Origin of the sequence: Burkholderia seminalis, from assembly GCF_001718535.1 — a bacterium.
Lineage (GTDB): Bacteria > Pseudomonadota > Gammaproteobacteria > Burkholderiales > Burkholderiaceae > Burkholderia > Burkholderia seminalis.
On record NZ_CP013398.1, the window covers coordinates 1,414,893 to 1,472,563 of the forward strand.

The window sequence follows — 57,671 nt, forward strand, 5'->3', positions numbered from 1 at the left end:
TCGAGCTGCCGAAGCTGTTCCATGCGCGCGACCAGCTCGCCGACGCGCTGCTCGGCGGCGTGCTGACGGCGATCGCCGCGTACCTGAGCGTGCGATTCCTGATGCGCTATTTCGAAGGGCGCGGCCGGCTCGCGTCGTTCGGCGTGTATTGCGTGATCGCCGGCGTGTTCTGTCTCGGCTGGTTCATGCTGCATCCGCAGCCGGTTTGACGCGGTGATGGCTCGCTTCGCGTGATGTGGCGCGATGATCGGGTATAATTTCGGGCTCGGTTTCGTACCGGGCCCGTTTTGTTTCGGGGCTTTGAGTCTGGCGGCGCAGTTGTCGCAGCTGCTCGAGAGCCCGGCGCGGAATGCGGTCCGTGGCAGGCCGTGTCTTTTCTCCCCGACCGCCCTTAGCTCAGTTGGATAGAGCAACGGCCTTCTAAGCCGTAGGTCACACGTTCGAATCGTGTAGGGCGGGCCAGTCAAGTCAAGCACTTACATTCGCGCTCTCGCTGCATCAGCCATCGATCGGTCGTCCATGTGACCGTGGTGTAACCGGATTTGGGTAATCGATGGCGGCTCGTGACGCTCCGGGATCCAACGCTTGAGCCGCTCATTCTCCGATTCCAGTTCCTTGAGCCGGCGGACATCCGTCACATCCATGCCGCCGAATTTGTCGCGCCGACGATAGAACGTCCGTTCCGAGATGTTGTGGCGCCTGCACAGATCCTTCGCATGTTCGTCCGGGCGCTCTGCCTCGCGCAAAATTCGAATGACCTGTTGGTCGGTAAATCGCTTTTTCAGCGAGTTCTCCTTGCCGCTAGAGTAAAAAAGAACTCGCTTGCCGAATGGCTGCAAGAAGCGTCCCAGGTCACGGCACTGGATGCCGGGCAAGCCCGCTTCAGCGTTCGTACAGGGATCGGAAATCCGGCTCGTGATCAACGAGCAGCGTTTCGTTCAATTCAGTCTCGACGAGTTGGGTCGCGTGATGGATCGACCTTTTACCCCGTACGTGCCAATTCCCTGCTTCGTACAGATCGCGTTGGTCACGCGGGAGAGGCCGTTGCGGGACTGCGACGCGGTGAACCCTCCACCGGTACCCAGCCGCATATTAGATAAGCGGACGGACAAGGGTATCAGCAAGGAAATTGCAACGAAATTTCAGGTATCTTTCGCTGGCAAACGTTTTGTCCTACAGTAGCGGGGCCTCACGCTGGCGAGCCAGTTGGGGACAGAACCTGAGACGAAAATAAAGGGAATTCAAATGAGTTTCGCCCCGAATGGCGGTATTCCGGCCGGTTCCGGCGGGAATCTGTTGGGCTCGCTGAGCGCGCTCGGCGGCCTTGCCGGGCCGGTTGCGTCCACGGTGGCAGGCCAGATCGGCCCCCTCGCCGGTGTCGCAGGTCATATCGACACCGTGCAACGTGCCGTCCAGCTTGCGCAGACCGGCTTCTCGCTCATGAACAAAACGCCGGCCGCGATTGCGGATGCGCTCAACAATGCGGTCGGCGGCGTTGCTCGGCTGACTCAGCTAAATCGATACGTGACCATCGACTCGCCGCTCGGTTCGGACGTGTTGCTGGTCAGTACCGCGGTCATCGATGAGCACGTCAATCGGTTGCCGGAGATCCACCTGGATTTGCTGTCACACCAGCATGACCTGGTACCCGATCAGCTGATCGGTCAACCGATCAAAATCCGATTCGATGAGAGCGCGCGGCAGTCCACGCTGGAGCGTATCGTCTCGTCAGGGGGGGCCGACGGCATCCGCTACTTCGACGGCTACGTCACGTCGTTCGATCGGGCCGGCAATCCGGGCAAGGTGACGCAATATCAAATGACGGTGGCGCCGTGGTTCTGGTTTTTGACGCGCTCGACCGACTGCCGGATTTTTCAGAACAAGACCGCTCAGGACATCCTCACCGAGATTTTCCAGGATCACGGGTTCACCGACTTCGAGTTCGATATCCGGACCGCACAGAAGCCGCTCGAATACATCGTGATGTATCAAGAGTCGTACTACAACTTCTGTGCGCGTCTGATGGAGCAGGAAGGCCTGATCTGGACGCACCGCTACGAGAAGGAAAAGCACTTCCTTGTCATCGGCGATACGAATTTCGTTTTCCGCCCGATCGACGGGCTGGCCAACCTGCCATATGCCGCCAGCGCGGCGAGTGAAGACAACGGCATCGACCAGTTGCATGAAGGCCGACGTTTCGGTGTCGGCAAGATCGCTTTTCGCGACTTCAATCACCAGAACCCATCGTCGCCGCTGATGCTGGCGCAGGCAGAGCCGGAGAATCTCCGCCATGCGGGGCTCGAGACAACGGAGCGTTTCGAGCACCAGTCGTTGTTCGACCACGGTGATGATGGCGACCGTTACGCGCGCATTGCGATGCAGGCAGAAGAAGCGAGCGCGCATCGGTATACGGGCAGCGGCTATGCGTGGCGGATGACGACTGCAGGCAGCGTGACGGTGACGAACCATCCAGTCATGGCCAACAATCAGGAATACGCCATTCTGCACGTTCGCCACGAGGCCGTGAACGACTATACGGAACACAACGCAAAACTGCCGTACCGCAATACATTTTCTCTGCTCCCGAAGAAGTTTCCGTACCGTTCGCCCAGAAATACCCCGAAGCCCGTCATCCACGGCACCCAGTCGGCAATTGTGGTCGGCCCGAAGGGCGAGGAAATTCATACGAACGGCAGTGCGGTCAAGGTGCACTTCCTGTGGGATCGCCGCGGCAAGCTGGACGGCTCGGATTCGATGTGGATCCGCGTGTCCCAGCCGTGGGCGGGTGACGGGTGGGGGGCGGCTGCCATTCCACGGATCAAACAGGAGGTCCTGGTCGCGTTTAACCAGGGAGACCCGGACAATCCGGTCATTGTGGGCCGCGTCTACAACGGCGAGCAGGGCAATCCTTATCACGGGGCTGCCGGGCAGACGATGGGGATCAAGAGTCAGACGCACAAGGGGGCCGGCTCGAACGAACTGCGGTTCTCCGACGTGAACGGTGCGCAAGAAGTCTTTCTGCATGCGCAGAAGGATATGAACACGGTCATCAAGGATTCGGAAACGCACACGGTCGAAGCCGGCGCGCGCACGGTGTCGCTGCTCAAGGGCAGTGAGACGAAGCAGATCGCGCAGGGCGGATTGAAGGAAACCATCGCGCTGACTCGCGACACCACGGCGAACGTGATCAATACCAAGGCCATCGCGAGCAAGGCCGGCCCCGGCATGCAAAGCCACCAGGCGAGCGACGGCATCGAGCACCGTGTCGGCGACGGCGTCGTGACGATGACGCCGGACAGCATCAAGCTGACCTTCGGACCGTCCACGATCGTCATCAATGCGAATGGCATCTATCTCGACGGGCCGGTCATCCACCTGAATCGCGGCAGCGCGCAGTCCGCGGAACAGGCGCTCGCGCTCGAGTGGGCCGCGGAACAGGCGACGATCGCGAAGGGGCTGGCGAGCCCCGATCCGGCGACGCGCGCGGCGGCGGCCAAGCTGGCGAGTTCGCTGAAGGCGCAGCAACTGGCGAAACTCGCGGACCACGTGTATCACCCGAACGATCCGCCGCCGACCGGGTGGAAGATGGCGACCAACGATCCGGAGGCGTTGAAGGCTTTCGGGCTCAAGCCGAGCGACTTCGAGAAAAGCGGTAGCAACTTCGGGTCGCAGATGTATATCCCGGATCCGAAGGTCTTTGGCGACAGCATGAAGCCGACGGTGGCGTTCAAGGGGACCCAGCAGCTCTTCGGCGAAGACATGAGCAACAACATGGCGCAAGGTCTTGGCGCCGATGCGCCGTATTACCGCAATGCGGTCACGATCGGCAAGAACATCGAGACCACCGGCGCGTCGGCCGGCGTCGATTTCACCGGGCATTCGCTCGGCGGCGGCCTGGCGTCCGCTGCAGCCGAGGCCAGCGGCGGTTCGGCGGTGACCTTCAATGCTGCCGGCCTCAATCCGGAGACGGTCGCGCAATACGGCGGGACCGCCCAGGCGGCCAATATCACGGCCTATCGCGTCGACGGGGATATCCTGACCGGCCTGCAGGAAGGCCGACTCGGGCCGATCAGCGACGGCACGGCGGCGCTGATGCCGAAGGCGGTTGGCAGCCCCGTCACGCTCGACGGTGAAAGCGTGACCACGGTCGGCCGTCACCTGATGGGTGACGTGACGAACGGGATCAACCAGCAGGTCGCGAAGGATCAACTCGACCTGGCCTCCCAACTGAATTCATCTCACTGATGCGATACAAGAAAGCGATAACCGCCGGCGCGATTGCCGCACTCGTTGGAGTGTCCTCGCCGCTCTGGTGGCCCACTCAAGCTCAAGGGACGAACATGACTGGCTTCAAGCGTTACGCACCGGAGGATTTTTTTTCGGGGCAGCAACTTACGTTGGCTCAGGCCATTCATGACGGCGATCTCGGCCGCGTTCAGCAGCTCGCGCCGAAGACTGATCTGAATGCGCCGGGCGCGAAGAATACGACACTGCTGTCGTATGCGGTGCAGGAGATCGTGCCGGTCAAGAACGATGCATCGAACCCGCGCTACCAGATCATTTCGGTGCTCCTGAAGAATGGGGCTGATCCGAAGGCGCCTGTCGGTGCAAATGGCGGCTCGGTTGCGGATATTGCGCTGCGGGCAGACACACCGAACCTGCTTCGCGTGCTGCTCAATGGCGGGCTCGATCCGAACTGGCTGTACAACGGCGACACGCCGATGATTTTTGCAGTGTCGGAGAACCGGCTGCTGCCCCAGTTGAAGCTGCTGATCGAGCACAAGGCGAACGTGAACGCTCGCGATTCGCTCGGGAAGACGGCACTTTTCGAGGCGACGATGATTCAGCAGTGGGACATCGTCGATTATCTGCTCGCGCACGGCGCGGATCCGAAGATTGCCAGCCAGCTCGGCGTGTCGTACGGGTGGGTGCTGCAGAACGAGTTGAAGAACCATACGACCGCGGATTCCCCGGCGCGTACGCGTATCGAAGAGATTCGTCGCAAGATCGTCACGGCCGGCGCGCCGTGGCCGCCGCTCGATCCGAAGGCGCAACGGGCAGCAATGCGCGCCCGCGGCGAGAAGGTCGTGACGCCGGCCGGTCAGACGGATTGAACGCTCGCGCGACTGTTGAAGCGTCGTGCAATGGATGCGGGAAATGACGAACGTTTTTGATTCGACACCGCGTGTCAGGCGAGAGATAGTCCTCGGCGTATCGGGGGGGCTGTACGTCCTCTCGCTTACGATGCCGGCGATGTATTTCGAAAAAGAAGCGTCGCTTAGCGGGTTGTCGGTTCTCGCCCAGGGCTGGTGGGGAGTGTTCATGCTCAATCCAGCATGGCTCGCCAATCCGCTTTACGTGGTTGCGGCCGTCCAGCTCGCCCGGAACCGGTATACCCGCGCGAGCCAGTTTTCGGCCGCTGCGCTCGCGTGTGCGCTCTGTTCACTGTTCACGACGAAGTGGTACTTCAACGAAGCGGACGCGACGCCGATATCCGGCTACGGCGTTGCATTTTATGCGTGGCTCGTCGCGCATATCGTGTTGCTCACGGGCAGCTTGCGCTTGTGCCGGGAAAGCACCGTCGCGCCACGGTGAAAATGAATGTCGGCGCCTGTGGATGCTGATTTCGACCCATTCCAACAACTACACATCACGAGAGAACTCGCATGACGGATTCCGAAAACCGTATCCGGATTCACGAAGGCAGCATCGTGCTGCCGAACGGTTTCGAGGATCGGACGACCAACCTCTTCGTGCCGGTCGATACGGCCGCACAGCCGAACCTCAGTGTCGCACGCGACTGGCTCAAGGACGGAGAGGCCCTTGCGCCGTATATCGATCGTCAGATCGCGCTGCTCAAATCGCGGTTGCAGGGACACCGGGTGCTTTCGCGCCAGGCTGAACGGCTTGGGCCTGAAATTGATGGACTGCCCGGGGAGCGCATCGACGCTGCCTATCGGAACGGTCCGAAGACCGTTTTTCAACGGCAAGGTGCATTCATTGTTGCCCCGGGGCGCGTGCTGATCTTTACCGCATCGAGCGCGAAGAGTTTCGGCGAAACGCTCGACGCATTGTGGCGCAACTGGCTCGACGGATACCGTCCGGCAGAACAAGAGTCGGCATAACAACAGCAAAGGACAACCATCGTGTACGAAGCCGCACGAGTCACTGATCCGATCGATCACACCAGCGCGCTTGCGGGCTTTCTGGTCGGAGCCGTGCTGGGCATTGCCCTGATCGCCGCAGTCGCCTTCGCCACATTCACATGCGGATTCGGCGTGGCGTTGCTGGCGGGGATGATGGCCGGTATCGGAGCGCAGGCTCTCCTATCAATAGGGGAGTCGATCGGCAAGATGTTCAGCTCGCAATCCGGCAACATCATCACCGGTTCATCCGACGTGTACGTCAACTCCATGTCGGCGGCCTATGCGACGCTGAGCGGCGTGGCTTGCAGCAAGCACAATCCCATCCCGCTTGTCGCGCAAGGCTCGACGAACATCTTCATCAACGGGCGGCCCGCGGCGCGAAAGGACGACAAGATCACCTGCGGCGCGACGATCGCCGACGGTTCGCACGATACGTTCTTTCACGGCGGCACGCAGACCTATCTGCCGGTCGACGATGAAGTACCGCCGTGGTTGCGCACTGCGACGGAATGGGCGTTCGTGCTGGCGGGGCTGGTTGGCGGGTTGGGCGGGTTGTTGAAGCAGGCGGGCGGACTGTCGCGGGCGGTCTTGCCGTGTGCTGCGAAGTTCATCGGCGGGTACGTACTGGGTGAGGCTTTTGGGCGTTATGTTGCCGGACCCGCGATCAACAAGGCGATCGGCGGGTTGTTCGGCAATCCGGTAGATGTCACGACCGGAAGAAAGATCCTGTTGGCGGAATCGGAAAGCGACTTCGTGATCCCGAGCCCGATGCCGGTCGCGATCAAGCGGTTCTATTCCAGCAGCATCGACTATGCGGGGACACTCGGGCGCGGCTGGGTGGCGCCGTGGGAGCTTCGTTTACATGCCCGGGACGGACGTCTCTGGTACACCGACGCGCAAGGACGTGAGAGCGGATTTCCTTTGCTGCGGGCCGGGCAGGCGGCTTTCAGCGAAGCTGAGCAACGGTATCTAATCTGTACCCCGGACGGGCGTTACATCCTGCACGACCTCGGCGAGACGTATTACGACTTTGGTCAATACGATCCAGATTCCGGCCGTATTGCCTGGGTGCGCCGCATCGAGGATCAGGCGGGACAATGGTGCCAATTCGAACGTGATAGCCGCGGCCGCGTCACCGAGATTCTGACGTGCGGCGGTTTGCGTGCCGTGCTCGATTACGAGCCGCAGCATGAACGGCTGGGTTCGGTCACGCTTGTGCATGGCGAAGAGCGTCGATTGGCTGTCGCTTACGGATACGACGAAAACGGGCAGTTGGCGTCGGTGACTGACGCGAATGGGGCGGTCGTACGGCGATTTACTTACGTCAATGGCCTGATGACGAGTCACACGAACGCACTGGGTTTTACGTCATATTACGTGTGGTCGATGATCGACGGGCAGCCGCGGGTTGTCGCGACACGCACCAGCGAAGGCGAGGAGGCGACGCTCGAATACGACATCGATGGTCGTCAAACCCGTGTTCGGTACGCCGATGGCCGCACTGCGCACTGGCGCTTCGACGCACAGTTCCAGATTGTCGAGTACACCGACTTCGACGGCGGACTCTACCGGATTAAGTACAACGACACTGGCATGCCGGTGATGCTGATGCTACCGGGTGAGCGCACCGCCGAGTTCGAGTACGACGACGCAGGTAGGATTGTCGTTGAGACGGATCCACTTGGCCGTACGACTCGCACTCGTTACGACGGCAACAGCATGCGGCCCGTGGAAGTTGTCGGGGCGGACGGCGGCGCCTGGCGCGCGGAATACGATCCACAAGGCCGGTTGCTGTCGACCAAGGATCCGCTTGGCCACGAGAATCGCTACGAGTATCCGAAGGGATTGACCGCGTTGCCGATCGCACATATCGACGCGCGTGGCGGACGCAAGAGGCTCGAGTGGAATCGTCTCGGAGAATTGGTTGCCTATACCGACTGCTCAGGTAAAACCACGCGCAGCAGTTTCGACGCGTTTGGACTGCCGCTTGCGCGGGAGAACGCCCTGGGGCAGCGCGTCGCATATGACGTACGTCCGACCGGCGAGCCACGTCGCATCACGTATCCCGATGGCAGCACGGAAACTTTCGAATACGATGCGGCTGGGCTCGTCGTGCGGCATGTCGGCCTCGGAGGACGGATACAGCAGTCACTGCGCAATGCCCGCGGTCAACTTGTCGAAGCGATCGATCCTGCCGGACGACGGACCCGCTATCACTATGACGTAGCGGGGCGCCTGCGCGAACTCCAGCAGGACCACGCACGCTACGTGTTCACGTACAGCGCGGGCGGCCGTCTTTTGACCGAAATGAGGCCCGATGGTGTCCAGCGGCGATTCGAGTATGGCGAAGGCGGAGAATTGCTTGCTGTGGACATCGTGGGCTCGCCGGACCGTCATGCGACGGCGGATCGGCCGATCCGTACGATTCGATTCGAACGCGACCGGATGGGTAACCTGAAGGTCCAGCATACGCCGACCGACGTTACCCGTTACGAGCGTAACAAGAATGACCAACTGGTGAAGGTCGAACGTACACCGACGGCCGCCGGTACGGCACTCGGCATCACGGCGAACGTGGTGCGTTTCGAGTACGACAAGGTTGGTCGTCTTGTCGCCGAGCACGGTGCGAATGGCGACGTTGAATACGACCTTGATGAACTGGGCAACGTGATATCGCTTGCGCTGCCCAACGATCAGACGCTCCGGATGCTGCGTTATGGCTCCGGTCACGTTCATCAGATCCGTTGCGGTGATCAGGTGGTGAGCGACTTCGAGCGTGACGACTTGCATCGCGAGATCGCGAGAACGCAGGGAAGGCTGACTCAGCGTTTTGCCTACGATCCGCTTGGCCGAAGAGTCTGGCAGTCCGCTGGCTTCCAACCGGACGCACTCGGTCGAGGACGCGGGCAGTTGTGGCGTAACTACGGCTACGACGCGTCAGGCGAGCTGATCGAGACCAGCGACTGCCTGCGTGGCAACACGCAGTACAGCTACGATCCGGCCGGACAGCTGACACGTCGTGTGAACACCATGGATCGCGAGCTCGAGGAATTTGCCTGGGATGCCGCTGGCAATATGCTCGACGGCGCACAGGGTAAGAGTCGCGGATACGTCGAAGGCAATCGTCTGCGGATGTGGCAGGACATCCGCTTCGAATACGATCCGTTCGGCAATCTGGCGACGAAGCTTCGCGGAGCCAACCAGCAGCAGCGCTTCACATACGATGGGCAGGACCGGCTGATCATGGTGCGCACGGAGGACGCGCGTCGTGCGGTCGAAACGCGCTTCCAGTACGATTCTCTGGGCCGACGTATTTCGAAGACCGATACCACTTTCGACGTGCGTGGCGTGAAACTGCGCAGCGAGACGAAACGGTTCGTATGGGAAGGCTTGCGCCTCGCGCAGGAAGTGCGCGAGACAGGCGTGAGCAGCTACGTGTACAGCCCCGATGATCCGTACTCACCGGCTGCCCGCGTCGATGCGGTGATCGCGGAGGCCCTGGCCGCGGCCGCAATCGATACGGCGAAGCGCGCGTCGCGGATTTATCACTTCCACACGGATCTGGCAGGGGCGCCGCAAGAGGTTACCGACGAGGCTGGCGAGCTGGCCTGGGCGGGGCAATACACGGCGTGGGGCAAAGTCGAGCCGAGCAAGCGGCAGCTCGCCACCGCGCGGACAGATCAGCCGCTGCGCTATGCCGGTCAGTATGCCGACGAAAGTACGGGGCTACACTACAACACGTTCCGGTTCTATGATCCGGACGTGGGACGGTTCATCAATCAGGATCCGATTGGGTTGGTGGGCGGCGACAATTTGTACGCGTACGCATCAAACCCATTGACCCGAGTCGATCCGATGGGGTGGTGTTCCACAAAGCTCGGGGAAAATATGGGGGCTCGCCCGCATGACGGTATGGCGAACCACCATCTGATTCCTGAAGAACTCATGAAGCACCCTGACTTTGCGGCTATGTTCAGCCGGTTGCGCGGGATGGGATTCGATGGCGATGGTGCGTCTAATGGCATATTCCTGCCCGGTAGCTCCAAGCTTGCCCAAACGCTGGAGCTCCCAGGGCATTGGTCGAACCACGGGCAATACACTGCGGCCATTGAAACTGAGCTAACGAAACTTAACCAACAATTCCTGGCGGGCCGTCTCAGTGATACGCAACTTGTGCTCGGTGTCGGGCGCATTCAAAATATGGCGAGAGAAGGATTGGAGTCCGGTAAATATTTGGTTGATGCAATAACGGGAAGGTTACTTTGATGAATGCACGTTTCTTTGTTGTTAAATACCGCGCTGGAGACCCAGGCTGCCCTCCATACCTGTCGGGAGAATTGAACCGTGCTGAATGGGAGTGGCCGATGTATGTCGCTGATCCGTTTGGCGTCGATGTAAAGCATGAATATATTTTCACACTATCAGATCCATCGATTTCGATTGATTTCGATTTCTACGGAACGCAAACGAATTACGTGTCAAAAGAGTTTTTGGCCGCATGTGAAAAATTGGGAGTTAGATATAGGGTGGTCCCCATTGGTATCGTTGCGGGTGGAAAGCCGGCGGGTAATAAGGCGTATTCAATTTTCTTGCCGGCAGATCATGAGTCTCTGCTTGATCGACAAAAGTCGGACTATTCCGAGGACCGGGATCTGGAAACAAAAGAGGTCGCCGAGAATAAGTTGTTTCCAGGGACTCCAATGTATAGTTGGATCAAAACCTTCATTCCGCGCGACGACTGTGCTAGCAATCTTTTTAGATGTACCGAAACAATGGAGCTGGTATGTAGTCAGGAGTTTAAGTCGGAAGTGGAGCGATGCGCATTGAAAGGTATTGATTTTTCGCCGATCGATGAAAGCTATTCCTATGACCCTTGGGGTGAGGCACCGTAGGCCGCTACTTATCTGGGTGCTATGATTTGGATGTGAGGCAATGTGTGAGTGACGTTTACGGTTTGAGGCAGGATGAAGCATTTCAGCCTCTCGTTCAAGTCGATGATGACAGTGAAATCGCATATGACAAGAGCGTAGCTATACGAGCAACCGCTCTCTGTGGGCGGGGGTTTGGCCAAGACTATGGCCCCGTTAAGCTTACGTGGGGCACTTCGCGCAGAAAAAAGACCAGCGACGTTCATACGATACTATCTCCGTTTCTCGTGTTTAGTGAGAGGGCGCTTGATGTGTTGGCGCCGGTACTTCGTGACAGCGGGGAGATATTGCAGGTCGAGGCCCCGATAAAAGACATGTTCGGATTTCATGTAACCCGGGTGATAGAGAATGCTGTCGATTTGGACGCGTCGAAATTCAAGATTTACCCTCAGGCAACGGTTTTTAATAAAATATATCTTCTGAGGAGCTGTATCGAGGGGATTGATATATTTCGCTTAAAAGAAAGCCCTGCAACAGTATTTGTATCCGAGCATTTCAGGGGGCTTGTGGAACAGAATAAGTTAAAGGGATTCAATTTTGGAGAGATTATTTCGCAATCTGATAAATAGGATTGCTCAACTCTCGGTGACCGATCAGAGTATGGTGCGGATAGCCTCGCTTTCGCGAGAGTAACTTGTGAAATCATACGTTGGAGGCGACTTCTCGGCCTCCATGCGCGTGACTGATCCTGCCTCGTTTTCACGTACAGCAACTCATGCGGCGATCAAGCTGGCCTCGTAGTCGACGGGGGGTAAGGAAGTCGATTGAGGTATGCAGGTGTTGTCGATTGTAATAGCCCTCGATCCAATCGTCGATATCCACACGGGCGTTGGCACGCGTTTCGTAGTGAGTCTGGTAGATTCTTTCGGCCTTCAGCGTCTTGAAGAAACTCTCCATCCGGCGCGCGACTGGCGTATTGGGTGGATTCAACCGGTCGTCGCAACACCTTAATCCAGGAGGTGTTTCATGGGTCGTCCATCGAAGTGGATACAACAGTTGACGAGGCGAGGAGCGATGCGCAAGCCAGGTGCACCATCGCTTCGGCACGAGGTTGAGCGCCAGTCTTGAGAGCAGGTTGCGACCGGAATCACAAGCGAGAAGGCTGCTGTGGCAGTTGGCGTGTCCCAGGCGGCAGGGACACGCTGGTTTCGCGAGCGTGGCGGTATGCCGTTGTTCATGGCAAGTCCAATATCCGGCAGGTAGAGGGTGCCTCGAATAAGCAGAAACCTGTCGGCATAAACAATCCTAACAAGGATGTTTATTTGTCTGCGGCGGACGAACATTTGGCGGAAAAATCAAATGTACCGAAGGGCGGGAAGGGAGTGATGGGGTGTTGAAAAAGATAGTCTGGTCGGAGAACTCAATATTCAATGTGAAGTTGAGTGAGAATTTGTTTACGATTGCGCAGATGCGATGTAATCATCTAATGCAATTTTTTGACGTAAGTAGTGAAGATGGTGCTTGGTCTGGAGTGGACCTAAATACTGTTCCTGAGTTATTTTCGATTTATGTTGCGGAAAATAAGTTAAAGCCAATTCTGGTTGAGAAAATCGACGAAAGCCGAGTTGCTCCTAATCTCAGACCGGCTCCAAAGCTTATGTTGAGTTTGAGAATTGATGGCTCCGGCGAGTTTGGCGCTGATTTGATTGAGCTAAGTGACACTTACTCTGTTGACGGGAAAAAAATCGTCAAGCAGAAACTTTCTTCTCAGGAGGACCTGGATTCCATCCGGCGCTATGAATTGGCTGGAATGGTGGGCGATCCGAACAAGATCAAGGGCAGGCTGTTAATGTTTTTTGAGAGTGGAGTGAACTGGGACGATTCAAAATATTTTATCTTTAAAGATATACGGCCACCACATGCAATAAGGAATTAGCGGGGTGTGATCTCTCGATTGAATGGGAGGGCGGGACGTGGTTCTTTGCTGTATTGTTCGGTATTGGTCAGCCATCCTTGCTTAGATCAGCAAATACTCGGTGTGAGTAGGTTTGTGACCCTGAACCAGAATTAGTCCCGGTCGGAAGTGGAGATTTCCGGCTTGTTGACCCTGAACCAGAATTAGTCCCGGTCGGAAGTGGAGATTTCCGGCTTGGTTGAGTTGTCAGGCGAGGCGGATTCCCTTGCCTGACGGGCGAATTCGGCGGGCGTCATCCACTGCAATGCAGAGTGGGGACGCACCTCGTTATAGTACGTGCGCCAGTCGTCGATTTTGCTCTGCGCGTCGGCCAATGACAAGAACCAATGCGCGTTCAGACATTCTTGCCGGAAGCGCCCGTTGAAGCTTTCGACCTTGGCGTTGTCAGTAGGCGTGCCCGGCCGGCTGAAATCCAGTTCGACGCCATGTTCATACGCCCAGCGATCCATTGCCTTCGAGATGAACTCGCTGCCGTTGTCGACCTTGATCGTGGCAGGGTGCCCGCGCATGGCGGTGATACGCGTCAGCGCTTCGACCACATGCTCTCCCTTCAGGCTTTGTCCAACCTCGATGGCCAGGCATTCCCGTGTGTAGTTGTCGACGACGGTCAGAGTCCGAAGGCGTCGCCCATCGAACAGTGCATCCGCAACGAAATCCATGCTCCAAATTTCGTTGATCGCGGTCACGATATGCTTGGGCTGTCGCAGCCGAGCCGATTTGTTACGTCGTGGTCGCTTATGCCGCAGTGAAAGGCCCTCCGCCCGATACAGCCTGTAGACGCGCTTGCAGTTATCTCGCCAGCCTTCCCGTCGCAGGACCACGTGAACGCGCCGATACCCATAGTGCACGCGCGTGGCGGTGATCTCCTTGATACGCATGAGCAGCGCCGACGAATCACGCGCAACCGACTGATACCGATACAGCGAACGAGACATGCCAAACAACGCGCAAGTCTTCGTCAGGCTGGTTCGATAGCGATCACGCAATTCATCGATCAACATGCGCCGACGGGCAGGCTTCAGAGCTTTTTTGCGAGTACATCCTGCAGCATGGCCTTGTCCAGGCTCAGGTCCGCCACGAGCCGCTTCAACTTCGTGTTTTCCTCTTCGAGCTGGCGCAAGCGGCGCAACTCAGAAGGCCCCAGCCCTCCGAATTCCTTCTTCCAGTTGTAGAAAGTCGCCTCGCTTATTCCGAGTTTGCGGCAGATCTCCTCGACCTTCGTACCCAGCTCGGCTTGCTTCAGGGCAAATGCGATCTGCTCTTCCGTAAACTTGCTCGTCTTCATGGCATGGCCTTCGTGTCCGCGTGGACACATCATGCCGAATTTCTCTACTTTTGCACCGGACTATTTCTTGGGTCAGGGTCAAGAGCTCATGGTGTTGATTATGGTGAGGGATATTGAGTGGGAAAACCCGCGAAGCGCCGAGGTATTCGTCACTCCACCGTCACCGATTTCGCCAGATTCCTCGGCTTGTCGATATCCGCGCCGCGCAAGCACGCCGCGTGATACGCGAGCAACTGTAACGGCACGACGTGCAGGATCGGCGACAACAGCCCGTAGTAATCCGGCATCCGCAGCACCGACACGCCTTCGCCGTTGTCGATCCGCGTATCCGCGTCGGCGAATACGTAGAGCTGCCCGCCACGCGCCCGCACTTCCTGCATGTTCGACTTGAGCTTTTCGAGCAGCGCGTCGTTCGGTGCAATCGTCGCGACGGGCATCGTGTGCGTCACAAGCGCAAGCGGCCCGTGTTTCAGCTCACCCGCGGGATACGCCTCCGCGTGGATATACGAAATCTCCTTCAGCTTCAGCGCCCCTTCGAGCGCGATCGGATAGTGCAATCCGCGCCCGAGAAACAGCGCGTTTTCGTGCTGCGAGAATTCCGCCGCCCAGCGCTCGATCTGCGGCTCCAGTCCGAGCACGTCTTCGAGCGCACCGGGTAGCCGTCGCAACTGCATCGTGTACCGCGCGAGCTGCGCGTCGTCGACGTAGCCGCGCAACCGCCCGAGCGTCACGGCAAGAATGAACAGCGCGACGAGCTGCGTCGTGAACGCCTTGGTCGACGCGACGCCGATTTCCGGGCCGGCCCGCGTCAGGAAGCGCAGGCCGGTTTGACGCATCATCGCGCTGGTCGGCACGTTGCAGATCGCCAGCGTGTCGATATGGCCGAGCGCCTGCGCGTACTTGAGCGCGGCGAGCGTGTCGGCGGTCTCGCCGGACTGCGACACGCTGACCACCAGCGTATTCGGCATCGCGAGCGCGTCGCTGTAACGGTATTCGCTCGCGATCTCGACCTGCGCGGGTATGCGCGCGATCGTTTCGAGCCAGCGGCGCGCGGTCAGGCCGGAATAATGACTCGTGCCGCACGCGAGAATCAGCACGTTGTCGATCTGCTCGAACGCTCGCGCGGCATCCGGGCCGAACACGGCCGGATCGAACAACCCCGCGTCCGGGATGGTCGCGGCCACCGCCTGCGGTTGCTCGAAAATTTCCTTCTGCATGAAATGCCGGTACGGCCCGAGTTCGACCGCACCCTGCGCGGACGAAACGGTTTGTATCGCGCGTTCGACCGGTGCGCCGGTGCGATCGAGCACGCATACGCCGCCTGGCGTCAACTCGACGATGTCGCCTTCCTCGAGAAAGATGAAGCGGTCGGTGATACCGGCGAGCGCGAGCGCATCGGACGCAAGAAAGCATTCGCCGTCCTTCACGCCGACGACGAGCGGCGAGCCGGCCCGCGCGCCGATGAGCCGCTGCGGTTCGTGTTTGCTGAACACCGCGATCGCGTAGGCGCCGTGCAGCTGCGCCGTCGCATCGCGTACGGCGGCGAGCAGGTCGCCGCGATACTTGCTGTGGATCAGGTGGGCGACGACCTCGGTATCGGTCTGGCCGTCGAATTCGTAGTGCTTGTCTGAAAGTTGCTTGCGCAACGTTTCATGGTTCTCGATGATGCCGTTGTGCACGAGCGCGATCTCGTCGCGCGAGAAGATCGGGTGAGCGTTGCAGGTTGCGGGCGCGCCATGGGTCGCCCAGCGCGTGTGGGCGATGCCCGTGCTGCCGGTCAGGCCGGCGCTGCGCACGTGCGCGTCGAGATCGGCGACGCGCGACATGCTGCGTTCGCGGCGCGCCTGGCCGTTGACGACCGTCGCCACCCCGCATGAATCGTAGCCGCGATATTCAAGGCGGCGCAAACCTTCGATCAGAATCGGGACGATGTCCCGTTGCGCGACCGCGCCGACGATGCCACACATGACACGTCTCCTTCCCTGTCAATTCTCCTGGACCGCATGCACGCTGTGTCAGCGCGACGCGGTCGCCGTTGCCTCTGCCGTCGTGAAGCCGCACTGAGCGGGCGCGACGGGGTCGGCCATCCTGCTTTCGAATGCGAGATAAAGGGATTCCTCCAGTACGTTCCAGTGCGCGCCGTGCCGGTACGGGCCCGATCGCGCATGCCAGCAGGCGACCGTGCTCCAGTCGTTCATCTTGAATGCGACCAGCGCGATCAAGCCCCATGGATAGTCGCTGCCGGCCAGCTGCAGCCAGGTCTTGCCGTATTTCTGCATCCATTGCGCGTAGATCGTCTCGTTCGATTGGGCGGGAACTTGAATCCCCGACAGGAGCGGGAAGATCTGCGCGACTTTCGCCGGATAGAAAGTCGTGTCGCTGATGCGCTGCGTGCTCGCCCGAAAGCCGGACTGCGTGCCGCGCCAGAACACCTTCAGGATCGCCGACGAGAGCCGGTCGGCGCGCTGGCTCCACGGGCCCGCATGCGCGTAGTCGGCATGCCGCATGTAGTACGCGGCGAGTGCCTGGAACGCGCTGTGTACCTCGACGTTGTCCATCAGCAGCGCGACGTGCAGCGTCGACGAGATCTGATAGACGCCGGCGGGCTTGCTGAGCAGCGTGTCCAGATGCGCGCCCGCGCGGTTCAGGCTGAGTTCCCAGGCGGCGGGCATGCCGTCGGGCGGCGCGAAGCGGGAGAGCAATTCGATCCACGTCGCCATCATCGAGTCGTCGGCGTCGGCTTCCGCGCATGGACTGTACTGGCCGCTCTTCATGCAGTAACGATCGAAGCCGCCGTCCGGACGCTGGTGCGGCAACAGCCACGCGATCCACGCGAGTGCGGCCTGACGGGCATCGAGCCCGGCGTCGGCGGCGCCGAGCAGCGCCTTCGCCGCGAAGTAAGGATCGATGCCGGCGCCGTTCAGGCGCACGGTGATCGCGCCGTCGGGGCGCTGGTACAGTCCGTTGAGCTGGAGTTCGGCGGCACTCGCGTGCGGCGCGAAGCCGAATGCCGAGAGGCAACTGACAACGCACCACAGGCGGCATAGCCGGGCGACGGCCGCCACGCGTGCGCGTGCGGCCGGGAACAGCGCGGGCCGGTTCATGATCGGGGGCTCCTGCGCGGTGGTCCTGCGCAAATCCCGCCGGGCGCGGCGTTGGCCGCGTCGCGCGCCGGCGGGTAGGTCGATGTTGCGGCTCAGTGCACCTTGGCGCTGGTGAACTTGAGGCTGGTGCCGCTGATCGCGGTCACGAGCCAGTACGTCGAGTCGGTAATGACGACGCTGCCGAGGCCTTGCGTGATGACCGGCAGTGCGAAGCCCTTCTTGGGCAGCAGCCAGGTCATGTTCGCGAGGCTGGTCGGGTGGCTGGCGGCGAACGCCCAGCCGCTGCCCGTGTCGGTGGCCGACCACGTGACGTTCAGGCGTGCGCGATCGAAGATCGTGATGTCGCTCATCGTGTACCACTTGAACTGACCCGCCAGTTTCAGCGTATTGGCTTGCGAGAAGATCGCGGACAGCGTCGACGTGTAGGACGACGCGCCGAGCGGGTGCGCGTAGATCAGCCGGCTCGTGCGGTTCGCGACGACGAAGTTCATCAGGGCTGCGTACCAGTTGTTCACGTCGCTTGTGGGCACCGCATACTGCTGGAATTCCTCGAACGTCGCGTACTTGCCGAACGGCATCACGGGGTAAGCCCACAGGCCCGGGTTCAGCAGCGCGCCGTTGCGGTATGCGCGGGTCGGCGCCGAGCCGGTGTGGCCGGTGAAGTAGTACCCGTTGAAGCCGTTGCTCTCGAGCCAGTTGACCGACCAGGTCGGCGTGTTGCCTTCCGGCGCCGCATATTCGACATCCGGCTGGCCCGACGCGGCCTGGACGGCCTGATGGTTCATCACGAGGTACTGCGTGAACGTGCTTGCGTTCGTTTCGCTGGCGTTCGCCCCCCAGTAGTCATGGATCCAGCCGCCGTGGCTGCCGACGCGATGGCCCTTGCTCACGAAATACCTCACGAGACTCTGCGCGGTCGGGTTGTTGGCGAGGTTGATGCCGTTGCCATCGCCGAAGGCCGCTTCGTCGGGGCCGGCCGTGATCACGAGCGAGAACGGGCCGTTGTTCCACACGCCGAGGTTCTTCAGTTGGAGTGCTGGCTGGATCTGGTCGCCGGCGCAGAAGTGCCAGTTGAACACCAGCCCGGCCATCGCCTTCGGCAGCGGCGACAGCGACGGCAGGTTCAGCATCTGCGTGCCGAAATAGTGCAGGTACCCGTGGATCAGCATGCCGTCGGTCTGGCCGTCGAGGTAGGCGAGCGGCAGGTTGACGAACAGCACGCCGCCGTTGCCGTACGTGTTGTAGCCGGATACCAGCCCGAACGTCGGCGAGGTCAGGATCGTCGTGCCGGTGTACGTGCCCTGCGTGACGAAGCTCGGATAGGTGAGGAAGCCGTACACGTAGCCGGAGATGCCTTCGAGCGTGTCGGTGGTCGTCGCCGCGGTCGACGCGAGCGCGGTGGTCGCCGTGCCGGCCGTCGTGCTGACGAGCGAGTTGGCGCTATAGGTGCCGGACTTCACGAGCTTGCCGTTCGCAACGCCGGTCAGCTTCGGGGCCGTCTGGTTCAGTACGCCGCTGCCTGCGGACGGCGTGTCGTACTGGAACCACGCACCGTGGTTGTAGTTGGCGAGGCCGCCCGGGTTCGACGGGCTGGCGGACAGATAGAGCGCGCTGCCGGACGTCGGCTTCGACGAATTGTTCGTCTTCGTGTTGTTCGTGCTCGCCGCGGCCATGACGCTGGCGGTCGTCGTGGTCGACGCGGTCGTGGTCCACGTCATCGACTTGCCGGGAGGCACCTGGAGCGTGCGAAGCCAGCTGCTCATGCCGGTTACGTTGCCGAGACCAATCATGTTGCCGCCGAATTGGTCATACAGTACGTAGTCCACGCCGACCATGTTGCTGAAACGGGATTTGGGGCTCACGTAGAAGCCGGCCGAATTCAGCACGCCGAAATCGTAGACGAGCATCACCTTGCCGCCGTTCAGCGCATAGTTCTGGATCGCCGTGACGAGCGTGTCGTCGGCCGTCGTATGCACCTGATCGGGCAGGATCAGGCCGGGATACTGCGACAGCGACGCGCCGGCCGCCATGAACTGGCTGTCGGTCATCACCGTGATCTGCAGCCCTTCCTCTTGCGCGGTGTCCAGCCATGCGGACACGCGCGGATCGGGCAATGTCAGCGTATTCGGCACCAGCAGGATGAGCTGGTTGGTGGCCGCCTGAACCCCGCCCGGACTGAATGCGAACGCGAGCGCGAACAACGCGAACAGGATCCGCAAGAACTTGCCTGACTTTGCCAACATGGTGTACTCCTCGCTCAAGGAATGGGGGCGCGCGGCCGCCGTGATGCGCGTGCCGCCAGGTCGACCAATCCTGCCCCGTAGGTGTGTGCGGCTGTCCGGTGCGTCGGATATCGAGCGGCACCTGTCGACGGCAGCCGGACCGACGAGATACGTCGGTATGCCGCGCTGTCGTCGTCGACGAGAGGACTCGATGCGACGTATCGAACGAAGCGAACAACGTGCCATTCGCCCCGGAGGCCCGGTCCTGCTGGCTTCATGTGACATGGACCGTGCGGCACGGGAGCAAACGCAATGGATTCGTTTCATCGCTGATACGGCGCATTAGCGGGCGAAATCAGCAGACGGAATCGGAGCCGTTCGTCAGCGCGCCGGGCCAGCTTGCGCAGTAGGTGTAGAGCGTGACCAGCAGGCCGATCAGCAGCGGTCCGCCAAGCAGGAAATAGCAGAACGGCAGGAACAGCAGCGAGCCGTGATGAATGATCGTCGCGTGCAGCAGCATCACGAACGGCAGCGCGACGATGAAGTAGCCGAGCACCAGCATCGACGCGACGGCCTTCTGTGGCAGCGAGAAATCGAGCGGGTAGTACAGCGCCGCCATCACCAGCGGGATCATCGCGATCGCCGCGCCGTGCAGCACGAACATGTCGCGCAGATGCAGCAACGGGCCATACGGAAACGTGCCGGGCGCGAGCCAGAAGTACACGCAAATCAGCAACTGGGTGAAGCTCGCGATACGTAACAGATATGCAACAGGCAGCCAGTTCCTGTGCCGTATGAAGGATGCGGCGAAGCCGATCGCGCAGAGCGCCGCGGTGGCGGCCAGCAGCACGCCGCCCGGCATGCGCGCGGCGACGTCGATCGACAGCAGCGGTACGCGCGGCGCATCGGGCGGATAGCCGAGCACGATCACGTGGAGCGCCGGATCGATCTGGTGCGCACCCCACACCATCACCGCGCGCCAGTAGCGCCAGGCGAGCGGCAAGCCGACCCACAGCAACGCATACAGCGAGGGCGTCAGCAGGGCGATCGACAGCAGCCAGCGCTGCGGATGGGCGTGAATCCGCAGCGAACGGTCGGCGGGAGGGCGGACGGGATGCGTCTGCATGGCGCCCGCCCGGCTACCAGCGATAAAACACGCTGAGCTCGCCGCCGATCCGCGAGTAGTAAGGGTTGTGGTAGTAATTGAATTCGAGCTGCGTGCCCCACTTGCGCGTGAACCAGTAACGCCATTTCGCGTCGATCTCGTGGCTGCGGAAATCGGCGATCTGCGAGCCGGAGCCCGTGACCTGGTAGGCCTCGCGCCCGAACCCGCCGCGCAGCACGATCACGCTCTTGCCGACTTCGCCGTAGGTGACGGCGCCGTAATAGGCCGGCGCCTTTACCGATCCGGGCGAATCGACGGTGTAGTTCGTGCCTGCCTCGAAGATCCACTTCGGCAGGGCGTACCAGATCACGCCGGCGTGATAGAGCTGGTCGCGATGGCCGCTGCGGTTCCATGCGTAGCCGGCGCCCAGCGACACGACCAGCGAACGATCCGACAATAGCTTGCGATTGATCGACAGGTCGACGCGTGCGCTTGGCAGGATCGTCCCCGACGTGGTGCCCGCGAAGCCGATGCCGCCGAACCAGTCGGGGCCGAGATCCTGCACGTAGGTCAGGGCGCCGAGCTGCGTGTTCTCGCCGAAGCGGTGCAGTTGCGCGAGTTCGCCGAGCACGGTGCGCCCGCCATCCTGATAGACGCCACGCAGATGCACGCCGTACCAGTCGCCGTAGCCGTGCGTCAGGTGTGCGCTCGAATAGCCGAGCGACAGTTCGGTATGCGATTCTTGCGGCGCCTGGACATGTGTGACGATTGCGTCGGGCAGGGCCGGCCGGTTCGTATCGTCAGGCGTGAACTCGGCGAGCGGCCCGCCGTCCGGCAGGCCGTCGGCGCTGACGCGGACGAACGTGGATTCGTCGCGCGGCCGCGGCGTGATGACGGTCGGGACGTCGGGCGACGGCGCGGGCGGCGCGGCGGCCGCATCGTCCGGCAGTGCCGCGAGCGCCGGTGGCGTACCGAAGGCGACGCCGCACAGCACCGCGAGGGTGGCAACCGGCACGCGCGGACCGCGATGGCAAGGGCGATCGGACATGAAGGCGCTCCTTAACGGGATGCATGGAACCAGCCGCTGCGCCACGCGACGAGGTCGCCATGCACGCAGGCATGACCGACGACCGAGACATCGCGCGCACATGCGCTGACAGGATGGCCGGCGACACCGATGCGTGCACCGGTCAGCCGCAGCAGGCCGCCGGCCGACACGATCCCGTCGATGCAGCTCGCATTCGCGAGCAGCACGTCGTCGCGCGCGAACACGGCGCCGTGCAGCAACGCATGACGCTCGAGTTCGACGCGATGCGCCTTGACGCTGCCGCGCAGCACGCAGCCTTCGCCGAGCACGAGCGTGCCGTCGACGATGAGGTTGCCTTGCACGACCGTGTGCGCGGGCAGGCGAACGTCGCAATGCACCAGGTAGCGGCCGTGCAGGAAGCGATGCGGGAGCGATGCGAAGTGGCGGGCGAGCGAGATCGCGCGGCGCGGCGCGGCTGGCGTGCCGGCCGGTCGCGCGCTCGGTGCCGCGCCGAAGACGATCGGCTCGCCGTACAGGCACGCGAAGCCGCCGGCGCCGCGCAGGTGTACCGTGCCGCCGACCACGACGCCACGCAGCACCGCGCCGTCGACGTCGATCCGCGGCGCGTGCGCAAGCGCGCCGATGGTCGCGCCGGCGCGAATGTCGATGCGTTCGCCGGCGAACGCGTACGCCGCGTGGGCGCCGCCGTCGAGCGTGATCGCATGATCGGCATGGAGCACGTCGTCGCGATGCTCGTCGTGCGCGACGTGGATCGTGCCGGCGTGCTGCACGGCCAGTCCGAGCGCTTGCCAGGGCGGTGCGGCGGATGGATCGGCCGCCGGTTCGCCGGCCGCGTGCGCGCGCAGCGCGTCGTGCCATTGCGTGGCGAGCAACGCCTGATCGACGAACGGACCGTCGCCGATCGGCAGTGCCGCGACGTCGCTGCGCCGGATCAGCTCATGCAGCATCGGCAGGAACGGCAGGCTGAGCACGCCGGCCACCGGCACCAACACATTGAAGGTCGTCATCGATCAACGCTCCGGTTTCAGTTGCCGGCGAAAACGCTCGGTCTTGTCCCACTTCAGTTCGCGACGGAATGCGGCGTCGAGCGTGAGTCCCCACAACGCGGAGACGACGGCCGCGATCGTCACGCAGAAGCCGACGACGTTGACCGGTACGAGCCGCAGCCGCGTCGCGCGGCCGTCGAGCCGGGCGGCGACGACGATCTCGAAGAACACGCCGAAGTTGCCGAAGGTGCTGAACGAGAACAGCGCGAACAGCGACACGATCAGGCCGAGCGCCGTCGAGTTGACCCCGTTGAACAGGTAGAGCGTGAGCGCGGCGATCCATGCGACCGCGAGCAGCGCGGGCATCACGAACACGCCGAGCAGCAACGCGCCGTCCAGCCGGCAGCGCCGCGAGATCAGCGGGTTGCGCAGTACCGGAACCAGATAGCGCAGCAGCGTCTGGTTGTGGCCTTTCGCCCAGCGCGTCAACTGCCGGGCACGCACGGCCCAGCGCTCCGGCACTTCCTCATAGCATTCGGCGTGATTCAGGTAGACCGTGCGCCAGTCGCTCAGCAGCAGGCGATAGGTCATGTCGGTGTCCTCGGCCAGCGTGTCGTCGCGCCAGCCGCCCACCGCGTCGAGCGCGCCCTTGCGGATGCCGCCGACCGTGCCGCCGTACTGCGGCACCAGGTTGAGGTTGTTGCGGGCTTGCTGGTTGACCTGGTAGCCGCCCGCGCGCTCGAGGTCGAGCAGCCGCGCGAGCAGGTTGCTGTCGGCGTTCTGCGGCACGACGCGGCCCATCACCGCGCCGACTTCCGGATCGAAGAACGGCGCGACGAGTTCCTTCAGCAGCCCCGGGCGCGGCAGGTAGTCGGCGTCGAACACCACCATGATGTCGCCGCGAATGTAGCGCAGCGCATCCTTCAGCGCGGCCGCCTTGCCCGGTTTGCCGGTCTCGCGGTGAAACGGCTGGATGAGGTCGGGCGCGAGCGCCCGGACCTCGTCGATCAGCGCACGGGTGTTGTCGGTCGAGCGGTCGTTGACCGGAATGATCGTCAGCCTGTCGCGCGGGTAGGTCGTCGCCAGCAGTGCCATCAGGCAATCGACGACGACGGCTTCCTCGTTGTGGGCGGCGACGAACACCGTGAGCCTCGGCCAGTCGCCGTGGGTAATCGTCCGGTAGGGCGCGCATTGCGGCTTGAACAGGCGGTCGAGGCTGAACACGTAATGCCGTCCGGCGTAGATGCACGTCAACACCGTGAACAGCCACAGGTACGCGACGCAGGGCATCAGCAGCAGGTCGGGGTCGAGCGTGATACCCGGCGCGCCGGCCGGCGGCGGCTCGAGTGACGCGTTCGCATCGGGCGAAGCCTGCGCGGCGATCGCGAACCGCGCGCCGTCGAGGGCCGCGCGTTCGACCGCGACCGCGGCGTTTGCGGCAGGCAGGATGATCCGCGCCGGCTCGGCGATCGCCTGCGATGCGGTGTCGCGCACGCTCAGCGAAAAGGCAAGCACGATCAGCAGCAGAACGCCTTGCTCGCAGAGTGACGCCATCCGCGGATTCTTCATGTCCTGGTCCCCGGTGTCCGCGACGACGACCGATGAGAGCGGAAGGCGCCCGTGGATCGCGCGGATGTCAATGGGACGCGGCCGCACGTTCGTCGCGCGGGGCGGATGTCGTTCGCCCCCGCGCACGCGTCGCGTCGCTTCCCGGCTTCGTTGCTTTGGCGTCCCCGTCCGTCTGCTGCTGCCGTGCGAGTGCTTCGGGACGCACCTGTCTGACATTAAGCAAGGCGTGAGCCATGGGCCGCGATGCCCCGTGCAGCAAGGAGGCGGGCGCGAGGCGCGCGTAGGGTCGGGCGCGTGGCGACGTGTTTTGATTCACTGACGAATCAGCGCCGTCGCGCGACATGCGACGCCACGCAGCCTGCGACACATCTCGCCGACCTCGCACGGCGGGCGGTTTGTCTAACGAGTCGTCGCCGCCTTGTTCGATGTGGCCTTGCGAGACGTGCAGCGGCGTGTCGCTCGCCGCGCGCACGTTGCCCCGATGGACGAAACGGTTGCCGCCGTCGTGCGCGCGGAATAGACCGGACTCCGATGTATCTTCCCGATCGGCTCTGCGTTACACATTCGCAACATTTCCCGCGCATGCATTCGTGCGACGCAAGCCGCGCCGCGTGTCGGGGAATTCGCGCGCACATGGTCGTGGCCGGAGGTCGCGTGCGCGCCGCGCGCTGCACAGACAAAAGTGCCGAATCGAGACGACGCAACGCGCTTCGAAAGATGCACGCGGTGCGATGCGTGACGGGCGTCCGACCTGCGTTCTCGATTCATCGGACGACGTCGTCAGACGGATCGCGCGATCGGCCGGCTGTTTATCGTTGTCGTGCCGGCTCGTCGATGAGACGCCCGTAGCAGTTGTGAAACATTCCGTAACGCACCGCGCATGTGCGGTGTGCGTCGCGCGAGCCGGCTGCGGCTGCGGGGGCGGCTGGTTTGAATATTGCTGGTGTGGAAGCGACGTGACGGACCGACGTGACGCTCGACACAGCGAGGAACGACTCATGACGTGACTGATCAGTGCAACGGGACGCCGGTAGTACGACGATTCGCGTGGCCGGGACCGCGCGGACAGGACGGCGCGCCTGCCTCGCAGCACGGTTACGTGCCGACCGCGCGAGTATGGGCAGTGCCGCCTGAATACATGCTTCGCGCCACGTGCAGGATCATCCGCGCGAAGTGGCTAAACGAGGATAACGATGAAGAAGATCTTGCTTGTGTTCGGGACTCGGCCGGAGGCCATCAAGATGGCGCCGCTGGTGCGTGCGCTGAAGGCGCAAGCGGAGGTCGACGCCCGGGTATGCGTGACCGCGCAGCATCGGGAAATGCTCGACCAGGTGCTGACGCTGTTCGACATCAAGCCCGACTACGATCTCAACCTGATGCGGCAAAGCCAGACGCTGACCGACGTGACGACCGGCATTCTTCAGGCGATCGGCATGGTCTTCGACGACCTGCGTCCGGACGTCGTGCTGGTGCACGGCGATACGACGACCACGCTGGCGGTCAGCCTGGCGGCGTTCTACCGCTATTTGCCGGTCGGGCACGTGGAGGCCGGGCTGCGCAGCGGCGACATCTGGTCGCCGTGGCCGGAGGAGCTGAATCGCCGCGTGACCGATGCGGTGTCGTCGTGGCATTTCGCGCCGACCGGGCAGGCGCGCGACAACCTGCTCAGCGAGGGCGTGCCGGGCAGCGGCGTCTCGCTGACCGGCAATACCGTGATCGATGCGTTGCACGAGGTCAAACGCATGCTGGACCGCACCTCTGCGTTGTCTGACAAGGTCGCCGCGTATTTTCCGTTTCTCGAACCGTCGCGGCGCGTCGTGCTGATCACGGGGCATCGCCGCGAGAGTTTCGGCGAACCGTTCCAGCATTTTTGCGAGGCGCTCTGTACGCTCGCGGGCCGCTATCGCGACGCGCAGTTCGTCTATCCGCTGCACATGAATCCGAACGTGCGGGAGCCGGCGCGAGCGCGGCTCGGCGGCGTGCCGAACATCTACCTGATCGAACCGCAGGAATACCTGTCGTTCGTATTCCTGATGTCCCGCGCGCATTTCATCATTACCGACTCGGGCGGCATTCAGGAAGAAGGGCCGGCGCTCGGCAAGCCGGTGCTCGTCACGCGCGAGACGACCGAGCGGCCCGAGGCGATCCAGGCCGGCACCGCACGGCTCGTCGGTACGGACCAGGAGCGGATCGTGTGGGAGGCGTCGCGCCTGTTCGACAGCGAAAGCGCCTACGAGGAAATGTCGCGCGCGAGCAATCCGTATGGCGACGGCCACGCGAGCGAGCGGATCGTTCACGCGCTGATGCGCACGCCGGGCGTGACCACGAAAACGACGAGTTTTTCGATGGGGGCAACGGAGATGCCGTTCAACGCGCTCACGCTGGGCTTGCAGGCGTTGCGCTCGCCGTGAGCCGGATCGCGCGATAACGTACTTCCGTACCGTTCGTTGCCGTCGCGCGAGAATCCGGTTCGGCCGCCAGGCCGGCCGGATCCTCGCATTTGCGCGACCCCGAACGAATTTCCCCGCCGCGTTCTTCAAGACTGTCTTAGCGGAATGTTCCGTTCGCGGTGCGGCGCCGCGCATGGATACTTCCGCGGATACCCGCCCCGCACCGGCCGGAATGCACGGCAAAGTCCCGGTTTCAGATGCGGGGATCCGATGCATCCGATCCCCGGTCATCCGTCGCAACCCATGCCGCACGAGTTCGGTCTCGATCCGGTCGGCTGGAAAGCGCCCGGCGGCGCAAAGCTGCCGCACATCGGTTAAAGTTGGAGCGCGGCTCAATCCCCATACGAATCCGCCTGCCCGGGCATGTCGAAGCCCTCCGGGCCGGACGTCGCGCGCGGGGGCAGCGGCGATCCCGGGCACCGTTTCTGGCAGCCCCGACAGGGTCGCGTCGCCTGAGCGACGGTTTGCATGGGGCAGAATCGGGACCCGCGGGCGCCCGCTTTCGCTCGGAGTCGAACACCCGGTCGTCATCGGCACCGATAGCCCGTCGGCCGCTGGTGCTTCCGGCGAAGCAGTCCGCCAGGCGGTGCCGGGCCGGCACCGTTCGAATCCCCACACGGCACCCGTGGTGCGACGCGGGCGCCTCGACCAGGAGGTGAACGATGATCACGCTGACCGTCAACGGTAGCGAGCAACACTTCGACGGCAATCCCGACATGCCGTTGCTCTGGTATCTGCGCGACGTGCTCGGCCACACCGGCACCAAGTTCGGCTGCGGGATGGCGCTGTGCGGCGCGTGTACCGTTCATCTCGACGGCGTCGCGATCCGGTCGTGCATCACGCCCGTTGCGGCGGCTTCCGGCAAGCGCGTGACGACGATCGAGGGACTGTCGACCGACCTGACCCACCCGCTGCAGCAGGCATGGCAGGAACTGAACGTCGCGCAATGCGGCTACTGCCAGTCCGGGCAGATCATGCAGGCCGCATCGCTGCTGAAGACGAATCCCCATCCGACCGATGCCGACATCGACGATGCGATGTCCGGCAACATCTGCCGCTGCGGCACCTACACGCGCATTCGCGCGGCGATCCGCCTGGCCGTGCGCCGCGGAGGTGCCACATGAGCGCGCCCGAACTCTCCGTCCACAACGAAAGCCGCCGCGCGCTGCTGCTGGGCTTCGCGTCCGGCGGGCTGCTGCTCGCGTTCGGCGTGCCGTCGCTCGCGCAGGCCGCGGCACCGGTGCAGCCGCCCGTCAGCACGAACCCGCAATACGGCGGCGCCGGGATGCCGCACGGGCTGCGCGACGATCCGCACCTGTTCGTCGCGATCGCCCCGGACGGCACCGTGACCGTCACCTGCATCCGCTCCGAGATGGGACAGGGCGTGCGCACGAGCGTCGCGCTCGTGGTCGCCGACGAGCTGGGTGCCGACTGGGCGCGCGTGAAGGTCGCGCAGGCCGTCGGCGACGAGCCGCGCTACGGCAACCAGAACACCGACGGCTCGCGCAGCCTGCGCCAGAGTTTCGCCGCGCTGCGTCGGGCAGGGGCCGCCGCACGCACGATGCTCGAGCAGGCGGCCGCGACCGAGTGGGGCGTTGATGTGGGCCAGGTCAAGGCATCGGTGCACGAGGTCGTCGACACGAAGGGCGGGCGCAAGCTCGGTTTCGGCGAACTCGCCGCGAAAGCGGCCGCGTTGCCGGTGCCCGACACGAAGACGCTCGCGTTGAAGGCACCGGCCGAATTCCGCTATATCGGCAAGGGCAAGACCGCGCTGATCGACGGGCGCGACATCGTCGGCGGCCGTGCGCACTACGGGATCGACACGCGGCTCGACGGCATGCTGTATGCGGTCGTTGCGCGGCCGCCGGCCTACGGCGATACGGTCGCGTCATTCGATGCGTCGGCGGCCGAGAAACTGCCGGGCGTCGTCAAGGTCGTGCAGCTTGCGTCGGCGCCGCTGCCGTCCGGCTTCCAGCCGCTCGGCGGCGTGGCCGTCGTCGCACGCGACACGTGGACGGCCATCCAGGCGCGCGCGCAACTGAAGATCGACTGGAAGCGCGGGCCCCACGCGGGCTACGACTCGGCCGATTATCGCAAGGCGCTCGAGGCGGCCGCCGCGCAGCCGGGCGACGTGATCCGCAACGACGGCGATGCGGCCGCGGCGCTCGCCGGCGCCGCGAAACGCGTCCGTGCGACGTACTACATCCCGCATCTCGCCCACGCGACGATGGAGCCGCCCGCGGCCGTCGCGCGCGTGGCCGACGGCCGCTGCGAGGTGTGGACCTGCACGCAGGCGCCGCAGACCACCCGCGACGAGGTCGCGAAGGCGCTCGCGCTGCCGACCGAGCGCGTGACGGTCAACGTGACGCTGCTCGGCGGCGGATTCGGCCGCAAGTCGAAACCCGATTACGTGGTGGAAGCCGCGCTGCTGTCGAAGGCGGTCGGCGCGCCCGTGAAGCTGACTTTCACGCGCGAGGACGACATCGCGCACGACTATTTCCACGCGGTGTCGCTCGAGGCGTTCGACGGCGGGATCGACGCGTCGGGGAAGGTGGTCGCGTGGCAGCATCGCACGGTCGCGCCGTCGATCCAGTCGACCTTCAAGCCGGACATCGTGCACGAGCAGCCGGGCGAACTGGCTCAGGGGATCGCGGACCTGCCGTTCGCGATCCCGAACGTGCGGATCGAGAATCCGGCTGCCGAAGGGCACACGCGGATCGGCTGGTTTCGCTCGGTCTACAACATCCCGCATGCGTTCGGCATCCAGAGCTTCGTGTCGGAGCTCGCGCACGCGGCCGGCCGCGACCCGAAGGATTTCCTGCTCGCGCTGATCGGGCCCGCGCGGCGCTTCGAGCCGCACATCACGGTGAAGAACGTGAACTACGGCGAGGATCCCGCGCTGTACCCGGTCGATACGGGGCGGCTGCGGCGCGTGGTCGAGACGGTCGCGCGCGAAGCCGGCTGGGGGCGCAAGCTGCCGAAGGGGCACGGGCTCGGGATCGCCGCGCATCGCAGTTTCGTGTCGTACACGGCGGCGGTCTGCGAGGTGCAGGTCGGCGCGGACGGCAGGATCACGGTGCCGCGCGTCGACATCGCGATCGACTGCGGGCCTCAGGTCAATCCGGAGCGCGTGCGCTCGCAGCTCGAGGGAGCGGTGGTGATGGGGCTCGGCATCGCGCTGCATGGCGAGATCACGTTCAAGGACGGCCATCCGGAACAGAGCAACTTCAACGGCTTCCAGGTGCTGAGAATGAACGAGGCGCCGCGTGAGATCCGCGTGCATCTCGTCGCGCCGGACGACTTCACGGCACCGCTCGGCGGCGTCGGCGAGCCGGGCCTGCCGCCCGTCGCACCGGCGCTGACCAACGCGATCTTCGCGGCGACCGGCACGCGCATCCGCAGCCTGCCGATTGCCGATCAGCTCGCGAAGCCGCAGGCGGGTTGACGCACAATCCCTCCGACGCCGGGCCGCTTCGCGCGGCCCGGTTCGCATCGATCCCTGAACAAGGAGTGTGACGTGGCCTCATCCGATGTCAGTGTGCAGCAGGCGGTTTCTCCCGCCGAATGGGATGCGCGAGTCAACCTGGCGGCGGCCTATCGCCTGACCGCGCTGTTCGGCTGGGACGATCTCGTGTTCACCCATATCTCGGCGCGTGTGCCCGGCCCGGAACATCATGTCCTGATCAACCCGTACGGGATGATGTTCGACGAGATCACGGCGTCGTCGCTGGTCAAGATCGATCTCGACGGTCGCAAGGTGTCCGAATCGCCGTACGAGATCAACCCGGCCGGCTTCACGATTCACAGCGCGGTGCATGCGGCCCGTGACGACGCGCTGTGCGTGATGCACACGCACTCGATCAACGGTGTCGCCGTATCGGCGCAGGAAGCCGGCTTGCTGCCGCTGTCGCAGCAGTCGCTCGGCGTGCTGGCGTCGCTCGGGTATCACGATTACGAAGGCATTGCGCTCGACGAGGGCGAGAAGGCGCGCCTCGTGCGGGACCTCGGCGGCAACACGAACCTGATGCTGCGCAATCATGGGCTCTTGACGGTCGGCGCGACGCCGGCCGACGCGTTCGTCGCGATGTACTTCTTCGAGGCCGCGTGCATGATCCAGGTCCGCGCGCAGGCCGGCGGCGCGGCGCTGCGGCCGATCGCGCAACCGATTCTCGACGGTATCAGGCAGCAGATCGCCGCGGTCACGCGCGGGATGGGCGCCGGGGCGCTCGTCTGGCCGGGATTGTTGCGCCGGCTCGATCGACTTAATCCCGGGTACGCGGACTAGCTCGCTCGTCGTTGTTGTTTGCGAACGATCGTGCTAAATTCCTGCCAGCAACTTGCGGTCACGAACCCTTCATTCGGCTGACGAAGCCGGCGCCCGGGAGGCAGCACGATGAGCCTGTTGATGTCGCGACGCGATCTCGCGTTCCTGCTGTACGACTGGCTCGACGCCGAAGCGCTCGCCGCGCTGCCGCGCTTCGCGGAGCACAGTCGCGAGACCTTCGACGCGGTGCTCGACACCAGCGAGCGGATCGCCGAGAACCTGTTCGCACCGCATGCGGCGCGCGGCGATCGCGAGGAACCGCAGTTCGACGGCGAGCGCGTGACGCTGATCCCCGAGGTCGAGCCGGCCGTGCGCGCGTTCGCGGACGCCGGGCTGATCGCCGCGGGGCATGACGACGCGCTCGGCGGCATGCGGTTGCCGAAGCTGGTCGAAGCCGCATCGTTCCTGTTCTTCCAGGCCGCGAACATCGCGACGGCCGCCTATCCGTTCCTGACCGTCGCCAACGCGAACCTGCTCGTCGCGCACGGCAGCCCCGCGCAGATCGACGCGTTCGCGCGCCCGGAACTGGAAGGGCGCTTCCTCGGCACGATGTGCCTGTCCGAACCGCAAGCCGGCTCGTCGTTGTCCGACATCGCGACGCGGGCGGATTTCGAGGGCGACTCGCCGCTCGGCTCGCGCTACCGGCTGACCGGCAACAAGATGTGGATCTCCGGCGGCGAACACGAGCTGGCGGAGAACATCGTGCACCTCGTGCTCGCGAAGATTCCCGACGAACACGGCCGGCTGCAGCCCGGCACGCGCGGCATCTCGCTGTTCATCGTGCCGAAGTACCTGCCGGACGCCGACGGCCGTGCGCGGGGCGAGCACAACGACGTCGTGCTCGCCGGGCTGAACCACAAGATGGGCTATCGCGGCACGACCAACTGCCTGCTGAATTTCGGCGAAGGCACGCGCTATCGTCCGGAAGGGCGTGCGGGCGCGATCGGCTACCTGGTCGGCAAGCCGAACCATGGCCTCGCCTACATGTTCCACATGATGAACGAGGCGCGCATCGGCGTCGGCGCGGGTGCGGTGGCGCTCGGCTATACCGGTTATCTGCGCGCGCTCGACTATGCGCGCAACCGGCCGCAGGGGCGTCCGCTCGGGCCGGCCGGCAAGGACGCGGCCGCGCCGCAGGCGCCAATCGTCGAGCATCCGGACGTGCGGCGCATGCTGCTCGCGCAGAAGGCCTATGTCGAAGGCGGTCTCGCGCTGATCCTGTACTGCGCGAAGCTGGTCGATGAAGCACGCGGGCACGGCGACGCGGACGCGCGCGCCCAGGCCGCGGGCCTGCTCGACATCCTCACGCCGATCGCGAAAAGCTGGCCGTCGCAGTGGTGTCTCGCCGCGAACGACCTCGCGATCCAGGTGCACGGCGGCTACGGCTACACGCGCGACTACGCGGTCGAGCGGCTCTACCGGGACAACCGGCTGAATCCGATTCACGAAGGCACGCACGGGATCCAGGCGCTCGACCTGCTGGGCCGCAAGGTCGCCCAGGACGACGGCGCGCTGCTGCATGCGCTCGATGCGCGGATCGGCGCGACGGTCGAGCGCGCGCGAGCGCTGGATGCCGGCACGCGCGAGCAGGCCGATGCGCTGGCGCGGCGCTGGGCGCGACTGTGCGACGTCACGCGGCAGCTCGGCGCGATCGGCGATCCGCGGACACGGCTGGCGAACGCGAGCGTCTATCTCGAAGCGTTCGGCCACCTCGTCGTCGCATGGCTGTGGCTCGACGTGACGCTTGCCGCGCACGGGCACGACGGCGATTTCCACGACGGCAAGCGTGCGGCGGCCCGATACTTTTTCCGCTGGGAGTTGCCGAAGGTGGATGCGCAGCTCGATCTGCTGTCGAGCGTCGACACGACGACGCTCGACATGCGGGACACGTGGTTCTGAACGTTGCGTCACCGACATTCCGGCATGCGGACGATATTGCGGGGGCGGGTGCTGCCGGCCGTCGCCGGTTCGTCGCAAGCCGGCCGGGCGGGAGCATTCCGCCGACCGTACCGATGCGCGGCCGCGCCGCGCAAGGAGTGAGAAGCGCATGAAAGCCCTGTTGTGTACCGCATTCGGCCCGATCGACAGTTTGCGTATCGAGGACGTCGCGATTCCCGAACCGGCCGCCGGCCAGGTGCGGATCCAGGTGAAGGCGGCGTCGCTCAATTTTCCCGACGCGTTGATCGTTCAGGGCTTGTATCAGGTGAAGCCGGCGCTGCCGTTTTCGCCAGGCGCCGAGTTTGCCGGCGTGATCGACGCGGTCGGCGACGGCGTGAGCGCGTATCGGCCGGGCGATTCGGTGGTGGCGTTCACCGGGCATGGCGGGTTCGCGGAGCAGTGCGTGGCCGACGTGCACCAGATCGCCGCGCTGCCCCCGGGCATGGCGTTCGAGCAGGGGGCGGCGCTCGTGCTCGCCTACGGCACGTCGCTGCACGCGTTGCAGCAGCGCGCGCGGCTCCAGGCGGGCGAGACGCTGCTCGTGCTGGGCGCGGCGGGCGGGGTCGGGCTCGCGGCGATCGAGATCGCGAAGGCGCTCGGCGCGCGCGTGATCGCGGCGGCGTCGAGCGCGGACAAGCTCGCGTTGTGCCGTGAAGCGGGGGCCGACGAGACGATCGACTATGCGACCGAAGACCTGCGTCGGCGCGTCGACGCATTGACCGGCGGGCGCGGTGCCGACGTCGTCTACGATCCGGTGGGCGGCGCGTACAGCGAAGCGGCGCTGCGCGCGACCGCCTGGCGCGGCCGGTTCCTCGTGGTCGGCTTCGCGGCCGGCGAGATTCCGAAGATCGCGCTGAACCTCGCGCTGCTCAAGGAGCGTGACATTCTCGGCGTGTTCTGGGGCGATGCGGTGCGCCGCGACCCGGCGCAGCATGTCGCGAACATGCGGCTGCTGGCCGAATGGTTCGCGGCCGGCAAGGTGCGGCCGGCGATCACCGAGCGCGTGTCGCTGGCCGGCGCGGCCGACGCGATCGCACGGATGGCGAACCGGCAGGTGAAGGGCAAGGTGGTGATCCTGCCCGGCGCGTGATCCTGATTCGCCGCGCGGTGATTCAACGTCGGCCGCGCGGCCGATTGCCTGAGGCAGCGGCGCCGCGTGAACCGCGGCAGGCTCATCGTTACCGCGCATGCGCTGCGCGAGTGCGATGCCGATCGGCACCGAGACGAACGCCGCCCATGTTCCGTCAGCGGATCAATCCTTCGGCAAGCGCAGCGTGTCGAGCGCGTCCTGCGAAAACTCGACCCAGAACCGCTCGTTCGCGATGCCGGCCTGCAGCACCAGATGCTGCAAGCGTTTCGCGCGCGAGTCGGCGCCTTCCGGAAAATCGCGCGCCTCGATCTTCAGGTACAGGTCGAGCTTCTCCTGGTGAAGCGCGATCCGCCGCCGGATTTCGTCCTCGAGGCCCGACGGGCCGAGCACCGCTTCCGCACGCAGGCGCACCATCAACGCTTCGCGCAGCGGCGTCGGATCTTCCTGTTCGGCGATCCAGCGTCGCAGTTCCTTCTTGCCGGCCGGCAGGATCCGATAGGCACGCTTGCGGCCACGGCCCGATTCGGCGGGCAGCGATTCGATCCAGCCCGTTTCCTCGAGGCGCCCCAGTTCGCGATAGATCTGCTGATGCGTCGCCTGCCAGAAATAACCGATCGAGCGATCGAAGCGGTCGGCAAGCTCGGACCCCGAACCGGGACGTTCGGCGAGCGCGGTGAGGAGGGCGTGAGGCAAGGACATGTCGGATCGGAGGAGGCCGCGGAATGAATCGCATCTTGCCATATCGGGGCCACAGTACAAGCCAGGGATCCCGTTTATGCAACATGTTGCATAAACGGATGCGGTGAACTACCATCTGTGCAACTTGTTGCATAAAAATGGAGACGCCCCGATGACATCCCGTTATCCGCATTTGACGACCCCGCTCGACCTGGGCTTCACGTCGCTCAGGAACCGCGTGCTGATGGGGTCGATGCATGTGGGACTCGAGGAAGCGCCGAACGGTTTCGAGCGGATGGCGGCGTTCTACGCGGAGCGCGCGCGAGGCGAGGCCGGCCTGATCGTCACGGGCGGATTCGCACCGAACGAGCGCGGCCGTCCGGCGCCGGGCGGCGCGATGCTGACGACCGAGGCGGAAGCCGAACGCCATCGTGTCGTGACGCGCGCGGTGCACGCGGCGGGCGGCAAGATCGCGCTGCAGATCCTGCATTTCGGACGCTACGCGTATCACCCGGCGCTCGCGGCGCCCAGCGCGCTGAAGGCGCCGATCAACCCGTTCACGCCGCATGCGTTGAGCAGCGACGAAGTCGACGAGACGATCGCCGATTTCGTGCGTTGCGCGGCGCTCGCGCAGCATGCGGGCTACGACGGCGTCGAAATCATGGGGTCCGAAGGTTACCTGATCAACGAATTCATCGCCGCGCGCACGAACCATCGCGACGACGCATGGGGCGGCGCGTACGAGAACCGCATCCGTTTCGCGGTCGAGATCGTGCGGCGCGTGCGCGAGCGCGTCGGCACGAACTTCATCGTCATCTACCGGCTGTCGATGCTCGATCTCGTCGAAGGCGGCTCGACGCTCGACGAGGTGATCCGCCTCGCGCAGGCAATTGAGGCGGCCGGCGCGACGATCCTCAATACCGGCATCGGCTGGCACGAGGCGCGCATTCCGACCATCGCGACCAAGGTGCCGCGCGCCGCGTATGCGTGGGTGACGCGGCAATTGATGGGCAAGGTCGGCATCCCGCTCGTCGCGACCAACCGGATCAACACGCCGGAAGTGGCCGAGCAACTGCTCGCCGACGGCTATTGCGACATGGTGTCGATGGCGCGGCCGTTCCTTGCCGATGCCGAATTCGTCCGCAAGGCGCGGGAAGGGCGCGCGGACGAAATCAACACGTGCATCGGCTGCAACCAGGCGTGCCTCGACCATACCTTCAGCGGCAGGATCACGTCCTGCCTCGTCAATCCGCGCGCCTGCCATGAAACCGAACTCGTGATCCGCCCCGCCGGGCAGCGCAAGCGGATCGCGGTGGTCGGCGCCGGGCCGGCGGGCCTCGGCTTCGCGGTCACGGCCGCCGAACGCGGTCACGCGGTGACGCTGTACGAAGCCGGCGCCGAGATCGGCGGTCAGTTCAACATCGCGAAGAAGGTGCCCGGCAAGGAAGAGTTCAACGAAACGCTGCGCTATTTCCGCCGGCAGATCGAACTGCGCGGCGTGGCGCTGCACGTCAATACGCGCGCGACCGCCGAGATGCTGCTGCAGGGCGAATTCGACGAAGTGGTGATCGCGACCGGCATCGTGCCGCGCACGCCGCCGATCGACGGCGTCGGCCATCCGAAGGTGCTCGGTTATCTCGACGTGTTGCGCGACGGCAAGGTCGTCGGCCGCGACGTGGCGATCGTCGGCGCCGGCGGCATCGGCTTCGACGTCGCCGAATATCTCGTGCATCGCGGCGACGGTGAACGTGTCGACGCGGCGCGGTTCTTTGCCGAGTGGGGTGTCGACCGGACGTATGCGAACGCGGGCGGTCTCGGCCATGCGCGGCCCGAACCGGCGGCACGTCATGTCCACCTGCTGCAGCGCAAGGCGTCGAAGGTCGGCGACGGGCTCGGCAAGACCACCGGCTGGATTCATCGCACGGCGCTGAAGGCGCGCGGCGTCGGGATGTCGTCGGCGGTGACGTACCGGCGCATCGACGACGAGGGACTGCACGTGACGATCGACGGCGTCGAGCGGACGCTGCCGGTGGACAACGTGATCATCTGCGCGGGGCAGGAGCCGTTGCGCGAACTCGCCGTGCAGCTCGAGGCGGCCGGGTGCAAGGTTCATGTGATCGGCGGCGCGCACGAAGCCGCCGAGCTCGATGCGAAGCGCGCGATTCACCAGGGTACGACGCTGGCCGCGACGCTTTGACGCCGATTCGCTTTTCTTTCCGTTCGACGATTCAGGAGTCTACGAAGATGAATGCAACGACGCAGGTTCATCCCGCTGTCGCGAAGTCGCTCGACGTGTGGCACGTGATGGTCGAGAACAAGGACTTCGGGCCGCTGGAGTCGATCGTCCACCCGGATGCCGTGTTCCGTTCACCGATGGCGTTCAAGCCGTACGGGCCGGCGCCTGCGCTGTTGATCGCGCTGCGCACGGTGATCACGATCCTCGAGGATTTCGCGTATCACCGCCAGTTCGTCAGCGACGACGGCCGGAGCGTCGTGCTCGAGTTCAGCGCGCGCGTCGGCGACAAGGCGCTGAAGGGAATCGACATGATCCGCTTCGACGACGACGGCCGGATCGTCGAGTTCGAGGTGATGATCCGGCCGTTCAATGCGCTGCAGGCGCTCGGTGCGGAAATGGGCGCGCGGCTCGGGCAGCAGATGCCGACGTTCAAGATCGGCGGGTGAGCGCAGGCGTGGCTGCCGCATGGTCCCGGCCCGCCGCCGCATGGCGTCGTTCGGCATTCGTGCGGGTTATCTCGCCGGGGTTCGTTGGTGGGTTTGTCGCATGTGCGGGTCAGTACGCGGTCGAGCCGGGCAGGTTGCCGTCGAAGGCGTCCTGCAGCAGCGCGCGCAAGCCGTCGCGTTCGATCGGGCGAGGGTTCCAGTACGGATTGGCCGCCGCGAGGTCGGCCGCGCGATCGAGATCGGCCGCCTGCATGCCGATCGCCTTCAACGACACCGGCGCGCCGTTGTCGCGCGCTAGCGCGTAGAGGCCGCGCGCGGCGTCGTTGGTCCCGATCGCGCGGGCGATCCGCTGCATCGCCTCGGGCGCGTACGCCGCGTTGTACGCGAGCGCATGCGGCAGCACGACCGTGTGGGTCGGTGCGTGCGGCAGGTTGAAGCTGCCGCCGAGCGTGTGGCAGAGCTTGTGGTGCAGCGCCATGCCGACGTTGCCGAGCACCATCCCGCACAGCCACGCGCCGTAGAGGGCATCGCCGCGCGCGGCGAGATCGGCGGGATCGCGCCGCACGCCCGGCAGGCCGCGCGCCAGCGCGCGAATGCCTTCCTCGGCGACGAGGCTCATGACCGGATTTGCGTTGTCCGCGTACAAGCCCTCCGCCGCGTGTGCGATCGCATTGAGGCCGCTCGTTACCGACAGCTCGACCGGCAGCGTCACGGTGAGTTCGGGATCGTAGATCACCGTCTTCGGCAGCACGCGTGCATCCGTGCCGGTGCGCTTGAGGCCGCCTTCTGTCAGGCCGTAGATCGGCGTCATTTCGCTGCCGGCGTACGTGGTCGGTATCGCAAGGATCGGCAGGCAGCTTTCGAGCGCGATCGCCTTGCCCAGGCCGATCGTCGAGCCGCCGCCGATCGCGATCGCGCAATCGGCGGCGCAGGATGTCGCGAACGCCTGCGCATCGCGGGCGATCTCGATCGGCACGTGCATCGTCGCGCGGTCGTACAGCCCGGCGGCACGTGCGCCGAGCCGGTCGACGATGCGTTGCGCGAGGTCGCGCTGCTCCGGCGTGCAGAGCACGATCGCGCGCTGCGCGCCGAGCTCCAGTACTTCGCGTTCGAGATGGTGCAGGCTGCCTGCGCCGAAGACGACGCGGGCCGGCCGCGCCTGATAGATGAAGTTCATGTCGTGCTCACTCCGTCGCGTAGTCGACCTGATGGCGCGCAGTGCGCAGGCCGGTCAGTGTGTCGCGTACGCGTGCGTGTTCGGGATGCGTCGCGTAGCCGTCGAGCGCTTCGCGCGATTCGAATTCGGCGACGAGAATCAGGTCGCATGCGTGGTCGGCCGCACCGAGGTCCGTGCCGATCTCGAGGTGCGTCATGCCCGGAACCCCGCCGCGCAGGCTCTCGAAAGCCGTCTTGACGCTGGCGCGCGCCGTCGCGCGCTCGTGATCGGTTGCGCCCGCAACGTTCCACATGACGACGCGCCGGATCACGCGACCCGCTCCGCGGGATTCAGCACGAAGTCGTAGTCGAGCGTGTAGAACGGCGTGTCCATTCGCGACCCGTCGGGCGCGAGCCCGGGCGCATGCCGCACCCAGTCGGCGACGAGCGTCGAGCGCACGCCGAATACCGCGTCGGAGTCGAGATAGCGGTCGCCGTCGCGGAACACGTGCGTGATCAGCGTTTCGTAGCCGCGCGCTGCGATCATGAAGTGCAGGTGGGCGGGGCGCCAAGGGTGGCGGCCGAGCGCATCGAGCATCGCCCCGACGGGGCCGTCGTGCGGAATCGGATACGGCTCCGCGAGGATCGAGCGGAATGCGTAACGGCCGTCGGCGCCGCTGCGCAGCCGGCCGCGTGCGCGATGCGTGACGGACCCGTCGTCGGCCGGCTGCTGCACGTCGTAGTGGCCGTCTTCGTCGGCTTGCCAGACTTCCAGCGACGCGTTCGCGACGGGCGTGCCGTCGATGCCTCGCACCTGGCCGGACACGAAGCAGGGCGCGCCGCATGCGCCGTTCGCGATGTCGTCGAACATCGCGAACTCGGGGCTGCCGTCGACGTAGAACGGGCCGAACACGGTCGCCTCGGTGCAGCCGGCCGGCTTCGCATGGTTTTGCGCGGTGACGAGCGTGGACAACCCGAGCACGTCGGACAGCAGGATGAACTCCTGGCGCTTGTCGTCGGTGATGTGGCCGACGGCCGTCAGGAAGCCGATCGCGACTTGCCATTCGGCCTCGGTGAGTTTCGTTTCGCGGGCGAACGAATGCAGGTGCTGGACGAGGCTCGTCATCACCGTGCGCAGCCGCTCGTCGCGACAGCCGGCGAGCGACGCGATCACGGCCTGCGTGATGGTGTCTTCGTTGAGATTGCGCATAGGGGTTGTCTCCTGATGTCGTTCGATGGCGCGCTGACGTAACATTAATTCCTCCCGGAAACGTAAAAAAGCGGGTTTGGAGGAGTTTTGTTCTCCGCCAGGTGGAAGAATCGAACGCATGGACAAGTGGACGCAGATCGAATTTTTCGTGCAGGTGGCCGAGCTGGGCAGCCTGACGAAGGCCGCCGAACGGCTCGGCATGTCGAGCGCGGCGGCGAGCCGCTGCCTGAATGCGCTGGAGGAGCGGCTGGGCGCGCGGCTCGTCGAGCGCACCACGCGCCGCCTGTGGTTGACCGACGCGGGGCACGAGTACCACCGCCGTTGCGTCGCGATCCTGACGGAGCTGTCGGAGGCCGATGCGGCCGTCAACGCAGCGAGCGTCAATCCGGCCGGCACGCTGCGCGTGACCGCGTCGGTGTCGTTCGCGTCGATCTATATCGCGCCCGCGCTGCCGGAGTTTCACCGGCGGTACCCGAACCTGAACGTGCAGATCGTCGCGGCGAACCGTTACCCGGATTTCATCGAGGCCGGCATCGACGTGGCGATCCGCACGCGCGAGCACGAAGCCGATTCGGGCATCACCGTGCGCAAGCTCGCCGAGACGCGGCGCGTGCTGGCCGCGTCGCCCGGGTATCTGGCGAAGCATGGCGCGCCGGCGACGCCCGACGCGCTGTGCGACCATCGGCTGCTGGTCTACAACCTCGCGAACGATCCATACGTGCTGCATTTCCGCCATCGCGCGAAGACGCAGTCGGTCACGATCAAGAGCGTGCTCGATGCGAACGAGGGGCAGGTGATCCGCGCGGCGGCGCTCGCCGGGTTCGGCATCCTGATCCAGCCGCTCTACATCATCCACGACGATATCGTCGCGGGGAAGCTGGTGCCGGTGCTCACCGACTGGCAGCTGCCCGCGCTCACCGTCAACATCGCGTACCAGAGCCGCCGGCACCAGCCGGCGAAGATCCGCGTGTTCACCGAGTTCCTGATCGAGCGTTTCGAGCGCCTCGGGCTCGCGCGCAAGTGGAAGGAAGTCGGCCGCTGATCGCGGGCCAGCGTCGGGCGGGGTCGTGAAGTCCCGGCGCGAGTTCGCGGTGCGCAACCGGCCGCAGGGCGACACGCTGTGGGTGCGGTTCAGTTTCCCCGCTGTAAGGGCACCGGGAAGGGCAGAAAGGCTGACAAATTCCTGACGGATCGAGTTGATATATTGTATCATCCGACGTTTTCGTCGCCGGTGGCCGGCGACGACATTCCACCCAGATCGATACGACGTGACGAAATCCGGAAACCATCTGGCGCGCGGGGAGCGGCACCATGCCGCGCAGCGCCGGAACGCGGGCGCCTGGCGCACACGCGCGGCGCGCGGCTGCACGACCCTGCTGGGCTGCGCGATGGCGACTTCCGGCGCGTTGGCCGCCGAAGCGGCCGCATCCGCACCGGACGAGCGGCATGTGCTGCCGGCGATCAACGTCAGCGCGCAACCCGTAGCGACCGACCCGCTGGCACAACCGCTCGAAACAGGCTCGCGGCTCGGGCTCGCGAGCCTCGATACGCCCGCGAGCGTCGAGACGGTCACGGCCGCCACGATCGACGCACGCGGCGATCGCACGGTGCTCGACGCGGTCACGCGCGCGGCCGGCTTCGCGAGCGCGATGGCGCCCGGCAACGGCGGCACCGCGTTGAGCGTGCGCGGTTTCAGCGGGCAGGAATCGGTGATGACGCTGCTCGACGGCGTGCGGCTGATGCCGGCGGCCGGCACGATCACGTTTCCGTTCGATACGTGGTCGGCCGAGCGCATCGAGGTGCTGCGCGGCCCCGCGTCGGTGCTGTACGGCGAGGGCGCGATCGGCGGCGTCGTGAACGTCGTGCCGAAGCGGCCGCAGCGCACGCGCGAGACGACGCTGCAGGCGGGCATCGGCCTCGACGGCGCGAAGCGCGTCGCGTTCGATACGACGGGTGCGCTCGGCGCGCGGCTGTCTTACCGCTTCTATGCGAGCGACGCGCGCGCGAACGGCCTCGCCGAGCGGGCCGATACGCATACGACGGCGCTCGGCGGCGCACTGAAGCTCGACGTGAGCCCGCGGCTCACGCTGACGCTCGACTACGACTACGGCCGCCAGATGCCGGCAACGTACTACGGCGTGCCGGCGCCGAACGGCGTGCTCGATCCGTCGCTGCGCAAGCTCAACTACACCGTCGGCGATGCGACGATTTCGTACTACGACCAGTGGACGCGCCTGTCGGCCAGTTACCGGCCCGCGGCCGGCGTGACGATCGACAACCAGCTCTACTACCTGACGTCGAACCGCCACTGGCGCAACGCCGAATCGTACGCGCTCGATCCCGCGGCGGGGCGCGTCATGCGCGGCGACTATCTCGACATCGGCCACCACCAGCGGCAGATCGGCGACCGCCTGAGCGCGCGCGTCGACGGCACGCTGTTCGGCCGTGCGAACCGCTTCGTCGTCGGCACGGAGTTCAGCCGGATCACGTTCAGCGGCATCAACAACTCGCCGTACGGCGGCGAATCGACGGTGCCCGTGCACGGCTTCGACCCCGGCATCTTCACGAGCCCCGATCCGACCGTGCCGCAATTCAGCACGCGGGCGCGGCAGGCCGCGGTGTTCGCCGAGAACCGGCTCGAAGTGCTGCCGCGGCTCGCTTGGCTGAGCGGCGTGCGCTACGACCACATCGCCTTCAGCCGCGAACAGGCGGCGACCGGTGCGGGCTTCGACAAGCGCTTCGCGAACGTCGGCTGGCGCACCGGTTTTGTGTTCGAAGTCGCCCCGACCCTCAGCGCGTATGCGCAATACACGACGGGCGCGGAGGGGCTCGGCTCGCTCGTGACGTTGTCCGCGTCACAGGCGAACTACCGGCTCGCGACCGGGGAGCAGTGGGAGGCCGGGCTCAAGCAGACGCTGCTCGACGGCCGCGCATACTGGACGTTCGCCGTGTACGACATCACGAAGCGCAACCTGCTCAGCAGCGATCCGTTCCATCCGGCGCTGCGCCGGCAGGTCGGCCGGCAATCGTCGCGCGGCATCGAGTTGACGGGCGGTGCGCGGCTGCCGCAGGGCTGGACGATCGACGCGAACGTCGCGCTGCTGCGCGCGCGTTACGACGAATTCAACCAGACTGACGGCGGCGCGACGGTATCGCGAGCCGGCAACGTGCCGTCCAACGTGCCGCAGCAGACCGCGAACCTGTGGCTTGGCTGGGCGTTCGCCGAACGCTGGCAGGCGAATGCAGGCGTGCGCTACGTCGGCGCGACCTACGGCGACGATGCGAACCGCCTGCAGGTGCCGTCGTACACGGTGTTCGATGCATCGTTGCGCTGGCAGCCGACGTCGCGCACCGAGCTCGCGCTGTATCTGCGCAATCTCGCGAACCGCACGTATGCGGTGACGACGTCGAACGGCGGCGAGCAATGGCTGCTCGGCCCGTCGCGCTCGGCGGAGCTCGTCGCGACGATGCGTTTCTAGTGCGGCGCGACATGCGTCCCGTCACCCACATGCTCGACATCGAACGCGTGAGCTGGTCTCCCGGCGGCGCGATCGACGTGCTCGATTCGGTGACGCTGACGGTCGCCGAAGGCGAATTCGTCGGGCTGGTCGGCCCGAACGGCAGCGGCAAGACGAGCCTGCTGCGCTGCATATTCCGTTACGCGCGGCCCGATGCGGGCCGCGTTGCGCTCGATGCGCAGGACGTCTGGCGCATGCGGCCGCGCGCGGTCGCGCAGCGCATCGCGGTGCTGCAGCAGGAGACGCCGGACGATTTCGGGCTGACGGTCGACGAACTGGTCGGCATGGGCCGCACGCCGCACCAGCGGGCGTTCGACGCGGAGTCGGCCGACGATCGCCGGATCGTCGAATCCGCGCTCCGCGACGTCGGCCTCGTCGCGCGCCGCGCGCAACGCTTCGCCTCGCTGTCGGGCGGCGAGAAGCAGCGTGCGCTGCTGGCCCGCGCGCTCGCGCAGCAGCCCGAATTGCTGCTGCTCGACGAACCGACCAACCATCTCGACTTGCGTCACCAGCTTGAACTGCTTGCACGCGTGCGCCGCCTCGGCATCGCGACGCTCGCGACGATTCACGACCTCAATCTCGCGGCCGCGTATTGCGACCGGCTCCACGTGCTCGCGCATGGCCGGGTCGTCGCGTCCGGCACGCCGGGCGACGTGCTGACCGATGCGCTGCTGCGCGACGTGTTCGGCGTCGCCGCGCTCGTCGATCGGCATCCTGTGTCGGGCCGGCCGCGCATCACGCCGCTTCATCCGGAATGACCGCCATGCCGTTTCCTTTGTCCTCCGTCGCACGCCGGCTGGTTGCCGCCGCCGCGCTCGGCTGCGCCGCCGCTCACGCGGGCGCCTATCCCGTCACCGTGCGCAGTTGCGAGCGCGACGTGACGTTCGAGCGTGCTCCGACGCGCGCGGTCAGCAACGACGTCAACCTGACCGAGATGATGCTCGTGCTCGGCCTGAAGGACCGGCTCGTCGGTTATACGGGCATCGGCGGCTGGAAGACGGGCACCGCCCGCGTGCGCGACGCGTTGCGCGGCGTGCCCGAGCTGGCGAGCCAGTATCCGTCGCTCGAGGTGCTGGCCGCCGCGCGCGCCGACTTCTATCTTGCGGGCTGGAACTACGGGATGCATGTCGGCGGCGCCGTGACGCCCGCGACGCTCGCACCGTTCGGCATTCGCACCTACGAACTGACCGAGTCGTGCTCGCACGTGATGAAGCAATCGGCCGCGTCGTTCGAGGACGTGTTCCGCGACCTGAACAATCTCGGCCGGATCTTCGGCGTCGACGCGCGTGCCGCGCAAGTCGTCGCCGCGATGCGTGCGCGTCTCGCGGCGGTGGCGCGCACGCTCGGGAAGCCGGCGCCGCTGCGCGTGTTCGTCTACGACAGCGGGACCGACAAGCCGATGACGGCGGGCGGGCTCGCGATGCCGACCGCGTTGCTGGCGGCGGCCGGTGCGCGCAACGTGATGGACGACCTGCCGCGCAGCTGGACGCAGGTGAGCTGGGAGAGTGTGGTCGCGCGCGATCCGCAGGCGATCGTGATCGTCGACTACTCGGCGGTGACGGCCGCGCAGAAGCAGCAGTTCCTGCTGAGCCAGCCGGCGCTCGCGCGCGTGGCGGCGATCCGCGACCGGCGCTTCGTCGTGATTCCGTACGATGCGGCGACACCGGGCCCCGAGAACGTCGCGGCCGTCGAGACGCTGGCGCGTGCGCTGTATCCGGCCGCGTTCGCCGGGCCGGCGCGATGAGCATGCGCGTCGTGCTGCCGGCGCTGGCCGTGCTGCTGATCGTGTCGATCGTCGTGTCGGCCGCGTTCGGTCCGGCGCCGATCGCGATGGCGGCCGCGGTGCGGATCGTGGCCGCGCACCTCGCCTTGGCGTTCGGCGAGACTGGCGCGTTCGCGGCGAGCGCGGGCGACGACAGCATCGTGTGGCTGATCCGGATGCCGCGCGCGCTGCTGGCCGCGACCGTCGGGGCGACGCTGGCGGCGGTCGGCGTCGCGTTGCAGGCGGCGACCGCGAATCGTCTGGCCGATCCGCATCTGCTCGGCGTGAGCGCGGGCGCGATGCTCGGCGCCGTCGCGGTCACGGTGGTCGCCGGTGCGGCGTTCGGCCCGTTCACGTTGTCGGCCGCGGCGTTCGCTGGCGCGCTCGCGGCAACCGCATGCGTCGTCGCGCTCGCGCACCGGGCCGGCCGGCTCGAATCGGACCGGCTGTTGCTCGCGGGCGTGTCGGTGTCGTTCATGATGGCCGCATTCGGCAATCTGCTGCTGTATCTCGGCGACCAGCGCGCCGCATCGTCGGTGCTGTTCTGGATGCTCGGCGGCGTGGGGCTCGCACGCTGGGACCTGTTGCCGGTGCCGGCCGTGTGTGCGGTGCTTGCCGGCGGCGCGCTGTACGCGCGACGGCGCGAACTGAACGCGCTGATGTCGGGGGATGTCGCCGCGGCGTCGCTCGGCGTGCCGAGCGCGCGGATGCGACGCGAGGTGTTCGTCGTCGCATCGTTCGCGACGGGCGCGATGGTCGCGGTGAGCGGTGCGATCGGCTTCGTCGGGCTCGTCACGCCGCACCTGTGCCGGCGCGTCGTCGGCGCCGAGCACGGTCGGCTGCTGCCGGTCGCCGCGCTGACGGGCGCGATCCTGCTCGTGTGGGCCGACGTCGCGGCCCGCACGCTGGCCGCGCCGGAGGATTTGCCGATCGGCATCGTGACAGCGCTGTTCGGCAGCCTGTTCTTCGTCGCGCTGCTGCGCCGCCGCTGAGCGGCGAGCAATCGGATCCGGTCGGGTGGCGGCGGGGCGGCGGCCCGCCGTGCCTGTCATCGCGACGGCGTGGCCGTGCGCTTGACGTCGCCGGGCGTGTCGGCGCGTGTATCGGTGCCCGTCATGTCGAAAAGGCTGTCCGGCAGTGTCAGCGCGGGCAGCGTGATCACGAAGCGTGCGCCGCCGAGCGGCGAATCCTCGAGCCGCACGTCGCCGCCGTGCACCTGCGCGACGCGCCGCACGATCGCGAGCCCGAGCCCGAAACCGCCGGTCTGCCGGTCGCGGCTGGAGTCCAGCCGCTGGAACGGTTCGAACACGCGCGCGCGTTCGGCGACCGGAATGCCGGGGCCGTCGTCGTCGACGCTGAGCACGAGCGCGCCGCTCGCGTCGCCGGCAGCGGCCAGCAGGACCTTGCGCGACGCATAACGCGCGCCGTTGCGGATCAGGTTCAGCAGCGCGCGGGCGACGAGCTTCGGATCGCACACGTGAGTCGCGGGCGCACCGAACGCCGATACGTCGAGCGTGATCTCGCGATCGGCGACGTCGTTCGCGACGTTGCCGGCGACGCTGTCGATCAGCGCGTCGACGACGATCTCCATCGGCGCGAGTTCGCTCGCCCCCTGTTCGAGGCGGCCGATCGTCAGCAGCTCGGTGACGAGCTCGTCGAGTTCGCGCACGTCGCGCCGCAGCGCATCGCGGCGCTCGCGCATCCGTCCGGTCTCGTCGGGTTCGGCGAGCAGGGCGAGCCCGAATTCGAGCCGCGCGAGCGGCGTCTTCAGTTCATGCGAGATGCCATGCATCATTTCGCGCTGCTGCTTGATCGACGCCTCGATGCGCTCGGCCATGTCGTTGAACTGCCGCGACAGCTCGTAGATGTTCGACTTCTTGCCCGCCAGCTTCACGCGCGTCGACAGCTTGCCGGCGCCGAACGCGCGCGCGGCATCCTGCAGCCGCCGAATGTCGCGCCAGTGATAGTGAATCCACAGCACGACCGCAAACAGCGCCGCGAGCGCGAGCAGCAGGTACGCATAGATCCGGATGTCGAGATCCGGCGGCTCGATCGGGCGCGCATGCAGCACCGAGCCATCCGCGAGCGGCATGTAGTAATCCTTGCCGTTGTAGCTGATCGCGATCCTGCCGGTATCGAGATCGCGCAGCGGTGCGCCGCTCAGTTGCGCGCGCGCGTCGGCCATCGACATGAAGCCGAACCCTTCGTTGCCGTGCAGCGCGAGTTCGCGCAGTGCAAGCTCGCGCTGCGCGCCCGGATGGCGCTCGAGGTAGTCGTTCAGCACGAACGAATAGGTCGTCAGCGAATCGCGCTGCGCCTGCGCGACGCGCTCGTAGAAGATCCGGTCGAACGCCAGCTGGATGAACATGATCGACGCGGCGACGCACACGATCACGATGAGGTACAGCCTGATCAACGGGCGCAGCATTTATTCGTCCCACGCGGAAGGGCTGAACAGATAACCGCGACCCCAGATCGTCTTGATCTTGTGCGGCTCCGACGACGCATCCTCGAAGCGGCGGCGCAGCTTCGAGATACCCGAGTCGACCGAGCGGTCGAGCCCGTCGAATTCGATCCCGCGCAACTGCTTCAGGATGTCGTCGCGGCTCAGCACGGTGCCGGCCGCGCGCGCGAGGATCAGCAGCAGGTTGAATTCGGCCGTCTTCAGGTCGACCGGCTCGCCGCGCCACGTGACGGTGCGGTTCGGCGGCGAGATCGTCAGTTCGCCGAACACGATCGCCTCCGGCGCGGCGACGGGCGCTTCGGCCGCGGCCGTTTGCGCGCGGCGCAGCAGCGCACGGGCGCGCGCGACGAGCACGCGCGGCTCGATCGGCTTCGTCACGTAGTCGTCGGCGCCGGTCTCGAGGCCCGCAACCTGGTCGTAGACGTCGGCGCGCGCGGTCAGGATCAGCACGGGGACGTTGGTGAACGCGCGGATGCGCCGGCAGACTTCCATCCCGTCGAGGTTCGGCAGCATCAGGTCGAGGATCACGAGGGCCGGCTGGTGCTCGCGCACGGCCGCGACGGCAAGGTCGCCGCGCCGCACGACCGTCACCGCGAATTCGTAGCCGTCGAGGTATTCGCGGACGAGCTGCGCGAGACGGTCGTCGTCCTCGATCAGCAGCACACGGTATTTGAGCGGGTCTTCGTTCATGGTCTCCTCGGGATGCGCGCGCCATCTCGCACCCGGCAGGCTGATGGGCGGCGCGGCACGCGAATTCTATCCGGCGTACGGGAGGGCGGGGGAGCGGGGCGACAATCTCGAACAATCGAACACAATTGAGCACAGATTCTCCGCACATTCAGGACAGTCGCGGCGCAAGGCCGCACCTAGACTTCGGGCTCCGTCACTCTTATCTCAATATTGTGCGCCCCCTACTCCGCCGCTATCGTTATTGCATGCCGCTCGCCGGCCTGACCCTCGCCGCCGCCGCCCACGCGGAAAACCAGTATTCGCTGTCGCTCGGCGGTGGCTTCGCGCCACGCTACGCGGGCAGCAACCAGTATCGCGGCGTCGTCGCACCGTCGTTCTCCGCGACGTTCGGCAACGGCTTCTTTATCGACAGCACCGAGGGCGCGGGCTACAAGCTGAACCTGCCGCACGGCGTGTTCGTGTCGGCGGCCGTGAGCTACGACGCGGGCCGCGCGGACGAGAACCGCTTCGACCTGCCGGGCTCCGACTACCTGAAGGGCATGGGCCGGATTCCGGGCTCGGTGCTCGTCGGCGTGCGCGCGGGCGTGACGCTCTTCGATGCGGCCGAACTGAGCGTCGCGATCGATACACCGGTGACGCATACGTCGCGCGGCGTGTCGGGGCACGTGGATCTCGCGGTGCCGGTGCTCAAGACGTCGCAGCACGAGATCATCGTGACGGGCACCGTGCACGCGGGCTCGGGACGTTACATGCAGACGTTCTACGGCGTGACCGATGCCCAGTCGATGACGAGCCGGTTCCGGCCGTATTCGACGAGCGGCGGGATCGACAGCGCGTCGATGGCGCTCGCGTGGAACTGGACGCTGTCGCGGCACTGGTCGGTGCTCGCGACCGGCGGCGTGACGCGGCTGCTCGGCCGCTACGGCGACAGTCCGATCGTCCAGTCGCGCAGCAACTACTACGGGATGGCGGGCGTGACCTACACGTTCTGATCGGGCCGGCTCGACATGCGCGACCGGGCGCGCATCCCGGATGCGCGCGCCTTCGCGCCGGTCAGCGTGCGGTAACATGCAGGCGGCTTCGGCACCGGGCCGAAGCCACCGAAGCCGCGGTACCGGCGCGCCGCATCGGCGCGGCCGGTTGGGCGCGGGACCGGTCAAGCATGCAACGCCCGGCCGGCGACGAACGCCGCCCATGTTTCGTCGGGCGCGAAAGGGAGAAACCGATGAAGAAGACGATCGCGATGATGACGGCGCTGGTTGTGGGCGCAACGTTTGCGGGATGTGCGGACATGAACACGAAGGTCTCGAGCGCAGGCGGCGCGCCGGCCGGTGCGCCGCAGGCATGCAAGGCGGACGCGGGGCAGGACGACGCGCTGGTCGGCAAGACCGAGGCCGATGCGGCGGCGCAACTGGACGGCTGCCTGTGGCGCGTGCTCGAGCGCGACGGCAAGTCGCTGCCGGGCACGATGGATTACCGGCAGGAGCGCCGCAATCTCGGCATTCGCGACGGGAAAGTGATCTGGGTCCGGCGCGGGTGATGTGACGGTGCCGGCGTGACGCGCTACCCGTGCGATCGGGGGCGCGTCACTTCGAGATGTACCACAGCGCATCCGTACTGACGCGCGAAGGCTGGGCGGCCGGTGCCTGGGCCGGCGCGGGCGGCGGCGTGTTCGACGTGATGGCCGTCGGCAGCGTGGCGGGAAGGTTCGCCGTCGATGGCGAGGCGGCCGTCGATCCCGACGTCGACGGCGTATCCAGATACCACAGCGCATCGGCCGAAGCCGTGCGTTTCGACGCCGCTCCCGCTGCCGGATTCGTGGCGGTACCGGCGGACTTCTTCGAAGCGGCGGCCGCGCCCGCCGTACCGGCCTGCGCGGTCATGGCCGCGCTCCCGGCCGCCCCACGCTGCGCACGCGCCTCGAACGGCCCGAGCTGGAAGATTAACGTTTGCGCGGGACGGGTCAGGACGGCATACGGAAACTGCAGCTCCCACGACATCAGCACGCGCCCGCTCGACGTCTCGGTGAAGATCGCCGGCACGTGCTTCATGTCGCTGAACTGCACGTAGATCCGCGCGCCGTCGTCGAATACCTGGGTCGGCTTGGCCTGGTCCGCGCCCGTGACCGTCCAGCCGAAGTTGTACGTGCCGGCCGGGCCGGCGGGGCCGCCCTGCGGCGGCGGCGGCGGAGCCGGCGAGACCGTGCGCGGGCGCGTGACCGGCGGCGCCGACACGCTCAGGCTCGCGAACGGGTTGTAGGCCTGTGCCTGTTGCGGCGGCGTGAAGGAGGGGGGCAGGATAGGCATGGGGGTATCCGGCGAATCCGGCATGGTTCGGATTGCATCATAGACCTTGCGCGCATACGCGAGGCGCTTGTCGGGCGACGCGGAGTTGTACGCGCCGATCGCGTTCCAGTTGGGGCCGAGCTGGCGGATGTTCTGCGACAGGATCCACGCGCCGACATACGCGTTCGTGCACGCATCGAACAGGCTTTCCCGCGTGATGCCCTCGCGCGCGAGCGTCGGCAGCCACGTGCTGTTGATCTGCATCAGCCCGATGTCGACCGTGCCGTTCGTATTGGTGTTGACGGCGTTCGGATTCATTCCCGATTCGACCTGCGCGATGCCGCGCATCAGGCTGACGCTCACGTGCTGGAACGCGGCCGCATCGTCGAGGCAATCGGCCTGCGCGACACCCTGCACCGCGCACGACAGCGCGATCGTCGAGGCGATTTTCAGCGTTTCGCGGCTGATCGCACGGATGGTATGACGCGGCATGGCAGGTTGGGGCGGAATCCGGGCGCCCGGTGCAAGGAAATGACGTGAGACGCGAAGTGTGCCATAGCGGGCGGGCAAATGGCTCGCGTCAAACTTTCCTTTGCATTTGCGCACGCGTTCGCCACGCATTTTTATCGCGTCGGATCACGCGGCGCGACGACATCCGACCGGTAAAAATGGCCGGATTTTCGGTGAATGCCGGTGCGACGGCGGCGATCGAAACCTGACGCACGACGTCAGCCGTCTCGTGTGCGCCGTATCGAATTGCGTGAAAGGATTTCACCGGGCCATCCCTGTCCGGCTCGAATTCGAATAAAAGCGGAAAAACAACGGCGGCCGAAGCCGCCGTTCACGTCCCGCGGCTTCGACCGGCCGCATCGCGTGCGACCGGTCGCTTCCCATCAGAAGCGGTGACGCAGGCCGAGGTTGACCATCGTCTGCGAGCTGGTGCCCGCATAGCCGTACGAACCGATCGACGCCTGCGCGGCCATCGAGCCGCCCTGGCCGTCGCCGGTCTGGCCGCTCGCATGCTGGTAGGCGGCGGTCAGGTAGACGTCGGTGCGCTTCGACAGGTTGTAGTCGGCGCCGGCCGATACCTGGTGATAGGTGGCCGACGTGTCGCCGCCCGAGCGCGTGTAGCTGTAGCCGACGCCGACGAGCAGCGCGTTCGTCGCCTGGTAGTTCAGGAAGCCTTGTCCGGTGTTGTAGTGCTCGTTCGAGCCGAACACCGAGCTGGCGTCGCGGCGGTATTGCGCGTTGCTGTAGCCGAGGCCGAACGTGAAGGGCCCGGCGACGTACTGGCCCGCGATGCGCGCGATGCCGAGCGAGTGGGCGCTCGCGTAGCCGCTGTTGATCGGGCCGTCGAAGGTGCCGTCCGACGAGCTGGTCCAGCCGCTGCGCAGGCCGTTCGACGCGGGGCTGTTGGTCGCGTGGAAGTAGCCGCCGGCGACGCTGAATGGTCCATTGTTGTACGACACGGCGGCCGAATACGACTGCGCGGCGCCGGTGCTGCCCGCGATGCCGCCGAACGAGTACATCGCCGCGAACTGCAGGCCCGCATAGACGGCGGACGTGTACTTCACCGCGTTGTCGACGCGGAAGCTGTTGTCGTAGTTGTCGACGTCGCCCGGCGTCGCGAACACGCTGCCGAGATAGTTGTCGGCGGTGATGCCCTGCACGAGATCGACGAGCGGGTCGTACTGGCGGCCGAACGTGAGCGTGCCGTAGCGGTCGCTCGTCAGGCCGACGAACGCCTGCCGGCCGAACATGCGGCCGCCCTGGCCCTGGCGCCCGTTGCTCGGGTCGAAGCCGTTCTCGAGCTGGAACAGCGCCTTCAGCCCGCCGCCGAGATCCTCGGTGCCTTTCACGCCGAAGCGGCTGCCGGCCAGGTTGCCCGCGCTGCTGTTGCCGAGCATCCACGCGTTGTCCTTGCCCTGCGCGTGGTTCACGTAGGTGATCGACGTGTCGATCACGCCGTACAGCGTGACGCTCGATTGCGCATGTGCGACGGGTATCGTCGCGAACGACGCGACGGAAATCAGCGAGAGGGTCGTGCGTTTCATTTCATCTCCTTGCGCATGGGCTTGTGTTCGTGATCCGGAATGGCAGGAGACTACCGAGCCGCAATGGAACGGCAAAAACGAAATTCTCCGTTGTGGTCTGACGCAGACAGGGGTGTTCTTCGAAATGCACCGTTGAGGGATTTGGATTATTGAGAATCTCGTATCAATGCGTTGGCGTTTCGTGATTTCGCCATTGCGTTTTGCGTCTCCCGCGACAATGCCGGGCAATCGAACGGTGAATCGCGGCGATTCGAATATTGTTATTGATCCGTCAAATAATTATTGAATGAATTGAATGGGCCGGACCGCAATGCGTGTGTTAAGGACAAGTCGCCCGCGGCCGGCGACGGCAGCGCGGCTTCGCTACCTGGCGCGACCCGATCGCCGCCGTGCGCATCGAAACCGCGGCCGCAAGCTTGCTTTTGTATATAATAATCATTCTCATTTACAGAATCGTTGACGCCCGCGCACCCCGGAACCCGGCCATGTCCGCTGACAAGCTGTCTCTTCATCGAGAAATCGACGCCCTTTATGCCGGCCACCATGCGTGGCTGCGCGGCTGGCTGAGCCGGAAGCTCGGTTGCGCGCATCGCGCGGCCGATCTGGCGCACGACACGTTCATGCGCCTGCTCGCACGCGACGAGCCGATCGGCGCCGACGAGCCGCGCGCGTTCCTGACGACGGTCGCGCAGCGCGTGCTGAGCAATCACTGGCGGCGCGAGCAGATCGAGCGCGCGTATCTCGACGTGCTGGCGCAGCGCCCCGAAGCGCATGCACCGTCGCCGGAGGAGCGGGCCGTCGTGCTCGAGACGCTGCTCGAAATCGACCAGCTGCTCGACGGCCTGCCGCTCGCGGCGAAGCGTGCGTTTCTGCTCGCGCAACTCCACGGCCTTACCCAGGCCGAGATCGCGCGCGAACTCGGCGTGTCGCTCGCGACGGTGAAGCGCCATCTCGTGAAGGCCGGCACGCAGTGCTTCTTCGCGATGGCGGCCTGACCGATGGCCGTGCCACGCGCACCGGCGGTGCCGCCGCACGTCGCACGCCGCGCGGTCGAATGGTGGGCCGACCGGCAGTCCGGCCGCGCCGACGAGGCGTTTGACGCCGCGCTCGCGCGCTGGCGCGCCGAGGATCCGGCGCATGAAGCGGCATGGCGTCATATCGAGACGATGCAGGGTCGTTTCGGCCGCCTCGCGGCCGGGCTCGACGCGCAGGCCGCGCATGCGGCGCTGCTGCCGCCGCGTGCGGGCCGCCGCCGCGCGGCCGTGAAGACGCTGGCCGTGCTGCTGTTCGCGGGCGGCGCCGCCTGGATGGCCGAGCCCGCGCGGCGCGCGGCGATCTGGCCGGCCGACCTGCGCACGGCGGTCGGCGAGCGGCGCACGGTGACACTCGCGGATCGCACGGTCGTCGTGCTCGATACCGACACGGCGCTCGACGTGCATTTCGACGACACGACGCGCCACCTGCGCCTGTTGCACGGCACGGTCATGGTGACGAGCGGCCATGACGATCGCGAGCCCGCGCGGCCGCTCGTCGTCGCGACCGCGCAAGGCGAGTTGCAGCCGCTCGGCACGCGCTTCGCGGTACGGCAGCGCGACGGTGCGACCCGCCTCGAGGTGTTCGCCGGCGCGGTGCGCGTGCAGCCGGCCGGCGCGACGGCCGGCATGCGCGTGATCGCGGCGGGAGAGGGGGCGGATTTCACGCGCGATGCGATCGGCGCGCCGGCGCCGCTCGATCCGCATGCGTCCGCGTGGACGGTCGGCATGCTGGTCGCGTCGCGCATGCGGCTGGCCGATCTCGTCGCCGAGCTCGACCGCTATCGGCGCGGCAGCCTGCGCTGCGATGCGGCCGTGGCCGACCTGCGCGTATCGGGCACCTATCCGCTCGACGATCCCGCGCGCGTGCTCGACACGCTGAAGGCGACGCTGCCGATCGACGTCCACTACCTGACCCGCTACTGGGCGACGGTCGTGCCGGCCGGTTCGTGAGCGCATCGACAAAAATTTCCGCCGGCTTGAGCTGTTTTTCGCGGTTCGCGTGACATGGGTATTGAAAGCTGCATTGGCCCATCGTCCACCGACTCTCCGCTCATGGTTTCCATCCGTCTCACGTATCGGCGCCGTCCGGCGCCCGCCCGTCATCTGCCGCGCGCGGTCGCGCCGGGCCGTCTTGCGCGCCGACTCGCCGGTGCGGTCCTGCTGTCGGCGCTGCTGCCGCTGCCCGCGCTGGCCGACACCGACGCCGACGCGGCGCCCGCGGCACAGCGTGCGCCGCGCCGCGCGTTCGACGTTCCGGCCGGCCCGCTCGAGGCCGCGCTGAACCGGTTCGGGCGCGACGCGGGCATCCTGCTCGCGTTTCCGGCCGAGTTGACGGCCGGTCTGACGAGCGGCGGCGTGCACGGCCGGTTCGACATCGACGGCGCGTTCGATCGCCTGCTGGCCGGCACGGGGCTCGTCGCGCTGCGCCAGCCGGGCGGCGGCTACACGCTGAGGCGCGCGGACGGTTCGGCGGCCGGAACCGTGGCGGCCGGCGTCGCACCGGCCGCCGAGCTGCCGGCGATCAACGTGCGCACGAGTGCGTTGCGCGCCGAAAGTTATCGCGCGCCGAAGGAAGCGGGCGTGCTGCGCTCGGACATTCCACTGCTCGACACCGCGCAGGCCGTCAACATCGTGCCCGCGCAGGTGTTGCGCGACCAGCGTCCGCGCAATCTCGACGACGCGCTCGGCAACGTGAGCGGCATCACGCAGGGCAACACGCTTGCAGGCACGCAGGACACGATCATGAAGCGCGGCTTCGGCGGCAACCGCGACGGCTCGATCATGCAGAACGGCATGCCGCTCGTGCAGGGTCGCGCGTTCAACGCGGCGGTCGACAGCGTCGAGGTGCTGAAGGGCCCGACGTCGCTGCTGTACGGGCTGATGGATCCGGGCGGGATGATCAACGTCGTCACCAAGCAGCCGCAACTCGCGCGCTACAACGCGATTTCGCTCGGCGCATCGACGTTCGGACACCGCAAGAACGGCGGCGGCGCGACGTTCGATTCGACCGGGCCGATCGGCGATTCGCGGCTCGCGTACCGGCTGATCGTCGACCAGTCGAACGAGCAGTACTGGCGCAACTTCGGCGAGAACCGGCAGACCTTCGTCGCGCCGTCGCTCGCGTGGTACGGCCGCGACACGCAGGTCGCGCTCTCCTACCAGTACCGCAAGTTCCATACGCCGTTCGATCGCGGCACCGCGCTCGATCCGCGCACCAATGCGCCGCTCGACATTCCCGCGCGGCGGCGCATCGACGAGCCGTTCAACAACATGGACGGCGAATCGCATCTCGCGCAGCTGACCGTCGATCACCAGTTCAACGCGGACTGGAGCGCGCATTTCGGCTACAGCTACAACCGCGAGACCTACGACGCGAACCAGCTGCGCACGACCGGCGTCGACCCGGTGAAGGGCACGATGACGCGCAGCAACGATGCGACGCACGGCTCGCTCAGCACCGACAGCTACGGAGTCGGCTACGTGAACGGCAAGCTGACGCTCGCGGGGATGCGTCACGACGTGCAGGTCGGCTTCGATACCGAATACCGCCGCATCTATCGCAACGACATGCTGCGCCAGGCCGTGAAGACGCCGTTCAGCTACATCGATCCGGTGTACGGGCTGCTGCCGCCGTCGAGCACGGTGTCCGCGAGCGACAGCGACCAGACCGACACGCTGCACGATGCGTCCGCGTTCTTCCAGGATACCGTTCACCTCACCGACAAGTGGATCGTGTCGGGCGGCCTGCGCTACATCACGTACAACCAGGTCGCGGGGCGCGGCCGGCCGTTCAAGGCGAACACCGACCTGAGCGGCTCGAAGTGGCTGCCGCGCGCGGGCGTCGTCTACAAATGGACCGACACGTTCTCGCTGTACGGCAGCTACTCGCAGTCGCTGAAGCCGTCGTCGTCGATCGCGCCGATGGCGTCGGGCTACATGATCGACGGCTCGACGCCGCCCGAGGAGGCGACCGCATGGGAAGTAGGCGGCAAGCTCGACCTGCCGGGCGGGATGACGGGCACGCTTGCGCTGTTCAACATCGACAAGAAGAACGTGCTCGTGTCGCAGTACAACGACGCGACGAAGCTGACCGACTGGCGCACGTCGGGCAAGGCGCGCTCGCGCGGTGTCGAGCTCGACGTGTCGGGCAGGATCGGCGAACGCGTGAACGTGATCGCGAGTTATGCGTACATCGACGCGAAGACGACCGAGGATCCGCTGTATGCGGGCAACCAGCTGTGGAACGTCGCGCGCCACACCGCTTCGCTCGCGGCCGTCTACGACTTCGGCACGATGATCGGCGGCGACGACCTGCGCGTCGGCGCGGCCGCGCGCTATGTCGGCGCCCGTCCCGGCGATTCGGCGAACAGCTTCACGCTGCCGTCGTACGTGCTCGCCGACGCGTTCGCGACCTACGACACGCGGATCGGCAAGCAGAAGCTGTCGTTCCAGCTGAACGTGAAGAACCTGTTCAACCGCACGTACTACCCGTCGAGCGCGAACCGCTACTTCGTCGCGATCGGCGACGCGCGACAGGTGTCGCTGCTGACCACGCTGCAGTTCTGATCATGCAATCGCCGCGCGGCCGGTGCGCCGGCGCGCGGCCATGGAGAACATTCCGATGAACCTGAAGACGAAGACCGGCGCCCTGCGTGCCGTTGCCGCCGGCGCGCGGCGCCGCGCGTTGCGCGCGATCGCGGGCGCGGTGCTCGCGCTGGGCGCGGGCGTATCGGTTCCCGCGTCCGCAGCCGCGGCCGACGCACCGGCGGCCGTCACGCGCGTCGCGATGCTCGTGCAGCTGCGCGGCCCGAACCTGAAGGCCGACGAACGCATCGGCCGGCATCTTGGCGAACGCGGCTATGCGGTGCGCCTGATCGATGAGTCGGCCACGCCCGATGCGGCGCGCGACGCGGACCTCGTCGTGATCTCGTCGACGGTGTCGTCGAAGAACGTGCAGCCCGGCTGGCGCACGCTCGACAAGCCGCTCGTGACCTGGGAAAACGACCTGCTCGACGATCTCGCGATGAC

At 65.7% G+C, this 57,671-nt stretch carries 44 protein-coding genes, 1 tRNA gene and 3 pseudogenes (2 of these 48 cut by a window edge); 30 read left to right on the top strand and 18 right to left on the bottom strand.

All coding sequences use genetic code 11. From position 1 onward, the window contains the following. Both WJ12_RS06485 and WJ12_RS06490 read left to right on the top strand, forming a co-directional pair. On the top strand, positions 1 to 209 hold the final stretch of the coding sequence (locus tag WJ12_RS06485) for an undecaprenyl-diphosphate phosphatase (RefSeq protein WP_021157259.1). 622 nt of this gene lie to the left of the window's left edge; only the last 209 of its 831 coding nucleotides appear in the window; its start codon lies beyond the left edge, outside the window; the stop codon is at positions 207 to 209. Between the two features lie 176 nt (positions 210 to 385). Next, positions 386 to 462 (top strand) — tRNA-Arg (locus WJ12_RS06490). A gap of 104 nt (positions 463 to 566) precedes the next feature. Here the strand turns inward: WJ12_RS06490 and WJ12_RS34470 are convergent. Continuing rightward, positions 567 to 785, bottom strand: a pseudogene (locus tag WJ12_RS34470) (transposase); the annotation flags it as partial. A gap of 460 nt (positions 786 to 1,245) precedes the next feature. On the opposite strand from WJ12_RS34470, the gene WJ12_RS06500 reads away from it, so the two are divergent. From WJ12_RS06500 to WJ12_RS34480, 7 genes are all read left to right on the top strand, one after another. Then, the gene (locus WJ12_RS06500; RefSeq protein WP_034186681.1) at positions 1,246 to 4,245 is read left to right on the top strand and encodes a type VI secretion system Vgr family protein; all 3,000 of its coding nucleotides are present in this window, start codon (positions 1,246 to 1,248) and stop codon (positions 4,243 to 4,245) included. Then, on the top strand, positions 4,245 to 5,114 hold the full coding sequence (locus WJ12_RS06505; RefSeq protein ID WP_034186682.1) for an ankyrin repeat domain-containing protein: 870 nt from the start codon (positions 4,245 to 4,247) through the stop codon (positions 5,112 to 5,114). The genes WJ12_RS06500 and WJ12_RS06505 overlap by 1 nt, the downstream gene beginning before the upstream one ends. Before the next feature lie 43 nt (positions 5,115 to 5,157). Then, positions 5,158 to 5,595, top strand: a complete 438-nt coding sequence (locus tag WJ12_RS06510; protein ID WP_059557061.1) for a hypothetical protein — start codon at positions 5,158 to 5,160, stop codon at positions 5,593 to 5,595. A 71-nt stretch (positions 5,596 to 5,666) separates the two neighbouring features. Further along, positions 5,667 to 6,125, top strand: coding sequence for a DUF1795 domain-containing protein (locus WJ12_RS06515; protein WP_034186683.1), 459 nt, complete (start codon positions 5,667 to 5,669; stop codon positions 6,123 to 6,125). Positions 6,126 to 6,146: 21 nt separating this feature from the next. Next, positions 6,147 to 10,412: an RHS repeat-associated core domain-containing protein gene (locus WJ12_RS06520; RefSeq protein WP_059557048.1), complete on the top strand. Its 4,266-nt coding sequence runs from the start codon at positions 6,147 to 6,149 to the stop codon at positions 10,410 to 10,412. Then, positions 10,412 to 11,038, top strand: a complete 627-nt coding sequence (locus WJ12_RS35820; RefSeq protein WP_124609340.1) for a hypothetical protein — start codon at positions 10,412 to 10,414, stop codon at positions 11,036 to 11,038. Before WJ12_RS06520 ends, WJ12_RS35820 begins: the two co-directional genes overlap by 1 nt. Positions 11,039 to 11,082: 44 nt before the next feature. After that, positions 11,083 to 11,643: an imm11 family protein gene (locus tag WJ12_RS34480; RefSeq protein ID WP_082744659.1), complete on the top strand. Its 561-nt coding sequence runs from the start codon at positions 11,083 to 11,085 to the stop codon at positions 11,641 to 11,643. Positions 11,644 to 11,787: 144 nt separating this feature from the next. Here the strand turns inward: WJ12_RS34480 and WJ12_RS34485 are convergent. Further along, positions 11,788 to 11,971, bottom strand: a pseudogene (locus WJ12_RS34485) (IS3 family transposase); the annotation flags it as partial. Positions 11,972 to 12,061: 90 nt separating this feature from the next. Here WJ12_RS34485 and WJ12_RS34490 point away from each other — a divergent pair. Continuing rightward, positions 12,062 to 12,274: pseudogene (locus tag WJ12_RS34490) on the top strand (IS30 family transposase); the annotation flags it as partial. Between the two features lie 226 nt (positions 12,275 to 12,500). Continuing rightward, positions 12,501 to 12,950 carry a hypothetical protein gene (locus tag WJ12_RS35825; protein WP_156444748.1) on the top strand — a complete coding sequence of 150 codons (450 nt, stop codon included), beginning with the start codon at positions 12,501 to 12,503 and terminating at the stop codon, positions 12,948 to 12,950. A 182-nt stretch (positions 12,951 to 13,132) separates the two neighbouring features. On the opposite strand, the gene WJ12_RS06525 is transcribed toward WJ12_RS35825, so the two are convergent. The 8 genes from WJ12_RS06525 to WJ12_RS06565 form a co-directional block, all read right to left on the bottom strand. Continuing rightward, positions 13,133 to 14,274, bottom strand: a protein-coding gene (locus tag WJ12_RS06525; RefSeq protein WP_156444747.1) for an IS3 family transposase whose coding sequence is annotated in 2 segments (ribosomal slippage) — positions 13,133 to 14,022 and positions 14,022 to 14,274 — 1,143 coding nt in all. Because the reading frame shifts where the segments join, the coding sequence is not laid out codon by codon here. 149 nt (positions 14,275 to 14,423) lie between these two features. Further along, positions 14,424 to 16,241, bottom strand: a complete 1,818-nt coding sequence (gene glmS, locus WJ12_RS06535) for a glutamine--fructose-6-phosphate transaminase (isomerizing) (protein ID WP_034186685.1) — start codon at positions 16,239 to 16,241, stop codon at positions 14,424 to 14,426. Positions 16,242 to 16,289: 48 nt separating this feature from the next. Next, positions 16,290 to 17,378, bottom strand: a complete 1,089-nt coding sequence (locus WJ12_RS06540; RefSeq protein WP_059557045.1) for a prenyltransferase/squalene oxidase repeat-containing protein — start codon at positions 17,376 to 17,378, stop codon at positions 16,290 to 16,292. Between the two features lie 92 nt (positions 17,379 to 17,470). After that, positions 17,471 to 19,621: a polysaccharide deacetylase family protein gene (locus WJ12_RS06545; protein WP_069245609.1), complete on the bottom strand. Its 2,151-nt coding sequence runs from the start codon at positions 19,619 to 19,621 to the stop codon at positions 17,471 to 17,473. A 334-nt stretch (positions 19,622 to 19,955) separates the two neighbouring features. Next, positions 19,956 to 20,726, bottom strand: coding sequence for a hypothetical protein (locus tag WJ12_RS06550; protein ID WP_049035217.1), 771 nt, complete (start codon positions 20,724 to 20,726; stop codon positions 19,956 to 19,958). A gap of 13 nt (positions 20,727 to 20,739) precedes the next feature. After that, complete coding sequence (locus tag WJ12_RS06555; protein ID WP_059557043.1) at positions 20,740 to 21,753, bottom strand: YaiO family outer membrane beta-barrel protein; 1,014 nt, start codon at positions 21,751 to 21,753, stop codon at positions 20,740 to 20,742. 11 nt (positions 21,754 to 21,764) lie between these two features. Then, positions 21,765 to 22,760 carry a bactofilin family protein gene (locus tag WJ12_RS06560; RefSeq protein ID WP_059557042.1) on the bottom strand — a complete coding sequence of 332 codons (996 nt, stop codon included), beginning with the start codon at positions 22,758 to 22,760 and terminating at the stop codon, positions 21,765 to 21,767. A 3-nt stretch (positions 22,761 to 22,763) separates the two neighbouring features. Next, a complete protein-coding gene (locus WJ12_RS06565) occupies positions 22,764 to 24,308 on the bottom strand; it encodes a glycosyltransferase family 2 protein (protein ID WP_034186766.1) in 1,545 nt (514 codons plus the stop codon). Between the two features lie 1,193 nt (positions 24,309 to 25,501). On the opposite strand from WJ12_RS06565, the gene wecB reads away from it, so the two are divergent. From wecB to WJ12_RS06595, 6 genes are all read left to right on the top strand, one after another. Then, positions 25,502 to 26,719, top strand: coding sequence for a non-hydrolyzing UDP-N-acetylglucosamine 2-epimerase (wecB, locus tag WJ12_RS06570; protein WP_034186691.1), 1,218 nt, complete (start codon positions 25,502 to 25,504; stop codon positions 26,717 to 26,719). 701 nt (positions 26,720 to 27,420) lie between these two features. After that, positions 27,421 to 27,882, top strand: coding sequence for a (2Fe-2S)-binding protein (locus tag WJ12_RS06575; protein ID WP_059557041.1), 462 nt, complete (start codon positions 27,421 to 27,423; stop codon positions 27,880 to 27,882). After that, positions 27,879 to 30,203, top strand: a complete 2,325-nt coding sequence (locus WJ12_RS06580) for a xanthine dehydrogenase family protein molybdopterin-binding subunit (protein WP_034186693.1) — start codon at positions 27,879 to 27,881, stop codon at positions 30,201 to 30,203. The genes WJ12_RS06575 and WJ12_RS06580 overlap by 4 nt, the downstream gene beginning before the upstream one ends. A gap of 72 nt (positions 30,204 to 30,275) precedes the next feature. Beyond that, entirely contained in the window at positions 30,276 to 31,043 is a 768-nt protein-coding gene (locus WJ12_RS06585; protein WP_049029982.1) for a class II aldolase/adducin family protein, read from the top strand. A 108-nt stretch (positions 31,044 to 31,151) separates the two neighbouring features. Next, positions 31,152 to 32,981 (top strand): acyl-CoA dehydrogenase, encoded by a 1,830-nt coding sequence (locus tag WJ12_RS06590; RefSeq protein ID WP_059557040.1) that lies wholly within the window; start codon positions 31,152 to 31,154, stop codon positions 32,979 to 32,981. 148 nt (positions 32,982 to 33,129) lie between these two features. After that, positions 33,130 to 34,110 carry an NADPH:quinone oxidoreductase family protein gene (locus tag WJ12_RS06595; RefSeq protein WP_034186696.1) on the top strand — a complete coding sequence of 327 codons (981 nt, stop codon included), beginning with the start codon at positions 33,130 to 33,132 and terminating at the stop codon, positions 34,108 to 34,110. 162 nt (positions 34,111 to 34,272) lie between these two features. Here WJ12_RS06595 and WJ12_RS06600 read toward each other — a convergent pair whose 3' ends face one another. Beyond that, a complete protein-coding gene (locus tag WJ12_RS06600; protein WP_049032392.1) occupies positions 34,273 to 34,809 on the bottom strand; it encodes a PadR family transcriptional regulator in 537 nt (178 codons plus the stop codon). Positions 34,810 to 34,960: 151 nt separating this feature from the next. On the opposite strand from WJ12_RS06600, the gene WJ12_RS06605 reads away from it, so the two are divergent. Both WJ12_RS06605 and WJ12_RS06610 read left to right on the top strand, forming a co-directional pair. Next, complete coding sequence (locus WJ12_RS06605) at positions 34,961 to 36,985, top strand: oxidoreductase (protein WP_059557039.1); 2,025 nt, start codon at positions 34,961 to 34,963, stop codon at positions 36,983 to 36,985. 47 nt (positions 36,986 to 37,032) lie between these two features. Next, positions 37,033 to 37,470 carry a nuclear transport factor 2 family protein gene (locus WJ12_RS06610; protein ID WP_059557038.1) on the top strand — a complete coding sequence of 146 codons (438 nt, stop codon included), beginning with the start codon at positions 37,033 to 37,035 and terminating at the stop codon, positions 37,468 to 37,470. A gap of 109 nt (positions 37,471 to 37,579) precedes the next feature. Here the strand turns inward: WJ12_RS06610 and WJ12_RS06615 are convergent, their stop codons facing one another. From WJ12_RS06615 to WJ12_RS06625, 3 genes are read right to left on the bottom strand one after another with little or no spacing between them, the layout of a single operon-like run. Then, positions 37,580 to 38,647 carry a maleylacetate reductase gene (locus WJ12_RS06615; RefSeq protein WP_059557037.1) on the bottom strand — a complete coding sequence of 356 codons (1,068 nt, stop codon included), beginning with the start codon at positions 38,645 to 38,647 and terminating at the stop codon, positions 37,580 to 37,582. Between the two features lie 7 nt (positions 38,648 to 38,654). Continuing rightward, a complete protein-coding gene (locus tag WJ12_RS06620) occupies positions 38,655 to 38,957 on the bottom strand; it encodes a Dabb family protein (protein ID WP_059557036.1) in 303 nt (100 codons plus the stop codon). After that, positions 38,954 to 39,835, bottom strand: a complete 882-nt coding sequence (locus tag WJ12_RS06625) for an intradiol ring-cleavage dioxygenase (protein WP_034186702.1) — start codon at positions 39,833 to 39,835, stop codon at positions 38,954 to 38,956. The genes WJ12_RS06620 and WJ12_RS06625 overlap by 4 nt, the downstream gene beginning before the upstream one ends. 118 nt (positions 39,836 to 39,953) lie before the next feature. On the opposite strand from WJ12_RS06625, the gene WJ12_RS06630 reads away from it, so the two are divergent. From WJ12_RS06630 to WJ12_RS06650, 5 genes are all read left to right on the top strand, one after another. Then, entirely contained in the window at positions 39,954 to 40,877 is a 924-nt protein-coding gene (locus tag WJ12_RS06630; protein ID WP_059557035.1) for a LysR family transcriptional regulator, read from the top strand. 346 nt (positions 40,878 to 41,223) lie between these two features. Continuing rightward, complete coding sequence (locus tag WJ12_RS06635; protein ID WP_059557060.1) at positions 41,224 to 43,314, top strand: TonB-dependent receptor; 2,091 nt, start codon at positions 41,224 to 41,226, stop codon at positions 43,312 to 43,314. A gap of 11 nt (positions 43,315 to 43,325) precedes the next feature. Beyond that, on the top strand, positions 43,326 to 44,111 hold the full coding sequence (locus tag WJ12_RS06640; protein ID WP_034186768.1) for an ABC transporter ATP-binding protein: 786 nt from the start codon (positions 43,326 to 43,328) through the stop codon (positions 44,109 to 44,111). Beyond that, positions 44,108 to 45,097, top strand: coding sequence for an ABC transporter substrate-binding protein (locus WJ12_RS06645; protein WP_034186704.1), 990 nt, complete (start codon positions 44,108 to 44,110; stop codon positions 45,095 to 45,097). Before WJ12_RS06640 ends, WJ12_RS06645 begins: the two co-directional genes overlap by 4 nt. 2 nt (positions 45,098 to 45,099) lie before the next feature. After that, a complete protein-coding gene (locus WJ12_RS06650) occupies positions 45,100 to 46,107 on the top strand; it encodes a FecCD family ABC transporter permease (protein ID WP_059557033.1) in 1,008 nt (335 codons plus the stop codon). Between the two features lie 56 nt (positions 46,108 to 46,163). Here WJ12_RS06650 and WJ12_RS06655 read toward each other — a convergent pair whose 3' ends face one another. Together WJ12_RS06655 and WJ12_RS06660 are read right to left on the bottom strand one after the other, a co-directional pair. After that, the gene (locus WJ12_RS06655; RefSeq protein WP_059557032.1) at positions 46,164 to 47,543 is read right to left on the bottom strand and encodes an ATP-binding protein; all 1,380 of its coding nucleotides are present in this window, start codon (positions 47,541 to 47,543) and stop codon (positions 46,164 to 46,166) included. Then, complete coding sequence (locus WJ12_RS06660; protein WP_059557031.1) at positions 47,544 to 48,269, bottom strand: response regulator; 726 nt, start codon at positions 48,267 to 48,269, stop codon at positions 47,544 to 47,546. A gap of 245 nt (positions 48,270 to 48,514) precedes the next feature. On the opposite strand from WJ12_RS06660, the gene WJ12_RS06665 reads away from it, so the two are divergent. Continuing rightward, the gene (locus WJ12_RS06665) at positions 48,515 to 49,261 is read left to right on the top strand and encodes a MipA/OmpV family protein (RefSeq protein ID WP_034186708.1); all 747 of its coding nucleotides are present in this window, start codon (positions 48,515 to 48,517) and stop codon (positions 49,259 to 49,261) included. 233 nt (positions 49,262 to 49,494) lie between these two features. Next, positions 49,495 to 49,809, top strand: a complete 315-nt coding sequence (locus tag WJ12_RS06670; RefSeq protein ID WP_059557030.1) for a hypothetical protein — start codon at positions 49,495 to 49,497, stop codon at positions 49,807 to 49,809. 46 nt (positions 49,810 to 49,855) lie between these two features. Here the strand turns inward: WJ12_RS06670 and WJ12_RS06675 are convergent, their stop codons facing one another. Both WJ12_RS06675 and WJ12_RS06680 read right to left on the bottom strand, forming a co-directional pair. After that, complete coding sequence (locus tag WJ12_RS06675; protein WP_059557029.1) at positions 49,856 to 51,046, bottom strand: lytic transglycosylase domain-containing protein; 1,191 nt, start codon at positions 51,044 to 51,046, stop codon at positions 49,856 to 49,858. 401 nt (positions 51,047 to 51,447) lie between these two features. Next, positions 51,448 to 52,608: a porin gene (locus tag WJ12_RS06680; protein WP_059557028.1), complete on the bottom strand. Its 1,161-nt coding sequence runs from the start codon at positions 52,606 to 52,608 to the stop codon at positions 51,448 to 51,450. Between the two features lie 485 nt (positions 52,609 to 53,093). On the opposite strand from WJ12_RS06680, the gene WJ12_RS06685 reads away from it, so the two are divergent. The 4 genes in view from WJ12_RS06685 to WJ12_RS06700 are tightly spaced (at most 55 nt apart) and all read left to right on the top strand, a layout consistent with a single transcriptional unit that may run on beyond the window. Further along, positions 53,094 to 53,603 carry a sigma-70 family RNA polymerase sigma factor gene (locus WJ12_RS06685; protein ID WP_059557027.1) on the top strand — a complete coding sequence of 170 codons (510 nt, stop codon included), beginning with the start codon at positions 53,094 to 53,096 and terminating at the stop codon, positions 53,601 to 53,603. 3 nt (positions 53,604 to 53,606) lie between these two features. Next, positions 53,607 to 54,593 (top strand): FecR domain-containing protein, encoded by a 987-nt coding sequence (locus tag WJ12_RS06690; RefSeq protein WP_059557026.1) that lies wholly within the window; start codon positions 53,607 to 53,609, stop codon positions 54,591 to 54,593. Between the two features lie 54 nt (positions 54,594 to 54,647). Further along, on the top strand, positions 54,648 to 57,209 hold the full coding sequence (locus tag WJ12_RS06695) for a TonB-dependent siderophore receptor (RefSeq protein ID WP_059557025.1): 2,562 nt from the start codon (positions 54,648 to 54,650) through the stop codon (positions 57,207 to 57,209). A gap of 55 nt (positions 57,210 to 57,264) precedes the next feature. Further along, positions 57,265 to 57,671, top strand: partial view of a hypothetical protein gene (locus tag WJ12_RS06700; protein WP_059557059.1) — the 5' portion only. The gene runs 361 nt beyond the window's last position; 407 of the gene's 768 nt are visible here — the first part of the coding sequence; the start codon lies at positions 57,265 to 57,267; its stop codon lies beyond the right edge, outside the window.

Excerpts from the sequence above, each read along its gene's own strand:
- WJ12_RS06500 (WP_034186681.1), top strand. The coding sequence starts at position 1,246 with ATGAGTTTCGCCCCGAATGGCGGTATTCCGGCCGGTTCCGGCGGGAAT.
- WJ12_RS06505 (WP_034186682.1), top strand. The coding sequence starts at position 4,245 with ATGCGATACAAGAAAGCGATAACCGCCGGCGCGATTGCCGCACTCGTT.
- WJ12_RS06510 (WP_059557061.1), top strand. The coding sequence starts at position 5,158 with ATGACGAACGTTTTTGATTCGACACCGCGTGTCAGGCGAGAGATAGTC.
- WJ12_RS06515 (WP_034186683.1), top strand. The coding sequence starts at position 5,667 with ATGACGGATTCCGAAAACCGTATCCGGATTCACGAAGGCAGCATCGTG.
- WJ12_RS35820 (WP_124609340.1), top strand. The coding sequence starts at position 10,412 with ATGAATGCACGTTTCTTTGTTGTTAAATACCGCGCTGGAGACCCAGGC.
- WJ12_RS35825 (WP_156444748.1), top strand. The coding sequence starts at position 12,501 with ATGCAATTTTTTGACGTAAGTAGTGAAGATGGTGCTTGGTCTGGAGTG.
- glmS (WP_034186685.1), bottom strand. The coding sequence starts at position 16,241 with ATGTGTGGCATCGTCGGCGCGGTCGCGCAACGGGACATCGTCCCGATT.
- WJ12_RS06540 (WP_059557045.1), bottom strand. The coding sequence starts at position 17,378 with ATGAACCGGCCCGCGCTGTTCCCGGCCGCACGCGCACGCGTGGCGGCC.
- WJ12_RS06545 (WP_069245609.1), bottom strand. The coding sequence starts at position 19,621 with ATGTTGGCAAAGTCAGGCAAGTTCTTGCGGATCCTGTTCGCGTTGTTC.
- WJ12_RS06550 (WP_049035217.1), bottom strand. The coding sequence starts at position 20,726 with ATGCAGACGCATCCCGTCCGCCCTCCCGCCGACCGTTCGCTGCGGATT.
- WJ12_RS06555 (WP_059557043.1), bottom strand. The coding sequence starts at position 21,753 with ATGTCCGATCGCCCTTGCCATCGCGGTCCGCGCGTGCCGGTTGCCACC.
- WJ12_RS06560 (WP_059557042.1), bottom strand. The coding sequence starts at position 22,760 with ATGACGACCTTCAATGTGTTGGTGCCGGTGGCCGGCGTGCTCAGCCTG.
- WJ12_RS06565 (WP_034186766.1), bottom strand. The coding sequence starts at position 24,308 with ATGAAGAATCCGCGGATGGCGTCACTCTGCGAGCAAGGCGTTCTGCTG.
- wecB (WP_034186691.1), top strand. The coding sequence starts at position 25,502 with ATGAAGAAGATCTTGCTTGTGTTCGGGACTCGGCCGGAGGCCATCAAG.
- WJ12_RS06575 (WP_059557041.1), top strand. The coding sequence starts at position 27,421 with ATGATCACGCTGACCGTCAACGGTAGCGAGCAACACTTCGACGGCAAT.
- WJ12_RS06580 (WP_034186693.1), top strand. The coding sequence starts at position 27,879 with ATGAGCGCGCCCGAACTCTCCGTCCACAACGAAAGCCGCCGCGCGCTG.
- WJ12_RS06590 (WP_059557040.1), top strand. The coding sequence starts at position 31,152 with ATGAGCCTGTTGATGTCGCGACGCGATCTCGCGTTCCTGCTGTACGAC.
- WJ12_RS06595 (WP_034186696.1), top strand. The coding sequence starts at position 33,130 with ATGAAAGCCCTGTTGTGTACCGCATTCGGCCCGATCGACAGTTTGCGT.
- WJ12_RS06600 (WP_049032392.1), bottom strand. The coding sequence starts at position 34,809 with ATGTCCTTGCCTCACGCCCTCCTCACCGCGCTCGCCGAACGTCCCGGT.
- WJ12_RS06605 (WP_059557039.1), top strand. The coding sequence starts at position 34,961 with ATGACATCCCGTTATCCGCATTTGACGACCCCGCTCGACCTGGGCTTC.
- WJ12_RS06610 (WP_059557038.1), top strand. The coding sequence starts at position 37,033 with ATGAATGCAACGACGCAGGTTCATCCCGCTGTCGCGAAGTCGCTCGAC.
- WJ12_RS06615 (WP_059557037.1), bottom strand. The coding sequence starts at position 38,647 with ATGAACTTCATCTATCAGGCGCGGCCGGCCCGCGTCGTCTTCGGCGCA.
- WJ12_RS06625 (WP_034186702.1), bottom strand. The coding sequence starts at position 39,835 with ATGCGCAATCTCAACGAAGACACCATCACGCAGGCCGTGATCGCGTCG.
- WJ12_RS06630 (WP_059557035.1), top strand. The coding sequence starts at position 39,954 with ATGGACAAGTGGACGCAGATCGAATTTTTCGTGCAGGTGGCCGAGCTG.
- WJ12_RS06635 (WP_059557060.1), top strand. The coding sequence starts at position 41,224 with ATGGCGACTTCCGGCGCGTTGGCCGCCGAAGCGGCCGCATCCGCACCG.
- WJ12_RS06640 (WP_034186768.1), top strand. The coding sequence starts at position 43,326 with ATGCGTCCCGTCACCCACATGCTCGACATCGAACGCGTGAGCTGGTCT.
- WJ12_RS06645 (WP_034186704.1), top strand. The coding sequence starts at position 44,108 with ATGACCGCCATGCCGTTTCCTTTGTCCTCCGTCGCACGCCGGCTGGTT.
- WJ12_RS06650 (WP_059557033.1), top strand. The coding sequence starts at position 45,100 with ATGCGCGTCGTGCTGCCGGCGCTGGCCGTGCTGCTGATCGTGTCGATC.
- WJ12_RS06655 (WP_059557032.1), bottom strand. The coding sequence starts at position 47,543 with ATGCTGCGCCCGTTGATCAGGCTGTACCTCATCGTGATCGTGTGCGTC.
- WJ12_RS06660 (WP_059557031.1), bottom strand. The coding sequence starts at position 48,269 with ATGAACGAAGACCCGCTCAAATACCGTGTGCTGCTGATCGAGGACGAC.
- WJ12_RS06665 (WP_034186708.1), top strand. The coding sequence starts at position 48,515 with ATGCCGCTCGCCGGCCTGACCCTCGCCGCCGCCGCCCACGCGGAAAAC.
- WJ12_RS06670 (WP_059557030.1), top strand. The coding sequence starts at position 49,495 with ATGAAGAAGACGATCGCGATGATGACGGCGCTGGTTGTGGGCGCAACG.
- WJ12_RS06675 (WP_059557029.1), bottom strand. The coding sequence starts at position 51,046 with ATGCCGCGTCATACCATCCGTGCGATCAGCCGCGAAACGCTGAAAATC.
- WJ12_RS06680 (WP_059557028.1), bottom strand. The coding sequence starts at position 52,608 with ATGAAACGCACGACCCTCTCGCTGATTTCCGTCGCGTCGTTCGCGACG.
- WJ12_RS06685 (WP_059557027.1), top strand. The coding sequence starts at position 53,094 with ATGTCCGCTGACAAGCTGTCTCTTCATCGAGAAATCGACGCCCTTTAT.
- WJ12_RS06690 (WP_059557026.1), top strand. The coding sequence starts at position 53,607 with ATGGCCGTGCCACGCGCACCGGCGGTGCCGCCGCACGTCGCACGCCGC.
- WJ12_RS06695 (WP_059557025.1), top strand. The coding sequence starts at position 54,648 with ATGGGTATTGAAAGCTGCATTGGCCCATCGTCCACCGACTCTCCGCTC.